49 protein-coding genes and 1 pseudogene (1 of these 50 running past the window's edge) are annotated in these 57,671 nt (G+C 46.3%); 21 read left to right on the top strand and 29 right to left on the bottom strand.

All coding sequences use genetic code 11. The features are described 5' to 3' along the window. The 4 genes from QUB24_RS21510 to QUB24_RS21495 all read right to left on the bottom strand — a co-directional run. Window positions 1–1,598, bottom strand: the 5' portion of a protein-coding gene (locus QUB24_RS21510) for an efflux RND transporter permease subunit (protein ID WP_333155292.1). The gene continues 1,540 nt to the left of window position 1, outside the view; the window shows 1,598 of its 3,138 coding nt (coding positions 1–1,598); its start codon is at window positions 1,596–1,598; the stop codon falls past the left edge of the window. A 106-nt stretch (window positions 1,599–1,704) separates the two neighbouring features. Beyond that, window positions 1,705–2,364: a hypothetical protein gene (locus tag QUB24_RS21505; RefSeq protein ID WP_333155290.1), complete on the bottom strand. Its 660-nt coding sequence runs from the start codon at window positions 2,362–2,364 to the stop codon at window positions 1,705–1,707. Between the two features lie 268 nt (window positions 2,365–2,632). Further along, window positions 2,633–3,601, bottom strand: coding sequence for an arsenosugar biosynthesis arsenite methyltransferase ArsM (gene arsM, locus QUB24_RS21500; protein ID WP_333155289.1), 969 nt, complete (start codon window positions 3,599–3,601; stop codon window positions 2,633–2,635). Between the two features lie 278 nt (window positions 3,602–3,879). Then, window positions 3,880–5,508, bottom strand: a complete 1,629-nt coding sequence (locus QUB24_RS21495) for a hypothetical protein (protein WP_333155288.1) — start codon at window positions 5,506–5,508, stop codon at window positions 3,880–3,882. 645 nt (window positions 5,509–6,153) lie between these two features. Here QUB24_RS21495 and psaA point away from each other — a divergent pair. From psaA to QUB24_RS21475, 4 genes are all read left to right on the top strand, one after another. Beyond that, window positions 6,154–8,448, top strand: a complete 2,295-nt coding sequence (psaA, locus tag QUB24_RS21490; RefSeq protein ID WP_333057330.1) for a photosystem I core protein PsaA — start codon at window positions 6,154–6,156, stop codon at window positions 8,446–8,448. 110 nt (window positions 8,449–8,558) lie between these two features. Further along, a complete protein-coding gene (psaB, locus tag QUB24_RS21485; protein ID WP_333057331.1) occupies window positions 8,559–10,787 on the top strand; it encodes a photosystem I core protein PsaB in 2,229 nt (742 codons plus the stop codon). 165 nt (window positions 10,788–10,952) lie between these two features. Then, window positions 10,953–12,308, top strand: coding sequence for an AAA family ATPase (locus QUB24_RS21480; RefSeq protein ID WP_333155285.1), 1,356 nt, complete (start codon window positions 10,953–10,955; stop codon window positions 12,306–12,308). A 1-nt stretch (window position 12,309) separates the two neighbouring features. Next, window positions 12,310–12,846: a hypothetical protein gene (locus QUB24_RS21475; RefSeq protein ID WP_333155283.1), complete on the top strand. Its 537-nt coding sequence runs from the start codon at window positions 12,310–12,312 to the stop codon at window positions 12,844–12,846. Window positions 12,847–12,925: 79 nt separating this feature from the next. Here QUB24_RS21475 and QUB24_RS21470 read toward each other — a convergent pair whose 3' ends face one another. From QUB24_RS21470 to QUB24_RS21460, 3 genes are all read right to left on the bottom strand, one after another. Continuing rightward, entirely contained in the window at window positions 12,926–13,120 is a 195-nt protein-coding gene (locus tag QUB24_RS21470; RefSeq protein WP_333055355.1) for a hypothetical protein, read from the bottom strand. A 142-nt stretch (window positions 13,121–13,262) separates the two neighbouring features. After that, window positions 13,263–13,475, bottom strand: a complete 213-nt coding sequence (locus tag QUB24_RS21465; protein ID WP_006631308.1) for a helix-turn-helix domain-containing protein — start codon at window positions 13,473–13,475, stop codon at window positions 13,263–13,265. Between the two features lie 87 nt (window positions 13,476–13,562). Further along, a complete protein-coding gene (locus tag QUB24_RS21460) occupies window positions 13,563–13,775 on the bottom strand; it encodes a helix-turn-helix domain-containing protein (RefSeq protein ID WP_242717445.1) in 213 nt (70 codons plus the stop codon). Window positions 13,776–13,953: 178 nt separating this feature from the next. Here QUB24_RS21460 and QUB24_RS21455 point away from each other — a divergent pair, with 178 nt between their 5' ends. Both QUB24_RS21455 and QUB24_RS21450 read left to right on the top strand, forming a co-directional pair. After that, complete coding sequence (locus QUB24_RS21455) at window positions 13,954–14,424, top strand: hypothetical protein (RefSeq protein ID WP_333155280.1); 471 nt, start codon at window positions 13,954–13,956, stop codon at window positions 14,422–14,424. Window positions 14,425–14,741: 317 nt separating this feature from the next. Further along, entirely contained in the window at window positions 14,742–14,960 is a 219-nt protein-coding gene (locus tag QUB24_RS21450) for a type II toxin-antitoxin system HicB family antitoxin (protein ID WP_333155302.1), read from the top strand. On the opposite strand, the gene QUB24_RS21445 is transcribed toward QUB24_RS21450, so the two are convergent. The 8 genes from QUB24_RS21445 to QUB24_RS21410 all read right to left on the bottom strand — a co-directional run bounded on the left by QUB24_RS21445 (window position 14,957) and on the right by QUB24_RS21410 (window position 24,781). Next, entirely contained in the window at window positions 14,957–15,163 is a 207-nt protein-coding gene (locus tag QUB24_RS21445) for a hypothetical protein (RefSeq protein ID WP_333140518.1), read from the bottom strand. The genes QUB24_RS21450 and QUB24_RS21445 overlap by 4 nt on opposite strands. 263 nt (window positions 15,164–15,426) lie before the next feature. Beyond that, entirely contained in the window at window positions 15,427–16,749 is a 1,323-nt protein-coding gene (locus tag QUB24_RS21440; protein WP_333155278.1) for a CO2 hydration protein, read from the bottom strand. A 201-nt stretch (window positions 16,750–16,950) separates the two neighbouring features. Next, on the bottom strand, window positions 16,951–18,501 hold the full coding sequence (locus tag QUB24_RS21435) for an NADH-quinone oxidoreductase subunit M (RefSeq protein WP_333155277.1): 1,551 nt from the start codon (window positions 18,499–18,501) through the stop codon (window positions 16,951–16,953). A gap of 200 nt (window positions 18,502–18,701) precedes the next feature. Next, window positions 18,702–19,421 carry a carbonic anhydrase gene (locus QUB24_RS21430; RefSeq protein ID WP_333155276.1) on the bottom strand — a complete coding sequence of 240 codons (720 nt, stop codon included), beginning with the start codon at window positions 19,419–19,421 and terminating at the stop codon, window positions 18,702–18,704. Window positions 19,422–19,525: 104 nt separating this feature from the next. Continuing rightward, on the bottom strand, window positions 19,526–21,385 hold the full coding sequence (locus QUB24_RS21425; protein ID WP_333155274.1) for an NAD(P)H-quinone oxidoreductase subunit F: 1,860 nt from the start codon (window positions 21,383–21,385) through the stop codon (window positions 19,526–19,528). Window positions 21,386–21,721: 336 nt separating this feature from the next. Next, window positions 21,722–22,882 carry a glycosyltransferase gene (locus tag QUB24_RS21420; protein ID WP_333155272.1) on the bottom strand — a complete coding sequence of 387 codons (1,161 nt, stop codon included), beginning with the start codon at window positions 22,880–22,882 and terminating at the stop codon, window positions 21,722–21,724. Between the two features lie 413 nt (window positions 22,883–23,295). Beyond that, window positions 23,296–24,411, bottom strand: coding sequence for a phospho-N-acetylmuramoyl-pentapeptide-transferase (gene mraY, locus QUB24_RS21415; protein ID WP_333155271.1), 1,116 nt, complete (start codon window positions 24,409–24,411; stop codon window positions 23,296–23,298). A gap of 130 nt (window positions 24,412–24,541) precedes the next feature. Beyond that, window positions 24,542–24,781 (bottom strand): DUF3134 domain-containing protein, encoded by a 240-nt coding sequence (locus QUB24_RS21410; RefSeq protein ID WP_006631296.1) that lies wholly within the window; start codon window positions 24,779–24,781, stop codon window positions 24,542–24,544. A 412-nt stretch (window positions 24,782–25,193) separates the two neighbouring features. Between QUB24_RS21410 and QUB24_RS21405 the strand changes: the two genes are divergently transcribed. From QUB24_RS21405 to QUB24_RS21380, 6 genes are all read left to right on the top strand, one after another. Continuing rightward, window positions 25,194–26,870, top strand: a complete 1,677-nt coding sequence (locus QUB24_RS21405; protein ID WP_333155269.1) for a glycosyltransferase family 4 protein — start codon at window positions 25,194–25,196, stop codon at window positions 26,868–26,870. Between the two features lie 158 nt (window positions 26,871–27,028). Continuing rightward, on the top strand, window positions 27,029–27,613 hold the full coding sequence (locus QUB24_RS21400) for a PAP/fibrillin family protein (protein WP_333155268.1): 585 nt from the start codon (window positions 27,029–27,031) through the stop codon (window positions 27,611–27,613). Window positions 27,614–27,904: 291 nt separating this feature from the next. Continuing rightward, window positions 27,905–28,195 carry a hypothetical protein gene (locus QUB24_RS21395; RefSeq protein ID WP_333155267.1) on the top strand — a complete coding sequence of 97 codons (291 nt, stop codon included), beginning with the start codon at window positions 27,905–27,907 and terminating at the stop codon, window positions 28,193–28,195. 219 nt (window positions 28,196–28,414) lie between these two features. Beyond that, window positions 28,415–29,083 carry a Uma2 family endonuclease gene (locus tag QUB24_RS21390; protein ID WP_333155265.1) on the top strand — a complete coding sequence of 223 codons (669 nt, stop codon included), beginning with the start codon at window positions 28,415–28,417 and terminating at the stop codon, window positions 29,081–29,083. A gap of 185 nt (window positions 29,084–29,268) precedes the next feature. After that, on the top strand, window positions 29,269–29,523 hold the full coding sequence (locus QUB24_RS21385; protein WP_333155264.1) for a type II toxin-antitoxin system ParD family antitoxin: 255 nt from the start codon (window positions 29,269–29,271) through the stop codon (window positions 29,521–29,523). Beyond that, window positions 29,520–29,825: a type II toxin-antitoxin system RelE/ParE family toxin gene (locus tag QUB24_RS21380; RefSeq protein ID WP_172190573.1), complete on the top strand. Its 306-nt coding sequence runs from the start codon at window positions 29,520–29,522 to the stop codon at window positions 29,823–29,825. The genes QUB24_RS21385 and QUB24_RS21380 overlap by 4 nt, the downstream gene beginning before the upstream one ends. Before the next feature lie 139 nt (window positions 29,826–29,964). Here QUB24_RS21380 and QUB24_RS21375 read toward each other — a convergent pair whose 3' ends face one another. Continuing rightward, window positions 29,965–33,051, bottom strand: coding sequence for a type ISP restriction/modification enzyme (locus tag QUB24_RS21375; protein WP_333155262.1), 3,087 nt, complete (start codon window positions 33,049–33,051; stop codon window positions 29,965–29,967). A 186-nt stretch (window positions 33,052–33,237) separates the two neighbouring features. Here QUB24_RS21375 and QUB24_RS21370 point away from each other — a divergent pair, with 186 nt between their 5' ends. The 4 genes from QUB24_RS21370 (at window position 33,238) to QUB24_RS21355 (ending at window position 41,880) form a co-directional block, all read left to right on the top strand. Continuing rightward, the gene (locus tag QUB24_RS21370) at window positions 33,238–34,053 is read left to right on the top strand and encodes a PD-(D/E)XK nuclease family protein (RefSeq protein ID WP_333155261.1); all 816 of its coding nucleotides are present in this window, start codon (window positions 33,238–33,240) and stop codon (window positions 34,051–34,053) included. A 287-nt stretch (window positions 34,054–34,340) separates the two neighbouring features. Continuing rightward, on the top strand, window positions 34,341–36,896 hold the full coding sequence (locus tag QUB24_RS21365; RefSeq protein ID WP_333155260.1) for a DHH family phosphoesterase: 2,556 nt from the start codon (window positions 34,341–34,343) through the stop codon (window positions 36,894–36,896). 482 nt (window positions 36,897–37,378) lie between these two features. Further along, window positions 37,379–39,682: a serine/threonine phosphatase gene (locus QUB24_RS21360; RefSeq protein WP_333155258.1), complete on the top strand. Its 2,304-nt coding sequence runs from the start codon at window positions 37,379–37,381 to the stop codon at window positions 39,680–39,682. Window positions 39,683–40,638: 956 nt separating this feature from the next. Beyond that, entirely contained in the window at window positions 40,639–41,880 is a 1,242-nt protein-coding gene (locus tag QUB24_RS21355; RefSeq protein ID WP_333155257.1) for a protein kinase domain-containing protein, read from the top strand. Between the two features lie 179 nt (window positions 41,881–42,059). Here the strand turns inward: QUB24_RS21355 and QUB24_RS21350 are convergent, their stop codons facing one another. From QUB24_RS21350 to QUB24_RS21340, 3 genes are all read right to left on the bottom strand, one after another. Next, window positions 42,060–42,278, bottom strand: coding sequence for a DUF4327 family protein (locus QUB24_RS21350; protein ID WP_006631282.1), 219 nt, complete (start codon window positions 42,276–42,278; stop codon window positions 42,060–42,062). 472 nt (window positions 42,279–42,750) lie between these two features. Further along, a complete protein-coding gene (locus QUB24_RS21345) occupies window positions 42,751–42,927 on the bottom strand; it encodes a hypothetical protein (protein ID WP_333155256.1) in 177 nt (58 codons plus the stop codon). 5 nt (window positions 42,928–42,932) lie between these two features. After that, window positions 42,933–44,123: a transposase gene (locus tag QUB24_RS21340; protein ID WP_333155255.1), complete on the bottom strand. Its 1,191-nt coding sequence runs from the start codon at window positions 44,121–44,123 to the stop codon at window positions 42,933–42,935. A 154-nt stretch (window positions 44,124–44,277) separates the two neighbouring features. On the opposite strand from QUB24_RS21340, the gene QUB24_RS21335 reads away from it, so the two are divergent. Beyond that, window positions 44,278–45,258 carry an aspartate carbamoyltransferase catalytic subunit gene (locus tag QUB24_RS21335; RefSeq protein WP_333037021.1) on the top strand — a complete coding sequence of 327 codons (981 nt, stop codon included), beginning with the start codon at window positions 44,278–44,280 and terminating at the stop codon, window positions 45,256–45,258. 128 nt (window positions 45,259–45,386) lie between these two features. On the opposite strand, the gene QUB24_RS21330 is transcribed toward QUB24_RS21335, so the two are convergent. Continuing rightward, complete coding sequence (locus QUB24_RS21330) at window positions 45,387–45,788, bottom strand: SH3 domain-containing protein (protein ID WP_333155254.1); 402 nt, start codon at window positions 45,786–45,788, stop codon at window positions 45,387–45,389. A 636-nt stretch (window positions 45,789–46,424) separates the two neighbouring features. Between QUB24_RS21330 and QUB24_RS21325 the strand changes: the two genes are divergently transcribed. The 3 genes from QUB24_RS21325 (at window position 46,425) to QUB24_RS21315 (ending at window position 48,443) form a co-directional block, all read left to right on the top strand. Next, on the top strand, window positions 46,425–46,916 hold the full coding sequence (locus QUB24_RS21325) for a molybdenum cofactor biosynthesis protein MoaE (RefSeq protein ID WP_333155253.1): 492 nt from the start codon (window positions 46,425–46,427) through the stop codon (window positions 46,914–46,916). A 121-nt stretch (window positions 46,917–47,037) separates the two neighbouring features. Then, on the top strand, window positions 47,038–47,697 hold the full coding sequence (locus QUB24_RS21320) for a sigma-70 family RNA polymerase sigma factor (protein WP_041622468.1): 660 nt from the start codon (window positions 47,038–47,040) through the stop codon (window positions 47,695–47,697). A 140-nt stretch (window positions 47,698–47,837) separates the two neighbouring features. Next, entirely contained in the window at window positions 47,838–48,443 is a 606-nt protein-coding gene (locus QUB24_RS21315; RefSeq protein WP_333155252.1) for a zf-HC2 domain-containing protein, read from the top strand. On the opposite strand, the gene QUB24_RS21310 is transcribed toward QUB24_RS21315, so the two are convergent. Continuing rightward, a complete protein-coding gene (locus QUB24_RS21310) occupies window positions 48,416–48,664 on the bottom strand; it encodes a hypothetical protein (RefSeq protein WP_333155251.1) in 249 nt (82 codons plus the stop codon). The two genes, QUB24_RS21315 and QUB24_RS21310, sit on opposite strands and share 28 nt — an antisense overlap. 233 nt (window positions 48,665–48,897) lie before the next feature. After that, on the bottom strand, window positions 48,898–49,302 hold the full coding sequence (locus tag QUB24_RS21305; protein ID WP_333155249.1) for a gamma-glutamylcyclotransferase: 405 nt from the start codon (window positions 49,300–49,302) through the stop codon (window positions 48,898–48,900). Window positions 49,303–49,421: 119 nt separating this feature from the next. Here QUB24_RS21305 and QUB24_RS21300 point away from each other — a divergent pair, with 119 nt between their 5' ends. Beyond that, on the top strand, window positions 49,422–50,021 hold the full coding sequence (locus tag QUB24_RS21300; RefSeq protein WP_333155246.1) for a glyoxalase-like domain protein: 600 nt from the start codon (window positions 49,422–49,424) through the stop codon (window positions 50,019–50,021). Between the two features lie 147 nt (window positions 50,022–50,168). On the opposite strand, the gene QUB24_RS21295 is transcribed toward QUB24_RS21300, so the two are convergent. From QUB24_RS21295 to QUB24_RS21265, 7 genes and pseudogenes are all read right to left on the bottom strand, one after another. After that, window positions 50,169–51,446, bottom strand: a complete 1,278-nt coding sequence (locus tag QUB24_RS21295) for a bifunctional sterol desaturase/short chain dehydrogenase (RefSeq protein ID WP_333155244.1) — start codon at window positions 51,444–51,446, stop codon at window positions 50,169–50,171. Window positions 51,447–51,519: 73 nt separating this feature from the next. Further along, a complete protein-coding gene (locus QUB24_RS21290) occupies window positions 51,520–52,143 on the bottom strand; it encodes a restriction endonuclease subunit R (RefSeq protein ID WP_333155242.1) in 624 nt (207 codons plus the stop codon). Between the two features lie 156 nt (window positions 52,144–52,299). After that, window positions 52,300–53,241 carry a hypothetical protein gene (locus tag QUB24_RS21285; RefSeq protein ID WP_333155240.1) on the bottom strand — a complete coding sequence of 314 codons (942 nt, stop codon included), beginning with the start codon at window positions 53,239–53,241 and terminating at the stop codon, window positions 52,300–52,302. A gap of 3 nt (window positions 53,242–53,244) precedes the next feature. Next, on the bottom strand, window positions 53,245–54,399 hold the full coding sequence (locus QUB24_RS21280) for a DUF3696 domain-containing protein (RefSeq protein WP_333155238.1): 1,155 nt from the start codon (window positions 54,397–54,399) through the stop codon (window positions 53,245–53,247). After that, entirely contained in the window at window positions 54,396–55,556 is a 1,161-nt protein-coding gene (locus QUB24_RS21275) for a DUF262 domain-containing protein (RefSeq protein WP_333155236.1), read from the bottom strand. The genes QUB24_RS21280 and QUB24_RS21275 overlap by 4 nt, the downstream gene beginning before the upstream one ends. A 162-nt stretch (window positions 55,557–55,718) precedes the next feature. After that, window positions 55,719–57,362, bottom strand: coding sequence for a family 10 glycosylhydrolase (locus tag QUB24_RS21270; RefSeq protein ID WP_333155233.1), 1,644 nt, complete (start codon window positions 57,360–57,362; stop codon window positions 55,719–55,721). A 72-nt stretch (window positions 57,363–57,434) separates the two neighbouring features. Beyond that, window positions 57,435–57,671 (bottom strand): annotated as a pseudogene (locus QUB24_RS21265) (RNA-guided endonuclease IscB); the annotation flags it as partial.

Here is a 57,671-nt window from a genome sequence, read left to right as displayed (position 1 = left end):
CCCAAAATTAAGGTAGATCGACGCATCGCCATTTGGAGCAACGGATGGTAAACTCGCTTGGAAAACAGTGCTAGGAAAGGTTCTTTCGTCTGCATCCGGCTGTGGGGCAACAGAATAGCACACAAAGCAGGGGAGATTACCAGGGATTCCAGGCTGGAGATGACTACCACCACCAAGTAGGCGATGCCCATTGGAGTGAAGATGCGTCCTTCCACACCTGAAAGCGTGAAAATCGGTGAAAAGACAATAATTCCAATTAAGGTGGCTCCAATCAGCGACTCGCGCACTTCCTGAGAACCCTCAAAAATCACATCCATTGCTGGCTGGGGATTGGGCGAGAGGCGATTTTCCCGTAAGCGGCGGTAGGTATTTTCGCAGTAGACGATCGCATCATCCACTGCTGTCCCGATCGCCACTACCAATCCGCCGAGGGTCATGGTGTTGAGTTCCAGTCCAATCCAGGAACACACTAACAGCGAGAACAGTAGCGAGAGAAAGAAATCCAGCAAACAGATGGTGAGGGTGCGCCAGTTCATCAGAAACGGAATCAGAATGGCTGCGACAATCAAACTGCCTTCGATCAACGCCGAGCGCACATTACCAACTGAGGCATCAATGTAGGCATCTTGCCGGAAAGTGACATTCGCCTTCACATCTTTGGGTAAGCCCGGTTTAATTTCCTCCATCGCCTCGATGATGGCTTGCGTGACGGTGGGACTATCCACCAAAGGTTGCTTGTTGACCATCACGACCACAGCCCATTTAGTATTCCAACTGGCATCGCCTCGCTGGAGTGCAGCCCCAATCTTCACCTCTGCCACATCCCGCAGTAGAATCGCTTTTCCTTCCTGCACCTTGACGACCGCTTTTTGCAAATCTTCGATGTTCTGGATTTGTCCCTGTCCCCGAATCACTAATTCGCGCTCGGGGTCAATCAACAATCCACCGGCGGTTTTGGCATTTGCCTCGTTTGCCGCCTTGACGACTTCCTGAAGGGAAACCTTCAACGCTTGGAGTTTTTCAGGATTCGCAATCACCTGAAACTGCTGCAAATCTCCGCCGTAAACCAGCACTTGCGATACGCCTGGAACTGCCAACAACCGATTGTTGACTTTGCCATCCACCAAACGTCGCACGTCCATAATCGATGTAGTGTCAGACGTGAACGCATATTGAATCACCGTTCCGATGGGGGGAGCTAGGGGCGATATCTGTGGTGTACCAATTCCTTCGGGTAATCGGTCTTGTGCGTCCTGTAATCGCTCTGCCACCTGTTGACGAGCTTGATAGGGGTCAGTTCCCCACTTAAACACCACCCGCAATACAGAAATTCCTACGGCTGAGGAGGTACGGACGACTTCAACTCCTGGTGTTCCGTTGACCGCACTTTCTAGCGGTAATGTCACCAACGATTCCACCGCTTCTGGCGCAAGACCAGGGGCTTCGGTCTGTACTTCTACTTGAGGGGGCGCAAAATTCGGCAAGACATCGAGGGGCATTCGACTTACAGTATGTGTACTCCAGATGGTTAGGGCGATCGCCCCGAACACCACTAACCATCGTTGAGCAATAGACCATTTGGGGATGACGTTTAACATAAAAATGAAATTTGGATAGCATTAGGCAAGCTTTTAGGAGACGGAGTAAAGAGATTTACTCCGTCGCGATCGACTGTTACCAAAAATCTTGGTTTTTGAATGTCTATTAGTCCTTGCCTTTTAACCCAAAGACGGCGAATCCACCCACCAGTAAAACTCCTGCGCCTGCTACCCACATCAAGGGTGACGATCCTTGAGCAGGCTGCGCTTCTGCTTGCGATGTAGCGGGCGATGCTTGCGTTTCTGCTGGCGATGTAGCGGGTGATGCCTGCGTTTCTACTTGCGATGTAGCGGGTGATGCCTGGGTTTGGGCCTGCGGTTTACCTCGCAATGCCTCCGAGTACAAAAACGTTGCCCCCTGCATCACAATCTGATTTCCCGGAACTAAATTGCCTTCTTTAATTTCCACCACATCTCCAGAGTCGCTACCAATCTGAACTGAGATTGGTTTGTAGGTTGTTCCTTCCTGGATGTAGACGAGCTTTTGCCCATTGGCATCAACTAAGCTGGTGCTGGGAACTTTGACAATACCTCCATCGGTTGTAGGGGCAACTGCCTCTGTCTTAATTCCCAATGCGGTTGCTTTACTGGCATCAACTTCGATCGGCTGCATAATCTTCGCCGCATCGCCACCTGCAAACTCGTTGTCATGCCCAACGTGCGCCAGCACCGGGGCCGAAGCCGTGCACAACACTAATCCCAAAACAAAACTAGATCCGTAACGGACGATCGATAATGAACTTGAATTTAAAGATTTCGATAGCATGGAAATTTCCTCCTCACATTTAGCGAACGGGGGTGATGAAAACAGCCACTCCTCTCAAGAGCAATCTATTCCTTACTTCAGAGTTGTGAACCTTCTCCCGCTAGGATGTCAGGGGGAAATAAAAATTTGATGAAAATTTGAGGCGAAGTCTAAAATTAGAGACTTCTATATAGCCTTTTTCAAAAAAGTGAGGTATGCCCTATGCCCCATGCCCCATGCCCTATGCCCTATTCCCCAAAGATTACAGCCACATTATTCCGAAATAAATCTAACAGCAACCGCCGCCGTTATAATGCCAAGTCGAATCAGTAATTAACACCTTATCCGGCATCAATCCCCCCAACTTCCCAGCAGTTTTATCGCAGACAGCCGCCGGAACTCCCCGCTGCAAAACGTGGCCTGCCCCGTCATCAAACAGCTCTTCAGACCCCGTATAAATCGCCGTCTTGCCAGTGAAAATGCAAGCTCCGTCATCCGGTACATCCACTTTGAAAGACACCGAATCCAGGCTTTCTAACAGCAAATCGGCATCCAATTGATAATTGTGTTTGTCCAGCAATCGGTAAGGACGGCGCGCCCGCACTTCGACTTGCCCAAAACCAACGTCTATAAGGTGTTGAACGTATTCTGCGTATGTCAAAGCACCGGACAAACACAGGGCGCGCAAGCGTTCGTCTTGCTTCAAATGCTGCGGAATTGGCCGAGTTGCGATCGGATCGCTCATCAACAATCTGCCACCGGGTTTTAATACCCGATAAGTCTCTTTTAATGCTTTAGCTAAATCCGCTGGTTCAAAGATATTAAACAAGCAGTTTTGGGCGACAACATCTACAGAAGCATTCGGCACTGGCAACGCAAAAGCATCGCCTTCACGAATTTCCACAAAACTCGGATCGAACCAATCATTTTCGTGGGCGGCTATTTGCAAGTTTCGTGCAGCCGCATCTCGCATTGCTGGAACCGGATCGACGGCAATAACCGCTCCTTTGTGTCTAGAAAAATACGCAAATTGTAGTGCTTCTAAGCCACCGCCGACGCCTACATAAAGCACGAAGGGATTGCCTACAAGTTCGGCGGCGTGAACGGTTGTGCCGCAGCCGTAATTCATTTCTTGCATTTGTTGGGGAATTTTTAATCCTGGCAATTGCAAGGGGCTGCTTTGGACGCAGCAAAGTCCGATTTGGGGTGTTTCGGCAACATCGCTGTAGAATTTGGCGGCTGTTTCGAGGTAGGTCATTTTTTAGTGTCCTAATTTTTGATTTTTGACCGCAGATGGAGCACGGGCGGGACGCCCATGCCACGAAGCCCAGAAAGATTTTGTTAGGTGGCAAATTCTACTGGAGCACGGGCGGGACGCCCATGCCACGAATCCCAGGAAGATTTTGTTAGGTGGCAAATTCTACTGGAACACGGGCGAGACGCCCATGCCACGAAGCCCAGGAAGATTTTGTTAGGTGGCAAATTCTACTGGAACACGGGCGAGACGCCCATGCCACGAAGCCCAGGAAGATTTTGTTAGGTGGCAAATTCGACTTTTTGTTCGGATTTTGGCTGATTTTCTGGTTCGGAAACTGTTGTTTCGGGAGGGGCTAATTCGCTGGTTGGCTGGCTAGGAGTTTCAGCGGCAACTGGTGGCGTTGGCGGTACAAGATTGGGAGACTGTTCTGGTATTGCGGGAGCAACTACTTTTGGTACTGGAGCTTTTTCTGTTATTTCTGGCAGGGTTGGTGGCTCTGAAGGATTAGCAGGTTGGGGTTCTTGACGCAAGAAGTTGCGGAACCGATTGTAGTATCCTTTATATTCCTGTTTTTTTGTTTGGGGAGATGCTGTTGGGGTCGGTTCTATTATTTTAACGGGTGCAACAACTTTCGGGGTTTCTAACTGTGGAGTTGCTGTCGGTGTCGGTTCTATTTCTTGAACGGGTTCTACAATTTTCGGCGCTTCGAGTTGGGGGGTTACTGTCGGTGTCGGTTCTATTTCTTGAATTGGTTCTACAATTTTCGGCGCTTCGAGTTGGGGGGTTGCTGTTGGTTTCGGTTCTATTACTTGAATGGGAGCAATTTCGGGAGCGACTGTTGGCTGTAAGCTTGGTTGGGTAACAGGGGTTTCTGGAACCGCTGGTGAGGGTTGGACAACTGGTGTTTTTTCTAATGCAGGTGTCGGTGTCGGTTCGGGGGTTGGGGTTGGTGTGGGTGCGGGGGCTTGGTAGGTGCGATCGACTATACCGCGACTTTCTGCTGCTGTTAGTTCGCCCCGCACTAATTTTGAAAGAGGCTCTTGACCGAGCGGTTGGAAATTTATCAGTCTGACTGTATTATTAAAGGCGTTTTTGACGATATTTCCCCGCTCGTCAATTAATTCTAGCTGTACCCAGTTTTTGCCTGGTTTGAATCCTTTAAGATATATAGGTTGCCACTGGTCGATCGCAAAGCTTTGGCCGTTGACTGTGGCTCGAATTTTCCAATCGAGTATTTCATCTTGGGAATTTTCTTGCGCCACCTGGTGCGAGGGGGCATTTGTCAAGTAAAAGTCCAGCAGGATGGGTTCTGCCCCGTAGCTGCCTTGGGGGCTGTTGTACGTTAATAGGGGCAATGTTCGATCGGGATTATTATCGTCTGTTTTGGTAAAAACGTGAAAGGTGGTTTGAGCCGCGGCACCTACGTTTTTAAAGCTTTCTTCCCAAGGGCGGGCGGCGAACACCTGCAGGGTATGGGTTCCGGGTTCTAAGTCGGAGAGCGTTAAAGGTTGGTTGATATCGTAAACTGCTGCATAAGGTTGGTTGTCTAATAAAACTTGCAGATGGGGGCCCAAACCCAAGTTTGCATCTTTGAAAATGGGCAAGTCCTTCACTTGGAACTGAACAGACACATTTATATCCTGAAGCACTTCGTCAGGTTTTGGATTCAAAATACTAATTTGAGGCTGGTAGATATCTAGAGCCTGACGCAGTTGTTGAATGGCTTCTGGGGGAGAAACCTCTGAGATTCTGTTTACTGGGGCTGTAGCTGAGCCGCTCTTGTTCCCTGGTTTGGGCAATTCGGGATGGCCCGCGCCACAACTTGCTAAACCCAAAATTAATACTGCTACTGCGAACAATGCCACCAGCCTGCCCGCAACCGTTCTGTGCCAATTGATCCCAATCACGCAACCATACTCCTAGAAGCCTTCTCATAGGGAACTATAGCCCAAAAATGAATTTAGTATTGGGGAATTGCCGGCTTTGGAATTCCAAAGCCGCGTAGGAACCCGGATTGAGGCAGCAGCGGGCAACCCATCGTCTCCTACTCTTAATTGCTGCAGCCTTTTTCCCAAACATATATCTACAAATGAGTATTCCTAAATTACCTTATCTTTGAGTTTTGTAAAGTTAATGGCAGTACCCCTTGACTTTTTAGAGGGACTGTGGGATTTAAAGGCGTTATTACATCAAGAATAGAGGCTTTTTTAAGTATTGTTAACAAGCGATTAATACTCCTCTAGCAAGCTTATAATTCATAAAACTCCCTCAAAAGGAGCAGCCGTATCAAGTCTGAATCAAGGAGGCGATCGGCGGCTCCAGATAGCGAGAAGAGTTGGCAGTACCCAGTCACATTGTTAGCGACACTGGGAAACTGGCTTCTTCACAGAAGCAAAATGCTTGGGGAGACGATGCACCTGCGTCTAGCTCTGCAAAGAGTAAAGTGCAGTGAAGTGTCGGCTTTTTCGAGAATCCCCCGCCTAATCAAGCGTGGGGAGTGTCCGGTACAGTGTTCAGTTCTCGTTCCTTGTCTTACCGAGAGGAGAGTCTTCATGACCATTAGTCCTCCAGAGCGAGAGGTAAAAGCTAGGGTAGTAGTCGATAAAAATCCGGTTCCAACTTCTTTCGAGAAGTGGTCAAAACCCGGTCATTTTGATCGCACTCTAGCTAAGGGGCCAAAAACCACCACTTGGATTTGGAACCTCCACGCTAACGCTCACGACTTTGACAGTCATACAAGTGACTTAGAAGACGTTTCGCGCAAAATCTTTAGCGCTCACTTCGGCCACTTGGCAGTAATCTTCGTATGGTTGAGTGGCGCATATTTCCACGGCGCTAAATTTTCCAATTACGAAGCTTGGCTGACAAATCCTACAGCCATCAAGCCCAGCGCTCAAGTGGTCTGGCCGATTTTTGGTCAAGAAATTTTAAATGCAGATGTAGGCGGTGGCTTTCACGGGATTCAGATCACCTCTGGTCTATTCCAACTGTGGCGCGCCAACGGCATCACTAACTCATACCAGCTATATTGCACTGCGATCGGCGCCCTGGTAATGGCAGCTTTGATGCTGTTTGCCGGTTGGTTCCACTATCACGTCCGCGCTCCGAAACTGGAATGGTTCCAGAACGTGGAATCGATGATGAACCACCACTTGGCAGTTTTGTTAGGCTGCGGGTGCTTGGGCTTCGCAGGACAACAAATTCACGTTGCTCTGCCGATCAATGCTTGCATGGACGCGATCGATGCAGGTGCACCGCTGACAGTCGGCGGTAAGCTGATCAAAACAGTTGCCGACATCCCCCTGCCGCACGAGTGGATTTTGACACCGGGCTTGATGGCTGACATCTACCCGAGTTTCGCTAAAGGTTTAACCCCCTTCTTCACCCTCAACTGGGGCGCATACACAGACTTCCTGACCTTCAAAGGCGGTCTGAACCCCACCACAGGCGGTTTGTGGCTGACTGATACAGCACACCACCACTTAGCTTTGGCAGTGCTATTCATCGTCGCTGGTCATATGTACCGGACGAACTGGGGCATCGGCCACAGCATGAAAGAAATCCTAGAGAACCACAAAGGCCCCTTCACTGGTGAAGGTCACAAAGGTCTCTACGAAATCCTGACTAATTCTTGGCACGCGCAACTGTCGATTAACTTGGCACTGATGGGCTCTTTGAGCATCATCGTCGCCCAACATATGTACGCGATGCCTCCGTATCCGTACATCGCGACCGACTACCCGACTCAGCTATCCCTGTTCACCCACCACATGTGGATTGGCGGATTCCTGATTGTTGGAGCAGCCGCTCACGGAGCAATCTTCATGGTTCGGGATTACGATCCCGCTGGAAATGTCAACAACTTGTTGGATCGCGTGATCCGTCATAGAGATGCGATCATTTCCCACCTGAACTGGGTTTGTATATTCTTGGGCTTCCACAGCTTCGGTTTGTACGTTCACAACGACACAATGCGGGCTTTCGGTCGTCCTCAAGATTTGTTCTCGGATACCGGGATTCAGTTGCGTCCGATATTTGCCCAGTGGGTGCAAAACATCCACGCTTTGGCTCCGGGCACAACAGCGCCTAATGCTACGGAAATCGTTAGCCACGCTTTTGGCGGCGGTGCAGTAGTAGTCGCCGGCAAAGTAGCGATGATGCCGATCGAGTTGGGTACGGCGGATTTCATGATCCACCACATCCACGCTTTCACCATTCACGTTACAGTCCTGATTCTTTTGAAAGGCGTGTTGTTTGCACGCAGTTCTCGCTTGGTTCCTGACAAAGGCAACTTGGGCTTCCGGTTCCCTTGCGACGGCCCCGGCCGTGGCGGCACCTGCCAAGTTTCTGGTTGGGATCACGTTTTCCTAGGCTTGTTCTGGATGTACAACTGCATCTCGATCGTGATTTTCCACTTTAGCTGGAAAATGCAGTCGGACGTGTGGGGAACAGTATCGCCAGACGGCACAATTTCTCACATTACCGGTGGCAACTTCGCACAAAGTGCGATCACGATTAACGGCTGGCTGCGGGACTTCCTTTGGGCGCAAGCTTCTCAGGTGATTCAGTCCTACGGTTCGGCACTGTCGGCCTACGGTCTGATGTTCCTAGCTGGACACTTCGTATTCGCCTTCAGCTTGATGTTCCTGTTCAGCGGCCGCGGCTACTGGCAAGAACTGATTGAGTCGATTGTTTGGGCTCACAACAAGCTCAAGGTAGCTCCGTCGATTCAGCCTCGCGCTCTGAGCATTATTCAGGGTCGGGCTGTGGGTGTAGCTCACTACCTCCTAGGAGGAATTGTCACTACGTGGGCATTTTTCCTAGCGCGAATCATTTCGGTAGGGTAAACTACCCCTAGGTTTTGGATTCTCGATTTGGGAGGAATCTCAAATCGAGAATCCAAACTCCGAACCGAATCCCTTCAATTTTGTTCAGGATTCAGGATTAATCAAGGCTTATGGCAACGAAATTTCCAAAATTTAGCCAAGACCTTGCCCAAGACCCGACCACACGGCGGATCTGGTACGGGATTGCCACAGCACACGACTTTGAAAGCCACGATGGCATGACCGAAGAAAATCTTTACCAAAAGATTTTTGCTTCTCACTTCGGCCACCTAGCAATCATTTTCTTGTGGACATCGGGCAGCCTGTTCCACGTAGCATGGCAAGGTAACTTTGAACAGTGGATTAAAGACCCTCTAAACGTCCGCCCGATCGCTCACGCGATTTGGGACCCGCAATTCGGCGCTCCTGCTGTAGAAGCTTTCACTCAAGGGGGCGCTTCTAACCCGGTGGATATCTCTTACTCCGGTGTCTACCATTGGTGGTTCACCCAAGGGATTCGGACAAACGCCGACCTGTATCAAGGAGCTATCTTCTTGCTACTACTGGCGGCTGTCTTCCTGTTCGCAGGTTGGTTGCACCTCCAGCCCAAGTACCGCCCCAGCTTGTCTTGGTTCAAAAATGCTGAATCTCGCCTCAACCACCACTTGGCTGGTTTGTTCGGTGTCAGCTCTTTGGCTTGGACTGGTCACATGGTTCACGTTGCTATCCCCGAATCTCGCGGACAGCACGTAGGTTGGGACAACTTCCTGTCTACCCCTCCTCACCCGGCCGGTTTGGCTCCGTTCTTCAGTGGTAACTGGGGCGTATACGCCGAGAATCCAGATGCAGCTAACCATGTCTTCGGTACTTCCGAAGGCGCGGGAACCGCAATTCTGACTTTCTTGGGTGGCTTCCACCCTCAAACAGAATCCCTGTGGCTGACAGACATCGCTCACCACCACTTGGCGATCGCAGTTCTGTTTATCGTTGCCGGTCATATGTACCGGACTAACTTCGGTATCGGTCACAGCATCAAAGAGATGTTGGATTCTAAGGCTGGTTTGGTCGGCGGCAAGAGTGAAGGACAGTTCAACTTGCCTCACCAAGGCTTGTATGAAACCTACAACAACTCGCTGCACTTCCAACTGGCATTTCACCTCGCTGCTTTGGGTGTAATTACCTCCTTGGTAGCACAGCATATGTACGCGATGCCTCCCTACGCTTTTATAGGTAAGGACTTCACGACTCAGGCTGCGCTTTACACTCACCACCAGTACATTGCTGGATTTATCATGGTCGGCGCTTTCGCCCACGGAGCTATCTTCTTGGTGCGGGACTACGATCCTGAAGCAAACAAAGGCAACGTGCTCGATCGCGTGTTGCAGCACAAAGAAGCGATTATCTCTCACTTGAGCTGGGTGTCGCTGTTCTTGGGCTTCCACACTCTCGGCTTGTACGTTCACAATGACGTTGTAGTTGCTTTCGGAACTCCTGAAAAGCAAATCTTGATTGAACCAGTGTTCGCACAGTTCATCCAAGCTGCTCACGGCAAAGCTCTCTACGGCATGGACGTGCTGTTGTCTAACCCTGACAGCATTGCTTCTACCGCTTGGCCCAACTACGGCAACGTATGGCTCCCAGGCTGGTTGGATGCGATTAACAGCGGTACTAATTCTCTGTTCTTGGCGATCGGACCTGGCGATTTCTTGGTTCACCACGCGATCGCACTAGGCTTGCACACCACCACCTTGATCTTGGTCAAGGGCGCTCTGGATGCACGCGGTTCTAAGCTGATGCCGGACAAAAAAGACTTCGGTTATGCTTTCCCTTGCGACGGCCCCGGCCGTGGCGGTACTTGCGACATCTCTGCTTGGGACGCGATGTACCTGTCTGTATTCTGGATGTTGAACACCCTAGCTTGGGTAACGTTCTACTGGCACTGGAAGCACCTGGGCATCTGGCAAGGTAACGTGGCTCAGTTCAATGAGTCTTCTACCTACCTGATGGGCTGGTTCCGCGATTACCTCTGGCTGTATTCTTCTCAGTTGATCAACGGTTACAACCCGTATGGTACTAACAACTTGTCAGTCTGGGCTTGGATGTTCTTATTCGGACACCTTGTTTGGGCAACTGGTTTCATGTTCCTGATCTCTTGGAGAGGTTACTGGCAAGAGTTGATCGAGACTTTGGTTTGGGCTCACGAGCGCACTCCTTTGGCTAACTTGGTTCGCTGGAAAGACAAGCCTGTTGCTTTGTCGATCGTCCAAGGTCGTTTGGTTGGCTTAGTTCACTTTACTGTGGGCAACGTCCTCACTTACGCGGCCTTTGTAATTGCCTCGACAGCCGGGAAATTCGGATAATTCCGAAGTCTGGTTTTGTAGGTAATTAAATCAAATCCCCTGCCTTCTGGCGGGGGATTTTTTTGTATATGTTGTTTAACTGAAGCTGTTAATCAGGAATCTGAGGGCGATCGATCCTCTAAACCTCATTGTGGGTAATAATAGAGAAAAGCCTGAGTCTTCAACATGGTTCAACTGTCTTCTGACTGGAATAATGAGGCTTATGTGTCTCTGCATCTAGTTCAGACAATGCTAGAGATGGCGGGTTTGCCTCGCAAGAGTAGTTATTCTCACTGGATTCCAGAGTTTAAGGTTAAAGTACCCAGGCTGATTGCCAATCATCAGATGGATTGGACTCAAAAAGAAGTTGATTTCTTAGTAGAAGACGTGAGCCGGTATATTAACTTTCTGGTTGAAATTAAGACAGCTAAAACTAGACTTGATGAAGCAGCTCGCACTCAGTTAGGAACGTATCTGAAATACTCTCATACAAGATTTGGGATCCTAATTGACCCATTTTCAGTAGAGATTTACGAATATACACAAGGGTCAGCGACTCTAAAGTGCAAGCACAATATAGAAAACCCAGAACAAGTTCAACCAGTAGCAAATTTTGTTAGAAATTTTTTGGATACAGTTAAAATGCGTACAATTGCAATTTACACAGCTAAGGGTGGAGTTGGCAAAACCACGTTAGTCGTTAACATCGCTTATGAATTAGCGAAAATAGGTAATAGAGTTTTAGTTGTTGACTTGGACGATCAAGCTAATGCTAGTTTATCTTTAGGAGTTAATAAAGCTGATGAGTTAGATAATGCTACCAATTTGAAAGAGTTTGTCACAATTTTGGAGTCCTTTAAAGAGCGAAAAGAACTCATTGAATTTTTAGAATACTCCTCAGCCAATTTGAGCTATAAGGAATGTATTCAACCTTCATCTTTAAATAAAGTTATCAGTCTTGCTAAGGGTATAAAGGGAAGAATAGATGTTATCCCAGGTAGTTACAAAACGACAGACAGTAACATTTTAAAATTAGGTGCTTTTTGGAATAAGAAACTTGACAATGCCCTTTGGAAATCAGGTTTGTCACACGATTATGACTATATAATTATTGATACGCCCCCTAGCTTGACTGCTGTTACTCAGAATGGTCTCATTGCTGCTCAGTATGTCATTATACCTTCGCAGATGGAGTATCTCTCAGTATATGCAATTAGGCAACCCATAAAAGATGCAAAAGAGATTCAAGATAATACCAATGGTACGAGAGGAAATATTTTAGGAATAGTGCCTATGATGGTTGAAAATGTCAAACTACACACTAATATGAAAGCTTTAGTTTCTAAGATATTTCGAGATATCCCTCTTCTTCCAGAGATAAAGCGAACTACCGTTGTTGGTCAAGCTTCTCATGCTCGCCAACCTCTTTCTTTATTTGCTGAGCAGAATAAAGCAGCGAGTAGTGTAGCAACACAATTTTCAACTTTGACCAAACAAATCGTCAACCAAATAGATCAGTTAGAAAGGAATAGCAGTAAGTAACATGGTCAACTTTTACAAAAAACTAGAGAGTCAACCTGCTCTTTTATTCTTAAATCAGATAGAAGTTGCTCAAGAAAAGTCAGGCACTTCAACCTCTATCCTCAAAAAAGTTTCCCAATCTCTAACAAATTGGAACTTTAACTTGTCTCTGCCTCTTGTTTGTCTCACCGATCAAGAAGATCAATACCATTTGCTCACAGGTTTACCGATTTATGAAGCAACTAAGGAAGCTAATCTAATCAGGCTGTGGGTGTTTGTGATTGCGGCGAAAAAACCAGAAGCAGAAAAGGCTATTGAACAAGCTGTTTTGCAGTCAAAGCTGAATGAAAGGGTTGTTGAGCCTCAAGATGTTACAGATTTCTTGGATTTCATTAACAATCCCAAATCTGACCTTACCTCAATCCCTGGAGTTAAAGATGGATACGCAAAGCTGATCCGCGATAAGCGTGTTTACAGCTCTCTGGAAGATATCCAGAAAAAACTAGGTGCTAAGCGCGGCTTAAATTGGCTAAGAGCATACAAGCAATCAAAAAGCTAAGCTCGCCAGTTCTTGAAGTTTTGAGAAGCGCGATCGCCCCAAACCTCACTTCACCAAAATGGCGATCGCCCTCATCGCCTCAAATCTCCCCTTTCACCTGCATCTGATGCACCTTGTCAGCCAACTCTTGCAGGCGCTTTTCGTCCAACTCGTCAATCGCCAGCATCCCGACATAGATGATTTCCTTCAGCGTTAGTCGGGTTGCTAGCGCCTTTTTCTGCACAAGTTCCTTAATTATGGGGCTGACTCCAATGGCGGTACTGGCTCTAGTCACAAAACTAACCGGAGATTAACAACTTTGACTAAATCTTAGCACCTTTAAGCTGAGCTTTTAGCTGCGATGCAAAATGCTTAAGCGCGTCTTGACAAGACGAAATACAATGGTTTATCGTCGAAATGTGGAAAGGCCGATCGACCTATTCCTCAATAATCTCCACCAAGTCCTCAATCATCACATCAAATGCCCGCGCTAACTTGTACAGGGCGGTAAAGTCAACCATTGATATTTCTGAACGACGAGCATAGCTGGTTATGGTGCTATAGATCACGCCCGATCGCTCCGCCACCTCCTTGAATGTCCAGCCCCTCTCGGCCGCTAGCTCTCGCACTTTAACTCTGACTAAACCCATGCTTGATAAATAATGCAGTTGCGTTTTAAGATAATTGCATCTGAAAAAGCGATCGCCCTCCGGCGTAGAAAACTAAAGGCCGATCGACTATTCCTCCAAAACCTCAACCAAATCCTCAATCATCACATCAAAAGTCCGAGCTAACTTCCGCAGCAAAGTAAAGTCAACCGTTGTCAGCCCTGGACAACGAGCATAATGCTTGACAGTGTTGTACATTACCCCAGAACGTTCTGAAACTTCCTTGAATGTCCAACCTTTCTCTGCAGCTAGTTCTCTGACTTTAATTCTTACTAAACCCATGCTTGACAATGGGTGCTATAACACCTGAGAATAAATTTATCTAAAAAGCCGATCGCCCCCCGGCATGGAAAACTAAGGGGCGATCGCCTATTAAACCTAATCTCTGGACAGATAATCTCTGTCCTGCACATCTACAACAAAAAGATGTACACACCTACAATCAAGAGATGCGTCTATTATGATATCAGAAACTCCGGCAAAATCGCGGACGATCGCAGAATCGAGAATAATTCACAAATCGCCAATCCTACATCCGCTGGCGAGATTCGTTACCGAAGAAACAGTTGCACTGCTGTTCAATATCGCAGCAGACGAGATTTACCGCATAGAATGCTGTCGCTACATGGTTTACGTTCACGCCAAAGGCATCAGCCGCTTTGTCAGCTACGCCGATTTTCCCCCTATTTTAGAAGTAAAGCCGATCGCACTTCAAGATTTTGGCAGATGGTACAAACGCTGGAAAAGCAAGCAAGCACCAGCATTTTGGACGAAATTCTACACCCACAAGTTCAAAAAAGCTGTTTCAGTCGATAGCTTGCTGGAGTGGGGCCAATTGGTAGCTACTGTTAAATCGGTCATTTCTGGGGCCGCGCTGCAACAGCTACGAGATGTCTATGCCCAAGAAAAAGATTTGATGGAGAAATTTTAAAGTGCGATCGCCCCGACAAGCAATTGCGAGAATGGGCCAAGGAAAAATTAAAATAAATGGCTAAGTGAGAAAATGGAGGTAGAAAATGGACAATCACCAGGCCTAGAAAAATTCGCGAGTTAAAAGCTCAGATTACCCGTGAGGGCTTTATTTATTTGCCAAAATGCGGAAAAGGCAGCCATGAGAGATGGCAGCATCCTTTGATTGGGAAGACATTAACAATTCCAGGCAAAGACGGAGATGATGTGCCACGCTATGAGAGAGAAGCAGTTGGCAATATTGTTAGCCGAACTCGACGAGTTAAAGGAGGAAGATTCATGAATCGATACAGTATGATCGTCCAATGGTCTGACGAGGATCAACTTTTCCTCGTGACGATTCCAGAGTTTGCCGAGCGCGTTGTCATGCCCTGTACCCACGGCAAAACCCGCTCAGAAGCCATCCGACATGGCGAAGAAGTGCTCGAAATGTATCTAGAAGCTTGGCAGGAAGAAGGTGAAGCCATCCCCGCACCTAGCATTCTTCAAATCGCCTAGAACACTTCATCTTCGATTCCCAGCCACCATTCCCCCAGATTCATTAAATCTTTGTGAATGTCGGTAAGTTCTGTCATATACTCTTCAGCAGAAATCTCCGATCGCCTTTCTTGCAATTTTTTCAGCCGCAATTGCACCAACAGCCAAGGTTTGGAAATCCCATCGGTTGCTTCGATATATTTGGCTAGCTCTTTGCTGTCCATAGTTATTGGTTATTTTTTAGATCGGAATGATTAAACCGCAGAGAACGCAGAGAACACAGAGAAATCAGAGGAAAAGAAGAGAGAGAGATGAATAATTACGATGCCAACTGGCTTAATATTATAGGACTTTTGAAACGGCTTAAAAAGCTCTTATTTTTCCCAGTCGGTTTCAACCGACTTGAGCTTTGAGCCAGGGGTTGAAACCCCTGGCGGACTAACGGACTGGCGGACTTTTCAGCTAAGATGTCTCCCGCAAACCTCTTTTACCTGTAATCCGAAGTCTGAATATTCTTGAGCTTCGCCGCATATTTCATGCCGTATTCCGGGCGACAGAAGCGATCAATCTGAGACTCAAAGAAAGCCCGATTTGCCTTCAAATGCTTGGGATTTGGGTCATCTAAAGGATACAAAAGAGCAGTTCGCAAAGCTTGAATCACCGCCGAAGTAACACAGTACATCGATCGCTGAAATGTCACCCCAATTTGATTGAGGATATCATCTTCGCCCCGACAGCGCTGTTTGTAGAAATCCCTCAAATAAGGCGGCAGGAAATGCAGCATATCTTGTGCTAGCAAAGTCGGCGGAATCCCCGCCGTACCTACGGGGAATTTGTCTGCATAAAGCACTCCGAAGTGGAAGTCTTTTTGGTCGTCAGGAACTTCCTTAGCCTGAGCGTTGTAAGATTTGGTGCCTCGGAATGGCGAAGTGCGATAAAATACAGCTTCCACGTAAGGTAACGCTGCTTCATAAAGCCAAGTGAAACCCTTAGATTTGGGGATGATTTCGTAGGTTTCGCCGTCGATTTGAACGTGGTGGTAAATCGGACGACCGGCGATCGCAAATATGCCATTTACTAGGAAATCCATTGCTTGAGGGACTGTGGTAATTTTCCCTTCGTCATAAAGATCCGAAACCTCAAAAAATACTGGTGCCATTACTTCCCAGAATAAACCGAGATTGCTGTAATAAGACATTTGGCGGCACTGTTCTAAAAACATTTCGGGAAATGCTTTGTGAAGTGCCAGCATAAACGGGTCTTTTTTGAAGTAAGCTTTAATTGCGCGATCGGCATTAGCCTTATATTCGTCACTGTCCAAATAAGGATCGAATTGATTGGTGGGCACGTACAAGCCCCGGTGCCAAAGCATTGACCTCATGCACTCTTCGGCAAATTCCATGTTAATGCGATCGTGCCACAAATGGTGAACAAATCGAGGGAGTTTACCAGTTTCTCCCTTCTCCATGAACTCCAAAAGTTCCGGGTGAACACTTCCAGTCCCGCGCCAAATCCGCAAATCTGCACCGTCGCCTGCATAGTGATTTTGCAAGTCTAAATACTCTTGGGGTAAAAAGTATTTAAAGAAAGGAAGCGGGTGTAAAAATACTCGTTCGGCGATGTAAAGCAAATCCCGCCAGTAAAAGTCCATCGGCACCGCGTAAGCTTTCCAGATAGCTATGATTTGCATCAGATTTTCCGGCGTATCTGGAATCATCGCGCCGCCAGCTTCTAGCCTGTGAATTATTTCGGCAAATTCGTGTTTGGAAGGAGGTAGTTTAGTTGCTGGTTTATTAGGGGTTTGTACCATTGTTTCTTCCTTTGTTTGAGTGAAATTGAATATTTATCTACTTCCAGCCTCTGCCTATTGGTGAGAACTTAACGTAAAACCGATAGTCCAGAAGTCCGGCAGGGGTTTCAACCCCTGCCTCAAAGCGAAAGTCCTCGCTATGAGGACTAGAAAACTCATTAGTCCTCATAGCGAGGACTTTCGCTATAAGCCCCGTGGAATTCATTCCCTGGCGGACTTCGTTTGTGTAGATGCGATTTCAATCGCTGACTTTTCCCCAGGATAGCTAATAGCTACTTGGGTATTTCTGTCAGTCGGCAGAGTAGCAACGATCGCATTTGTAGTAGATTCGCTCCACTTGAGCAGCCAAGCAGGTTGAATTCCCAACACAAAAATGATGCCCGCCAAAACCAGCGCCGGCATATTTTCAGCAAACGTAACTGGAGGGTAGTAAGCCGTGGCATTGTCCAACTTCCCAAAACAGGTGCGGTTGAGCAGAATCACAAAGTAAACTGCTGTTAAACCCGAAGCTAAAATGCAGAGTAAAGTGGGAATTGGAAAGATTGAGAAACTGCCTTGAAACACTAAAAATTCGGCAATAAAACCCACCAAACCGGGAATTCCGGCGCTTGCCATACCGCCCAAAACTAACAGGGAACTAGCAGTGGGTAAACCCCGCATCGGGTTCATCAAACCGTTGAGCACGTCCAAATCCCGCGTGCCAACTTTGGTTTCGATGATGCCTACCAAATAAAACAGCAAAGCTAAAATTAAGCCGTGGCTTACCATTTGCCCGACTGCACCGATTAATGCCAGCTTCGTACCCGCAGCGCAGGCAACTAGGATGTAGCCCATATGCCCGATCGAACTATAGGCTACCATGCGCTTGATGTCTTTTTGGGCGATCGCGCTCAAAGCACCGTACATCACGCTCACAGTCCCGATAATCGCTAAACCGGGAGCTATAATCGACCAAGTTTCGGGAAACATCTGCAAGCCAAACCGCACTAAACCGTAAGTTCCCAACTTCGCCAGAATCCCTCCCAGCAAAATTGCTGTTGCTGGCGAAGCTTCCACGTAAGCATCCGGCAGCCAAGTGTGCAGCGGCACCAAGGGAATTTTAATTCCCAACCCAATTAGCAAAATGGTTAGCAGGATTAACTGCACATTTCTCGGCAATTCTTGAGTGGTAATCGCACTGTAATCGAAATTTAAAGAACCGCTCAGCCAAGCCACACCCAAAAATGCTGCTAGCACTAAAAGTCCCGAAACTGCCGTGTAGATCAAAAACTTCATGGCAGCGTATTCCCGCTGCTTTCCGCCCCAAATCGCAATCAACAGGTAAAAAGGAATTAATTCTACTTCGTAAAATAGTACAAACAGCAGCAAATTTTGAGACATCAAAGCTCCGGCAATACCAGCATTGATCAGCAAAATCAAAGCGTAGTAAAGCTGGGGTCGTTCCATCTCTTTGCCAGTGCCGTAAATGACTAATAGCGTCAGCAAAGCACTTAAAACCAGCAGCGGCAACGACAAGCCGTCAATGCCCAAGTTGTAGCTCAAACCTAATTGTGGAATCCAAGGCAAATATTCTTGAAATTGCAGTCCCGAATTGGCTGGATTGAATTGAGTCAGCAGCCAGATATTCAACAGGAAAATAGCTGCCGCAAAAGCCGAGGCTATTGAACGCAGACGCATCCCATTGATATTTCCGGGCAGGAAACCGACTACCGCAGCGCCCAACGCGGGCAACCAGAGCAAGGCACTAAGCATAATGTGTGAAGAGTGAAGATTAATATCAATTCCGGTTGCACCGGAATGAGTGTTGACGGTTGACGGTTGACAGTTAACTCGAATTTACTATTCCGATGCTAACTTATTTGATATTAACTATCAATTTGGCACCCTTTCTGGTTTGATAACTTGAGAATTGAAATCTTACTTTTTTCCCAAATTATCAATTTAAAATAGCATCACGACTCAACCAAAATATTGACTGCACCCGTGTCTAAATCGTAATATCCACCCACAACTTTCAGTTTATTCTCCGCAATTAACTGAGAGATAACTGGAGAGGCTTTCAACTTGTTAGCTTGCAGCACAACATTGGCTTTGCAGGCATTTTCTAGCTTGTCGCCTGCTTGGTTTTTAGAGCTTTCTACAGCAGGCTTAATCGCGTCGAGCAAACTGCCAATCTGACCGGGAACTTGATCTCCTTTAATGGTTGCCTCTACCGCACCGCAACGTTTATGCCCGATTACCACAAGCACTTTTGCTCCCAGTACCAGCGTCCCAAATTCCAGGCTGCCAATTTCTTCTGGGGTAGCAACATTTCCGGCCACACGACAGACAAATAAATCTCCCAATCCTTGATCGAAGATAATTTCCGAAGGAAAGCGGGAATCTGCACAGCCGAGAATAGCAGCAAATGGTTTTTGAGTTTTGGCAACTTCGGTGAGGCGCCCAAAGTCTTGGTGGGGATTTCGGCGTTTGCTATCAACAAACCGTTTGTTTCCGTCGATTAACTCTTTCAGAGCTGCATCGGGAGTTAAGTCAGTTTGAGCAATTGCCGGTTCGGGTGCAGCCAAATCAGCGCCTGCTCCTGCTGCGAGTATCCCTGTACCAATAGCACCTGCGACAAATTTGAGGGAATTGCGTCGGGAAAGATTGAATTGTCTGTTGTTTGAGGTCATTGATGCTGCCTTATTTGAACGAGTTTGAAATCTTTGTTCAAGACTTCATGTTTTTAAGATTTTAGATTAAAACTGTCACCTAAAATCTTAAACTTTAGATATCTTTACCCGCCTACAATCAGCGACAGGCGAGCTAGCAGTGGCCAGCTTATGAGCAGTCCCAAAACTGCTACTCCGAACAGAATTGTCAGGGCGTAAAACTGAGTTTGACCGTTAACGTTGTATTTGAGGCTTTGCCCGCCGAAAACCGTTGCGAAACCGATTAAGTTCGCGAATCCGTCAACAATATTGCGATCGAACCAGGAGATGATTTGAGCAACTAAACCGACTGCAAATATCACTGTCACTCGGTAAAGTTTTGCCGTGTAAAAGTCGTAAGCAAAAAAGTCTTGCAAAGCTTCAGAACCAATTCGTACAGGTTTTTCCCATTTTTCGTTCAGGTAAATAAATGCTCCGGCACCGATGCCGATCGCGGTTGACAAAACTAGCAGTCCACTTGCGGTATAATTCAAACTTGCCCCCGGCAATAAATGCCACGCCGCCAGCAAGTGCGGAACGTGCAAAGTAAAGCCCATTAAAACAGTCATCGGCAAGATAAAAGGCCAGTGAACTTCCGGCGAACGTTCGGTCATTTGCTTTGGTTTGCCACCGAAAACTAAACCGAAGACGCGCACCAAGCCAAAAGCAGTGACGCCGTTTACAAACAGCACTATTCCTAACAGCAAAGGATGAGTTTGCGAAAGCCCGGATGTGAAGTCTTCTAAAGCCCAGAAGCAGCCGAAGGGCGGTAGTCCCACCAATCCAGCGCTACCGACAATAAACGATATTGCCGATATTGGCCGCTTTCCCCACAAACCGCCGAGAGCTCGGACATCCTGAGTGATGCTGTTCCAAACTACCGAACCGATGCTCATCACCAGCAAACCCATTGCCAAGGTGTAGGCAAATATCAATGTCAGGGCTGTCTGGGCTTGCCCGGTGCCGACGGCGATAAATACTAAGCCCATGTAAGAGCTGACAATATAGGAAAGCGTGCGCTTGATGTCAATTTGGGCGATCGCAATTAATGAAGCACCAACCGCCGTCGCAGCGCCTACAATAATAGTTGTCTTCAGTCCGATCGGCGACAAAGCAATCACCGGCTGCAACTTAATCAATATCCAAGCACCAGTTTCCACAACTACGGTGTTCCGCAAAATCGTCGCCGGCAGCGGGCCTTCCATCGCCTCATCCAGCCACAGGTGCAAGGGAAACTGAGCGCACTTACCCATCGGCCCGGCAATCAAAGCCAAGCTCAACAGCGTCGCTACAGTAGGGTCAAGCTTTGCAGTCTGAGCCCAAACAGCCAACTCGTCAAAATTCCAAGTTCCAGCCAGCGGCAGAATTGCGACTACTCCCATCAGCAGGAATAAATCTCCCACCCGCTTTGTTAAGAAAGCGTCGCGGGCTCCTGTCACCACCAAAGACTGATTGAACCACAGCCCGACTAGCAGGTAGGTGCCCAAAGTCAGAACTTCTAAAATCATGTAGCTGAAGAACAGGGAATTGCACAGTACCAAGCCACACATCCCCGCTTCAAACAGCCCCATCAGAGAAAAGAACCTCGCCCAGCCCCAGTCCATTTCCATGTAACCGAAAGCATAAATCTGGGCCAGCAAGTTCAGTCCGGTAATCAAAACTGTCGCGCCGACGGTGACAGCAGAGATTTCTACGGGAATGGTTAAGTCTAAACCTGCTACCTTCAGCCAGGGAATCAACTGGTGCTGTGCCGGTTGGTTCCAGATAGCTGTCAGGGCGATGACGCCGTGTAAGAAAGCGAACAAGGTTAATATGGCGTTCACGTAACCGGATGGTCTTGGCCCCGTGCGGCGGGTAACTGCGGGAAACCACAGCATCGACAGAACTCCGCCGATAAGTGGATAGCAAGGTATAAACCAAACGGTCTGGAGTAAGATTTGAGCCATTGGCATTACTTGTAAAGGTTACAAAAATTTAAAATTCTGAGAATAATTTCGATCGGGCAAACAACAGCACTGAAAAGCCAGAAGGCAAAATTAGAGGCTATTTTGCCGTCAGTATTCGAGTTACTCGTTGTTTTGAGACTAGGGGGGAAGAATAGACTTATTAATTTTATATTAAGTATTGCGTTAAATTTTCATATTTCTGATTCAGCATATCTATATGAACCAATAAACTTCACTTATAGGTATATATATAGGGGCGGATTGTGTACAAACGAATATTTGTCGATCGCAAGTGCGATCAAACAATAATTTATTGCTCTAAAATATTAAAACCGATTAAAACCGCTCAATCTGCCAAGCTGATTCGGGAAGTTTGGCTTGGCGCTGTCCGATCGCCCTTGCCCTAACATTCAAAAGACCGATCGGCGTATTAAACAAATCTACCATATCGGATCGGCTGCTCGCACTTTTGGCCGCTGCCACCGGAAATTCCTTTAACAGCCACCTAGCCAGCCGGTAAAAATATTCCCCTGTTGTGAATTCTCGCATCAAATCGACACCGTAGAGTTCGTGCAAATATTTATTAGATTCGCCGTACCGATACCATTGACTTTGCAACTGTTTTATTGTATAACGGTGGCGGTGTCGGACGATCGCATTTTCGGCAAAATACATTTTATAGGATGTTTCCCGCAAAATCCGCCAGCATAAGTCCGCATCGCCGCCGCTGGTGAGATGCGGGCGAAACAAACCTATTTGTTGTAAAACTAGCCTCCGTACAGCTAAATTGGCGGTTTGGCCGTAAGCACAAAAAGGGTGAGCGAGAGTATGTTTTTGAGATAAAGTATTTTGGCGATCGGCGTGTTGTTCTAAAATAGTTTTACCGGGCAATGCGAGTATTTCCCCAGCGCTAATTCCTACTTCTAAGTCAACAAATGGCTTAACTAAATTTTCCAGCCAGTCAGATTCCGGGCGACAGTCTGCATCGGTAAATGCAATGATTTCGCCTGTTGATGCGCGAATTCCTTTATTGCGGGCGGCGTAGGAACTTTGAATCTGGTTTTCGGTGAGGTGGCGAATGGTTATTTGATGGAAATTGCTTCCCCCCCTTACCAAGGGAGGGAGTGAGGGCAGGGCGGTTTCATTTTCTTCTAGGGGCAAACCCTCGTGAAGAGCCCCGATGCCTGAAATGCCCATGAAATCATCTGTGGGTGGGGGCGGGCACGGGGACACCGCCCCTACAAAAGCCTGGTTTTCCGTAGGGGCAATCCCCCCGTGGTTGTCCCGAAACAGCCCTGGGAGTGAGGGGGGGTTAGAGGCTGCTGTTTGGAGGATGGTTGAAGTGCGATCGCGACTGTTGTTGTCTACTAAGAGATATTCTACACTGTGTGGCGGATAAGTTTGCGATCGCAGGCACTCGATCAACTCCGGCAAATCCATCTCGCCGTTGTAAACAGGCACAACCACCGAAACTTGCGGTAAAAACGTTTTAGTCATTCACAAACAACCGTAAACGATAGCATAACTAATATTGAGTAAGATTAAACGAACCGCGCAGGCGCTAAGGACGCTAAGGAAGATAAATAAGCAAATGTAGTTCTTACTTTGTCCTATAAGCGTCTTCGCGGTTCTTCAAATAATTAAAAAGTGTTACTAAGTTCCATGGCATTAACGGGGATATAACTTGTCAAAATTATAACTTCGGACTCTTAAACAGGCAAGATGCCTGTTCCACAACTGCATTCAGTTATTGTGGAACAGGCATCTTGCCTGTTTCTTTCCCTTAAACAGGCAAGATGCCTGTTCCACAACTGCATTCAGTTATTGTGGAACAGGCATCTTGCCTGTTTCTTTGAAATAGTAGAAAATATCTCTTACATCCCCTGTACAATCCGTCACCCCATCCGTTCTCAACTGTTCCCCGTCAACATCAGAACCATTAACACTAACGCCACGTTAGTTATATAAAAAATGCCAACAACCTGAGTTTCTAACCAGCCGCACAACTCTAAATGATGGTGCAGTGGAGCCATTCTTAACAGACGCTTGCCGATGCCATCCGGCCCTTTTGTAGCTTTGTAATAACCTACTTGAGCAATTACTGACAGCGTTTCAATAAAGAAAATCCCGCTGATAATTAATAATATCCAAAGGCTATTTGTTAATAAAGCTACCGCACCCAACGCACCGCCCAAAGCTAAAGCACCTGTATCGCCCATAAACACCTTGGCTGGATTGCGGTTGTGTGCTAAGAAACCGAAACAACTGCCGCTGATGCAAGCGCAAAATATCATTAATTCTGGCGAAGTTGAGGCTACAGATGCGCCCAATCCCAAAAGTGCGATCGCCCCCAAACCTCCCATCAACCCGTCAACACCATCGGTAAGATTAGTAGCATTGCTTTCGGCAACTAGCACAAAACCAGCCAGCGGCCAGAACAGCAAACCTAATGGCAATACCCAACCGAAAGGCAAAGCAACATTCGTAGAAATTGCTGGTTGATGAAACATCAGCCACAGACAAAATAGAGCAGCAAAACTTATTTGCAAAGCCAATTTCATCCGAGGTGAAATACCTTTGTTAGACTTACGTCGCAGAATTTGCCAGTCATCGAGCCAGCCAATGAAACCGTAAGCTAAAGTTAAAGCCGATACGGCAACAACATCTGAGTTAAACTTAGACCAAAGTAAAGCGACTGCTACCCCAGCAGGTATAAAAAAGATGCCTCCCATTGTCGGCGTTCCCGCTTTTTTCAAATGGGCTTGGGGGCCGTCTTCGCGAATTATTTGTCCTGCTTTTAGTTGCTGGAGTAGGGGTACAACTGCATAGCCCAACCCCGACGCAACTACAGCACAAACAACTAGCGGCATAAATAGCGATGCAGGTAAATTCAAAAATCTACCCGCTGCTACATCTAAACCGATCGCTACAGTGCCGAGCCCCAAACCCAGCAGCAGGAATAAATTCTTGCCTGTAAGTTTGAAAGGCAGACTAAAAGGGATTTTCTCATCCAAAAAGTTATCCATAACACTCCTCACCACACACTATTTGAGAATAAGCAATTGACAATGGGGGAATAGGGTGCGATACAGGAGATTGAGAAATCTCTGAGTTTTTCTTCCCTGTTTCCGGTTGATTTCTTCACCCTTCTACCCGTTATTCTTCGCCTACACTCACATCCTCTTCTACTTCCTCTTCTAAATCATCGTAAGGACTGTCGTCAACTGCCATCAGTTCAGAAATTTCTTCTTCGTGCAGATAGTCGGGTTCTTGGACATCCCTTGCTAACAGGCGATTGTTAGATTCCAACCAGTCTAAAAGAGAAGATTGCTGTTTTAATGGAATTACATCCGCAGGTAAATGGCGAGGAATTTGACGCAGAGATGGGTTGTACATGATTATCGGTTTTTAAAGACAAAGACGCGATCGAGTAGAGGTAACGTTTTGCCGACGAACTGCTGCTTTGATCAAGCACTTGCAAATCGGGCATTTAGCAAGGCTAAAGCATTATACCACAGGCACTGTTTGGTTCCGGATCGGATAAGATGGGAGACCCAAAAGGCGATCGCCCCCAAGCATGGGCATGAGGATAGCACTAAAATCCGCTCTTGCCAATCCTTCTTTAGCCGTAAGCATTGTACTCTAAGACGATCGTCTTTAAGATATCGCGGGACACGGGGCGATCCTGTTCTGCAAGCCTCCCTAACAGCAAGGGTTTGATTCACAACAGTCTCCTGGTTTTTCATCAAAGCCTGAGCCCGAATGCCCTCTGGCTTCTTCAGTCAACTCTCAAGCAATAAATCTCAGAATGGATATAACGGCAGCGGTTTTATACAACAAAGAGGGCTACCACACCGGAGGCAAAAAACTTCTGGGGCGTCATTCAGCCGGAGAAGGGTTTCTCAAAAGCTTAGTCCAACACGGAACCGCCGACTCTCTCTACTGTTGCGCCGATAGCGAAACAACCTTTAAAGAGTTTTGTTCGCACATCCAACCTTGGCTGCAAACACCTCGGAAAGTCCGCTGGATTCCGATGGAACGACCGGATTTGCTATCTCAACCGGGCACAATTTACCGACCCGATCCGCTTCTGTCGCAGATGGTTTGGGCGCGCAGATTTGTAGATCAGCGGGCCTACAGCGTTTGCGGCGTTACTCACACGATCGGTACAAAATACATCATGGGGGCGATCGGCGATTTGATCACCGCACCCATGCAGCCTTGGGACGCCCTGATCTGCACCTCTGCAGCCGTGAAAACAGCAGTAGAAGGAGTTATGACGGAGTGGTCTGAATATTTAGCCCAGCGCAACGGCGGTAAACCGGAAATTTTGGTCAAATTCCCCGTTATTCCCCTCGGAGTCGATTGCAGCGCGTTTCCGCAGGGTGTGGAAGCAGTTAATAGTCGCCGCCAACTGCGACAAGAACTCGGCATTTCTCCCGAAGATATTGTTGTGTTATTTGTCGGTAGATTGACTTTTTCTGCAAAAGCTCATCCGGTACCCATGTACATCGCCCTAGAACGGGCATCACAACAGACAAAAGCCAAAATCCACTTAATTCAAGCCGGTTGGATCGAAGATCCGAGAGAAGAACCCGACTTTAAAAATAGCGCGCAAATATTTTGTCCCTCCGTGAATGCTATTTTTTTAGATGGGAGAAAGCCGGAAGTTAGAATAAATATTTGGTCGGCCGCCGACATTTTCATTTCGCTTTCCGACAACATTCAAGAATCCTTCGGACTGACACCAATAGAAGCTATGGCGAACGGACTGCCGGCCATAGTCTCCGATTGGAACGGATACAAAGAATCTGTACGCCACGAAATAGACGGCTTCCGCATTCCCACACTCATCCCGCCCCCCGAATCTTGTTTAGATTTAGCCCTAAATTATCTTGACGACAGCTTAAATTGGCCGACTTACATGGGTCACACTTCCCTCGCGACAGCAGTAGACATTGATGCTTGCACCCTGGCGTTGTGTGAATTAATTGAAAACCCCGAATTGAGAAAGCGGATGGGGGAAAATGCCAGACAAAGGGCGAGGGAAATTTATGATTGGAAAGTAGTAATTGCTGCTTACGAACAATTGTGGCGGGAATTAGCAGAAATTCGCCAGGGGGCACCGGAGTCAGCACCTTTAAAACCTGGGAAGCCGCCTTATCCCCTAGGCGACGATCCGTTTCGGGTATTGGCTAATTATGCGACTAGAAGTTTAAGCAATGAGATGATGCTGAGTCTGGGTGCGATCGCCACACCAGAACTTTTAAAGCAGGTACAGACAATTAGGTTTACCAGTTTTGGTGAGGATAGGAGAAGATCTGTTAACATTCAGATGGAGATATTGAATACAATTAAGCAGGAAGGTGCGATCGGCGTGGGGGAACTTATCCGACGCTACGTTAAAAACGAGCAAGAATTAGCCGACCTGTATCGGACTCTGCTCTATCTGGTGAAATTTGGTATCTTAGTTATTAGTTGTTAATACTCTGCGGACTCGGCGATTAATATCGCTACTACACAAAATTTCCTCCCTCTCGCTTGAGACAGAAGAAAAGAGCGGTCTGACTTTTGCCTCACCTTCGATAATTAATCCGTGTATTCGTGTCAAAATCCGTGTCGTGCCTTCCTTCTTAAAAAATCATGCTGAGAAAATCTGCACTCTTAGAGATAATTGCTGGTAAGAATCGAGGTTTGCTGGCTACGGCTAGCGACAAACAAGCGATTTTAAGTGCGATCGCCCAATTGGAAGATTACAACCCCACATCACGCCCTGTCGAAGCCGGAGAGCTTTTAAATGGTGATTGGCGGTTATTGTATACCACCAGCCGCGAACTGCTGAATCTCGACAGTTTTCCCTTGGTAAAATTGGGTCAAATTTATCAATCTATCCGCGTCAAAGAATCTAAAATTTACAACATTGGCGAACTTTACGGCTTGCCTTATTTGGAAGGAATTGTCAGTGTGGCGGCGAGATTTGAGCCAACTTCCGAACGGCGAGTGCAGGTGAAGTTTGAGCGGTCTATAGTAGGTTTAAGCAGGTTGATTGGCTATGAATCTCCTGTCAAGTTTATCGATGAGATTGAGTCGGGGAAAAAGTTCGCTGCTGTAGATTTCGGGCTGGATACTCGCGAACAGCAGGGATGGCTTGATATCACTTATTTGGATAAAGATTTGCGGATTGGACGGGGGAATAAAGACAGTGTTTTTGTATTGACAAAAGAGTGATTTTGTGATGTGTGATTAAGTGCGATCGCCCCTTAACTCATTCTCAATTTATCTTTCTTTCATCCGCGTTTATCCGCGTTCATCTGCGGTTAAAAATCAAAAATATATCACTTCTGCAAACAATTCAACACTTACTAAAACCCTCAAATCCATAGCCGATACAAGCTTCAGATAGGATAACCGTTAAAACTTAGCGTTAAGAATTGACAATTGACAATTCTTGTGATATGTGCTTGAATTTTAGTGGAAAAGGCGTTAGTACATTCCCGCCAAGAAACTTACTAACGCCTTTTGTGTACTCCTTACGAATACAACACGATTATGCCACAAAACGGTTATCAACAGGGATTCGCAGCGAATCCTAGTGCGATCGCGTACCAAAAACGCCTTTACCCTTGGGCGATCGCCAAACTCATGCCCAGTATGCAGCGGGCGATTGTGGGGCGATTTCGCAGTCGATCGGATGCTGACGGGCACTTGCTGTGTCTGCGTCAACTGATGCCTCAAGCAACGCTTGTCGTAGTCTTTGACTTCCAACCAGACTTAGAAGTACCAATGGTGGCGCCCACAGCAATTCGATAAGCACAAGGATTGCGATCGCCATTTGTAGGGGCGGTGCCAAGAGTGCGCGCCCCTTCGTCTGACTGCAAGTCGATCTTTCTTGTATTTTCCTTCTTCCTTTTTAAGAATGACTCAGACTCGATAATTCATCCGTGTATCCGTGTAGTGCCTTCCTTCTTCCTTCGGCTATAAATAGCGACTTAAGTTAGGATAAAAATATCCTCAATTTGCTTTTAAATCATGACTTCTACAACTGCAAAATTCATCGTGTCTCAAGTGGGTGAAATTCCTCAATGGCAAGTCGCGACATGGGAAGATTATGTAGCAGCCTGCGAAGATCCATCTTTGGAGGAAGCCAGAATATTTTTTTATGAAGGATATCTTTGGATAGACATGGGTAATGAAGGGCCTCAGCACGCCAGATTTAACAACCTCTTGACTCTGGTATTTTACGCCTGGTTTGTCAGCAAAGGAGGACAAGCTTTCGATGATTTGGGTGGATGTGTAATTGAGAAGCCAAAGGTAGGAGGAGGTGCGCCCGATCGCATTTTATATGTTGGCGGAGAATTCATCCAGTGGCAAAAAGGGGAACCGCGCCGACTTAATCTAAATAAATCGCGAATTCCCGATTTAGTCATAGAAACTTCCGATACTACTTTGGCCAGCGATTTAGATGAAAAGAAGCGGCTTTATGCTGCTTTGGGAATTCCTGAGTATTGGGTAGTAGATATTAAGGGCGAGAGAGTTTTGGCATTTCGCTTGCAGGAAAACGGGAAATATCAGGAATGCGAAATTTCCGGTGCGCTTGAGGGATTGCCAATTGCTTTGCTGTCGGATACTTTGAAACTTTTGGGTGAGGGAAATGGGACGGCGGCGATGTGGTTTGCTCAACAAATTGGGAATTTGTAGAGAGGTTGGGGAAAAGTGCGTTAGCGAAGCCCTCGAAGAGGATCGCACGCGATTCACAATATTTTTTTCAAGCTCGACTCTAGGGCTGCAACAATCTCTGAGAGTGTTGATATTTGTGCTAAGCTAATCTACAAAAGATGTCACGATCGTGCAGTAACCTTTCTGTGATTTAAAGGAGCAAGTCAATGAATATTGTCTTAAAGCCGGAATACGAAGAGTTTATTCAAGCGGAAATTCAAAGCGGAAAATATGGCAGCGCTGAAGAACTAATTGGAGAAGCGATCGCACTTTTAAGAGAACGAAAACAACGCATCGAAGAACTTCGCCAGAAAATAGCAGTGGGAACTGCACAAATTGCTAAGGGACAAGTGACAGATGGAGAACTTGTGTTTGCCAAAATTCAAGAAAAGATCGATCGAAGAGAACAGTCAGGGGCATGAACAGTTATACATTTTCAGATGAAGCCGTCCGAGACTTGAATGAGATTTGTGAGTACATTGCTGGCAATAGTTCCAGGGCAGCCAGCGAGCTTTTTGATGCAATTCGTCAAAAATGTAAACTTGTCGCCGAATTTCCCAATATGGGCAAACGCTATGAGAGGTTATCCCCCAACTTGCGCGGATTTATTGTTAGAGATTATTTAATTTTTTATTACCCGAGATCGGACGGGATTGATATTGCTCGCGTGCTGCGGGGCGATCGAGACTTGGAATTATTGTTTTCAGAGTTAGGGGAAGATTAATTAGCGTTGGATCGATCTGAACGGGCGATCGCACTTGGAAAAAAGGGCGATTCCCTACGGGATAGCTACCCTTCACGCACTTTTGGATTTGGGATGGGAGATGTGAGAGATTAAGGGCATTCCAGCCACAACTCAACATCTATTCCCAAGGGAAATCCGGTATCACATCATCAATTTCAGCCATAATTTGCATTGTCTCTTTCAAAGCAACTACGACGCGCTGATAGTGCAACACATCATCAAAAGATAAACTTCGCTTGGCTTTTTTGCGGTCTTTTAGCCATTTATCTAACACTTGATATCCGCCCACTTTAAACCCCCACACTTCAGGGAGAATACCTTCAAAGTATTGTTGTTTGTTAATATAAACCTGCTGTTCAGATTTATTGTAAGTAACTTCATTAACAGCATTATCGCCGCTGACAGGATATTTAGTAATGACTTTATTTAATTTTTTCGATTTCATCAAGTGCAGTGCTACCAATTCCTCACCTTTTTTAGCTAATGCTGTGAAAAGTTCATTGTCGGAAGTTAAGGGTAAGCGGGGAAAGTCTATTTTCAGGAATTCTGCATAACGCTGGCGGTAGGTAGGAGTGTGAAAGACAGCATAGGCGTAATAAAAAATTGCTTCGGGAGTTGGTATATAGCCTAGTTTTTGACGAATGGCACTGAGAAAGTTTTGGGAGAAGTTGGGAGTGCGATCGGTGAATAAATTACCTTGTTCGTTTTCGGTGTCGGGGTAAAGGTAAAGAGGAAATAAATAGTTAACTTCTTTGAGAGATACTGTATGATGTTGCAGCAACTGTACAGTACAAAATAAATGCTCCCATTCTCCTATTTCAATGGAACGTGCAGTAGCCAGAGCCAAGTTTTCTCCTTGGAGAATGTGACGCATTACTTCAAAACGCGGCATACACAGAAATCCTTTTGTTTTTCCCGTATAGTAGGTGTAGCGTTTGTCAAAAGGACGGTATAAGATAGGGACAATCTTAGAATCGTCAAGGTTATTCCTGCGTAAATCATCTTGAGCAAGTGACACTTGCCAATCTCGCGAATCTTTCCCCAGTTCATACTTTTTCCTAGCTTCCTCAACAGGAAGTGACACAAAATCTTTAACTGTTTCTTTTACTTCTTGAACTGACCATTTGATTGTCAGATCATCCCTAGCAGTTACAATACCAACTGAGTTTACAGGCATGATATCTGTGATTTTCCAGCCCTCGTTATACTCAGCAAATAAATCTCGATTTTGCGGAACCAATAAATAAAAAGGTGATTGAGGATAAATTATTTTCCATTCAGTTGAGTCAACATCTAGGAAATTTAAAGCTTCATATTTAGAAGTTCGACTTCCCCATAATTCCGCATGATGAACTTTTGCCGGAGTAGACTTACCAGGTTCTTTGATAAAAATACCAATACTGACTCCCTGCTGAATATCAAACACATTTTGGTCTGGCGAACCATCTGGAGAAACTTCTTTCTTTTTAGAATTACCGTGCAAATCTAAAACATAAATATCAGTAAAAGTTTGCATCAAGTTTTGACGCATTCCCCGAAAAGTCGGGTTATCGAGATAACCGTGATTAGTCACAAAAGCCAAAACACCAAACCCCGTTTGACTAACTCGCCACTGTCCGAAACGAATAAATTTTACATAATCATCTTGCAGCCATTTAGAATTGCGTTCTTTCAGCGCTACACCGTCCACATAATAGTAATCTTTTACCAATCCTGCTATCCATTCACTTTTATTAGCAGAATGACCGGAATAAGGCGGATTTCCCAACACTACCATGACCGGCACATCCCGCTTAATTGCTGAAGCTTCATTAGCTTCTTGGGCGACAAATTGAGCAAAGAGAACCTCTGATTTTTTTAAAGCTTCATCTAATGTATTCGTGAGATAAACTCCTAAACGCTGTTTGCTGCTAAACTCATAGCCAAGATTTTGCAGTTGCAAACCGAGTTTAAGGTGTGCTATGGCATAGGGAGCCATTAACAACTCAAAACCAAATAATCGGTTTAATAAATTCTCCTGTACATACTGATTCCAACTCCCAGATATTCCCATATCTGCCAAATTTTGATAAATGCGATCGACAACTCCGTAAAGGAAAGTACCCGTACCCGTTGCCGGATCTAGAATTTGCACTCGTGGCTGTTGCGTATCTGGATTTTTGCTATTATCTGCCAATCCTAAAGGTAGATTAAAACGGTTTTTCAGGATAGCATCGACAGAGCGAACAATATAGGAAACAACGGGTTCAGGAGTATAGTAAACGCCGCGACTTTTCCGCAAAGCAGAATTATAAGCTGCCAGAAAGGTTTCGTAAAAATGAACAACTGGATCGGATTGGCGAGTGCGGCTACCAAAGTTTTCCAGAATAGCACTCATGTCAACTCGCCCTAGTAGCTCGACTAAATCATCTATTGCCCAATTAATTTTTCCGAGTAAATCCGTCTCGATAATACTGTTAAATAATCGGCGCAAAAACGGATTAGTGGCTGGGATGTACGTGCCCGCTGTCCGGCGGTCAAAAACTTGATTTCCGGGATTCTGAGCGTGACCAACTCGCGCCGCAAATAAACCATAGGAAATAGTTTGAGCGTACATATCTGCAAAAGCTGCATCATTGAGATCCGGCAGCAATATCTCATTAAATCCACGCTTGAGTTGATGTAACTCTCCGGTTTCAGTTTCGATTTGCAAAGCTGATTCTGTCGCGAGTAAAATTGATTTGGTTAATCGCGCCATCTGTTTTGCCAAATCTTCAGGACTGTTAATGGCTGCACCGGCGTAATTAAGAAATCCCTCGATTAATTCAAGAGTTTTCTCAGAATTGCAGAGAGTAATTTCGTTGCCTGTTCTTTCGGCTAAAACTGCGGTCAATCTGACTTTTCCTTCAACATACCAGCGAAACTCTAGATAATTCGTGAGAATTAAATTACCGTTTAACGATTCTCGATATCGCTGCAACTGTTCGGTTTTTTCAACAGGATTCAAATCTAACCCGACATCCTTAGCTTCCACATAACCGACGAGTAAATCCCTGCGCCTGACAGTAAAATCGGGAACACCAGCTTTATTACCTTTTTCTTCTATGATTGCTACCAAACTAGCTACCGGATTATCGAGTAAATTCTTGATACTTGGGTAATGGGTGCGCTCGCTTCCCCGCTGGAGATTGCTCTGAAGTGACTGGATGTAGGTATCAAAACGCATTAGCTTCGCCGTTAACGGTATGAATCATTATATAATAGTAAGTGTAGGGCGATCGCACTCTCCTCCAAAAATGCGATCAAAATTATCGGCGTCCATCTGCGTCATCAGCCTCAATCTGCGGTCAAAAAAAAGATTAATCGCCTCGCTTACCAGCCTAAAAAATATAAAATCTAAAATCCTAAAAAAATGCTCCGACTCTCCCAAACCCAACTCAAAATCCTCGAAGAGTGTCCCCGCAAATTTCAACACAGCTACCTCGAACTACTCGCCACCACCGCCTCCCCAGAACACAAAGAAAAACTAACATGGGGAAGCCACTTTCACCTATTAATGCAGCAGCGAGAACTCGGACTTCCCATTGAATTCATCATCCAACAAGACCCCGAACTGGGACGCTGCGTGGCAGCATTTATCAACACCGCACCCGAACTTTTCGCTAATTCAGAAAATAGCGACAAAATTTTCCGCCAAGCCGAACACCCCCGCACCCTAATTTTCCAAGACTACCTATTCACCGTTATCTATGACTTGCTAATAGCAGAACCAAACGCCGCGCAAATTCTCGACTGGAAAACCTATCCCCGCCCTCAAAAATCAAAATGGATAGCCGAAAGTTGGCAAACTCGCCTCTATTTATACGTCTTAGTAGAAACCAGCGACTATTCCCCCGAACAAGTTTCCATGACATACTGGTTCGTACAATTGCAAGGAGAAGAACCGCCGCAAAAACTCACATTTTATTACAACCAAACAGAACACGATCGCACAAAACAAGATTTAACCCACCTATTGCTGCAGCTAACCGACTGGCGACAGCGCTATACCGAAGCCGGCGAATTCTTACCTCAAGTAGAAATTAGTTCCAATCTTTGCGATTCCTGTCAATTTGCCACTCGCTGCAACCGCACACAAGACACAAAAATTCCCTCAGCAGATATTCTCGCAGAAACTCCCACAGATTGGCTGCCAAATCTTGCTATAATCGATGAAATATTTATTTAATATATAAACAAACCCCCCAAATTTTACTCGTTACTAGGCTCTGCCTGGTAACGCAGATACGGAGGCTCTGCCTCCAATTTTCCGGCTCGTAAGCGAGGCAGAGCCTCTGGAAATGGGTTCCCAGGCAGAGCCGGGGAACCAGTGACTCGCTTAAGTTTTATTCCGGCTCGTAAGCGAGGCAGAGCCTCTGGAAATGGGTTCCCAGGCAGAGCCGGGGAACCAGTTACTCGCTTCATCTGTGGTCACAATCTAAAATCTAAAATCTAAAATCTAAAATCTAAAATCGAATGACAGAACTACTTCAAAATTTGCCAACTCAACCCCTATCCCAACCCCCAGATTGGCTGATCCAAGCTGTCAGAAACCATGCACCAGAACTCCCCGGAAACTATGCCGCCGCACTTCTGTGGTATAGAGGAATTCACAACCCCGAACAAATACCCGGTTTCTTAAATCCCCAACTTTATCAACCCGCAAGTCCCTTTGAGTTCGGACTAGAAATGAACTGGGCGATAGAAAGAATCCAGCAAGCAAGAAATAGCGGAGAAAAAGTCGCAATTTGGGGAGATTTTGACGCCGACGGCATTACCTCAACCTCCGTACTTTGGGACGGACTGGGAGAATTTTTTGCTCAAAATGACCAACTAACTTATTACATTCCTAACCGCTTAACCGAATCTCACGGACTCAATATCACAGGAATAGACGCTTTAGCAAAAGCGGGAATCAGTTTAATTATTACCTGCGATACAGGCAGTACAAACATCGCCGAAATCGAATACGCCACCAGCTTAAACATCGATACAATTGTCACCGACCATCATACATTACCAGACGATCGCCCGCCAGCTACAGCCATTATCAATCCCCGCTACTTTCCCCCAAACCACCAACTATTTAACCTTTCAGGAGTTGGAGTAGCTTACAAATTAGTTGAAGCCTTGTATCACACATTACCGGATATTCCGCAGCGCCCGATCGCAGATTTATTAGAATTAGTAGCGATCGGCTTAATTGCCGATTTAGTCCAACTAACAGGAGACTGCCGCTACCTAGCACAACTCGGAATCGAACAACTGCAAAAGCAACTCACAAATCCCACCCGCCCAGGAGTTGCAAAATTGCTCGAACTGTGCAAAAGATCGGGCGATCGCCCAACCGATATTTCCTTCGGACTCGGCCCCCGAATCAACGCCGTCAGCCGCATTCAAGGTGACGCCAGCTTCTGCGTAGAACTCCTCACCAGCCGCGACAAAAAACGCTGCGAAGAATTAGCAAATTTAACCGAAATTGCCAACTCCCGGCGCAAATCTTTACAAAAAGATGTTGCCAAAGATGCCGCCAACAAACTAGCCAAACTCGACCTTTCAACTACTAGCGTCATCGTCCTCAGTGACCCCCAATGGCCCGTAGGTGTATTAGGATTAGTAGCGGGACAAATCGCCCAAGAATACGGCCGCCCCGTGATTTTATTCAGCACAGAAGGAAGCGAAGAAATTAACGAAAATTCCCAGGAAACCCAATTTACCTCCTTCTTAGATTCAGAATCACCAACACTTTCCCCCTCCAAAATTGCCAGGGGTTCCGCCCGTTCCGCCAATCAAATTGACCTTTACCAATTAGTCAAAGACCAAGCGCATTTATTGGACAGATTTGGTGGTCATCCCTTCGCCGCCGGATTGAGTCTCCCTGTTGAAAATATCCCCCTATTTACCGATGCGGTAAATCAGCAACTGCGACAACAATACAGCACAGATAGTTTAACAGCCGCCCCCGTTCAAGCCGACCTAAAAATTACTGTCTCCGAATTAGGCAAAGACTTATTTCAAGAACTAAAATTGCTCGAACCGTGCGGTATGGGCAACCCCACACCAAAATTGCTGATTGAAAACTGCTGGTTTGACAATCTCTGGAATCAAAAAATCAAAGACTTGAAAGGGCAAAAAGTAGAATATCTTAAAACAGAATTTACAATTAGGGATGAATCTAGCGATACTGGATTTCCCGGTATTTGGTGGGGACACAACCAAAACGAAGTTCCCCAAGCCCGCTGCGATGTCACCGTTGAACTCGATTTTAATACTTACAAATCGCGGTATGAAGTGCGCCTCGTAGCAGTGCGGGAACGCACGGCAGACAACCAAATCAATTCGCCGACTAAAATAGATTGGATTGTAGACTGGCGCAATAGAAATAATGATGAAGAGTTGTTAGCAGCCAGCACAAACTTAGAATCTCCAATGCCGATCGACAATCTAGTTTACAATTACGAAATGGTCGATCGCGAAAACTCGATCGTCCTCAAAGAATGCCCCGCAAGCTGGGACGAACTGCGGATCTGGTTTCGGCAAGCACAGCACACTCAGAAAAAACTCGCGATCGCCTATACTTTACCCCCACTCGTACCCCCACAGCAAATCTGCCAACAGCTAATCGGCATCGCCAAATACCTCAGCCGCACCAAAAAACCCGTCACCAGACAGCAACTGCGCCAGAAACTCGGTATCAGCGACACATCCCTGCAACTAGGGTTCAAAACCCTAACATATCTCGGTTTTAAAATCAATTATCGCGATCGAGCTTTCCACATCACCAGACAACCCGAAACCGCACAGCAGCAAGACGCGCCCGATCAAATCCCGCAACGGTTATTAGATAGTCAATCCATCCAATCCTCCGTGCCAAATTCCCCTATCGCCGCCCGTTTTGCAGCGCAATTCCTAGCAGCACTCTCCGAAGAACAATTCCGGCGGAAATATTTCTGTGAAGTACCCCTTTCCACCATTGTGTCGATCGCCAGAGAAACCGTTTTCCAAGAAGATTCTACAGCAATTCCCTTCTAACTGAGATATTGCACCATTCTCAATTAGCCTTTTAGGAACAGGCTTTCCGGCCTGTTCCACAAGAAAATTTATATTTTGTGGAACAGGCCGGAAAGCCTGTTGCTGACAATGGTGCAACATATCAGTTCTAACTGAAATATTGCACCATTATCAAGAACGGGCTCTCCGGCCCGTTCCACTCATGAGATAACTTTTCTTGTGGGGCCCGCACGCTGTTACCACCGGTAGGGCTGGCTTTTGGGCCCCTAAAGCGAGAGAAATTTTTATGGATAGGGCTGAAGAGGCCTATTCCTGACACAGATGCAACATCTCAGTTCTAAGAAATATCTTACTTCTGAATTCATCCCGATAAAATAAGGCATAGGGCAATGGGAGTTATCCGTTGCGAGTCAGGCCCAAAACTCATAACTCCTAACTCACAAGCCAAAACCCAAAACTCCCCACCGCCAAACTCGATCGCCCATCTCCAATTTTAAACCCCTATGCTTCTCTGTCCCCGCTGCCAATTTGAAAATCCCAATCCAAACAAGTTTTGTCAACAATGCGGAAATTCCCTAATTTACAAACCTTGCCACGAATGCGGTGCCCAAGTCGCTTTTAGCGCCGCATTATGTCAGAATTGCGGCGTCGCAACAGGTCAAGTGTGGCGGGCCATTATCTGCGGTCGATCGAATTTTCCAGCAGTCGAGGCAGACGAGTCAACCATACCCCCAGCCGAATTTCCCCAAAAATCAGACATCGTTCCACAAACTACATCGCCCCAAAACTCTTCTGAACCAATCACAGACGCCATTAAAACAAAAATCACCACGCCAGCCGAATCCCCAACAGCAGTCGAACCAACTTCTCCACAGCCAAGCGACGGCGAATTCAGCAGCAAAGAAATTGACCCTGTGGTAGCCGTGGGGGCGATCGCACCAACATCCTTTCAAACAACAGAAAAAAGCTCTACTACAGCACCAGAGCGCGAAATAACCCTATCTGAGCAGCATTTTACAACCGCACCACAGCCTAAACAAATCCAGGAAGCAATCGAAAACCCCGACAGCCCAAACATAGCTGACATCTCCCCCCAATCTCCACAATTCCCCGTCCCCAATTCAGAATATTTAATCCCTTCCCAGCCAGCGGGAGCTTATTTAGACACTCAGCAGCGCTACCAACTCCTAGAAACCGTGCCACCGAGAAAACGCTCAGACACAGTAGCAGTCACAGTATTGGACTGTCAGCCACTGGAAATGTCACCCCTCAAAGCAATGCTAGCAGCCAACTCTGCCAGCGTCGCCAAACGAACCTCCCCCTACACCGCAGCAATCAAACCCGGAGAAAATTCAACCAATTCCGCCTTAGCAGAGCTTTGCCAAGGTATAGCTGAACCTTATCTGGCACTCCGGTGGCAATTCTCTCAAAACCTGCCAGTCATTCACGATAGCTGGTCAGACAACGAACAGGCAGTGCTGCTGCTAGAAGACTGCTCCCAATGGCCGCTGCTGGTAGAACGCTGGAGTCAACCCGAAACTTCCACCCAGCAAATTTTATACTGGCTACACGAAATGACAGAACTGTGGGCTGCCCTAGAACCCTGGCGCTGTCGGCAAAGCTTGTTGGAACTGACAAATTTACGAGTCAACCCCGACTCTTCCTTCTCTTTGGCTTCTTTGCGACTGCAATACCTCTATCCCGAACCGGCCGGCTCCAACCTGCAACTGGTAGATTTGGGGCAATTGTGGCAGGTGATATTTAGCCAGTCCGATCATCGCACTCAGTTTGGCGCCTTGCTCGACCTGCTGCAACAAATGTACAAAGGCGAGATTAACACAATCGAAGAATTGCGATCGCGCCTAGAAACAGTTCCCCTCGAACTCCAACCCGCACCTTCACCAAGCTCAACCCCGACACGCAGGAATTACCGCAGCACCGACGAGTCGCCCCCCGACGTTGGCGAGGTCTTAACCCAGCCCATGCCACTCCAGATTTACAGCTTAGAAGACGCAGGCCTCACCGATGTTGGCCGCACGCGCGACCACAACGAAGACTTCTTCAGCATCTGGACTCAGCTAAACAAACTCGAAAGTTCCTTCGGTCGCATCTTTCAAACCAAAGGGCTTTACATTCTCTGCGACGGCATGGGCGGACACGACAGCGGAGAAGTAGCCAGCCAACTAGCGGCTGAAACCCTCAGAGAATTCTTTCAAACCCGTTGGGAAAATCAACTACCTCCGGCAGACACCATTCGCGAGGGAGTGCTGCTAGCCAACAAAGCCATCTTTGAAATCAATCAAAAGGACGGACGCTCCGGCAGCGCCCGCATGGGTACAACTCTAGTCGCAGTCTTAGTTCAAGACACCCAATTCGCCGTTGCCCACGTCGGCGACAGCCGCCTCTACCGACTGAGAAAGGGACAAACCCTAGAAAAAATCACCTCAGACCACGAAGTAGGTCAGCGCGAAATTAAGCGCGGGGTTGACCCGGAAACTGCTTATGCCCGTCCCGACGCCTATCAACTAACTCAAGCCATCGGCCCGCGAGACAGTAATTTTCTCAAGCCAGAGGTGCAGTTTTTAGACTTGTGCGAAGATACCTTATTAATTTTGGCTTCGGACGGCCTGACAGATAATGATTTGTTGGAAACTCACTGGCAGAACACTCTCGAACCCCTTTTCAATCCCCAAGCCAATCTCGACCAGGGAGTTGCCCAATTGATTGAACTGGGCAACAAACGCAACGGTCACGACAATATCACGGCAATTATCATTCGGGCGCAGGTAGGCGCATTTCGATTTTAGAATTTGGATGCTGCCAACTTTTTCAAAGGTGGTGCTTTCCCCCGTGACCGCTTGGGTTAAACCGGCAATTGTTGCATAGAAAGGAAACAGCTTCTGTCGTTTCCGGGCAAGGCTTTACTGCTCGCTCTGTTATTAGGTATCCGGTGTTAAAACAGGTTCGGTTTGAGTGATCAAAAACTGATTACAGACCCATAAGATTGCAGAAAAGCTGTGGAGTACAACCATTTATCCGTAGCTTTAATTTTAAGATTCGGTTCAGGGAATCTACCGGAAAAACAGGCTTGATAGTAAGTGGATTCATCATAGTTGAAAGAGCTTTCACTTACAAAAATAGTTAGTCTAATGAAAAAAAAATTAACTAAAATGAAGTGAGTCAATCGATTTTAGATTTTAGATTTTAGATTAAAGAATTGAAGCATTGACCCCACGCATAAATACGTTCGGCAAGTTTCATCTGATACAGGTTTTTTATTTCTGGACGGATGAATCACGTGGCGGGTATCCTGGATTCTTTCTGTCGGCAGGCGGGCTGATGCGAAATCTGCTTTATACTCGATCGCTCTTGGGGCAATTTGGGTCTAGGCCGGAACTGCCGGCCCTACCTATAGATGTGGGGGGTAAATCACAACCTGCTGCTCCAGCAAATTTACGTAAAAGTTTAGCGATTGTTTACCTACTTTTTATAGTTTCAAGTGTTAAATCGATCGACTGTGTTTTAAGGAGCGATCGACCCCTCAGAAATTTTACGGATAATTGTTCCCAAAAAACTATTTATAAATTCATGGTTTATGGAATCTTTAATCACAATCAGGATATTATAAAGTTTTAGTGAAACTCACCTGTGAAGCTCATAAGTAATTTTTAATTGGTAATTTTTCAAAGCCCTACGCCCCTAATCTGTAAATTCCCGCCAACTCTCACTGCCACATTAGGGAGTTCAACCACATCAAGCGAAAATGCTGCTGACTCTTTTAGATCCAGAAAAACAGACCCCCCTGCAACAGTGGAGTTTCGAGAGCGAATCCATTATTCGCATCGGCCGCTCTCCCGAAAATCACGTTGTGATCCCCAATGCTCTAGTGTCGCGGCAGCATCTGGAACTGCAAAGAGTTAATAGCGGGAAGTCCAGCCAATGGTACTTAGTCAATTCCGGGACAAATGGCACTTTGGTTAACGGTATTCTCATGTCTCAGGGTTGGATATCCGACGGTGCCCTGATCCAGTTGGCGCGGGGCGGGCCAATTCTGCATTTCCAAGTGATTACTATTGAAGTCGGCGGCAAAATTAAGGCGAACCCCAACGTCAATCTCGTGGCACCGAGGTGTACCCACGCGGGAAACCCGCCGGGGAATTTATTCTGCATCCACTGCGGCGAACCGATTAAAGTCGATCGCACGGTGCGCCACTACCAAGTGCTGCGAACTTTGGGCCAAGGCGGTATGGGAACAACGACTTTAGCCTGGGATCGAGAGAAAGCGAAAGCTCAACAACCCGGAAGTTCGCCCGCCGCTTCTCTGGTAGTCCTCAAGGAAATGAATGCTGATATGGCTCAAATCGCCAAAGCTCAAGAACTGTTTGAACGTGAAGCTAAAACTCTCAAGGCCCTCCACCATCGGGGAATTCCTCAGTTTTTTGACTTTTTTGTGGAAGGGGGTAAAAAATACTTGGTGATGGAAATGCTCCACGGCGAGGATTTAGAAAAACGCATCTACAACCGCGGCCCTGTTGCTCCCCAACAAGCAATAGAGTGGATGATCCAAACCTGTGAGGTTTTGGACTACATTCACTCTCAAAAACCCCCGATCGTCCACCGGGATATTAAACCTGCTAATTTGCTGGTGCGCCACCGCGACAATCGCATTACAGTGCTGGATTTTGGCGCCGTTAAAGAAATCGGCACTCCTCCTGGGACTCGCATCGGCGTTGAAGGCTACACCGCACCAGAACAAGACCGGGGACAGCCTCTCCCTCAGTCAGATTTATATGCTATTGGGCCTACTTTAATTTTTTTGCTGACGGCCCAAAGCCCTCAAAACTTTTACGGGAAAATAGCTGGAGGTTACGGGTTTAAGCTCGAAAATATTCCGACGATCGCCCCGAAGCTGCGGGACACCATTTTGCGAACCACGGCAGCTAAGCCTGGGGATCGCTTTCAAACTGCTCAACAATTAGCTCGAGCTTTAGGCGGTTCGCTGTAACAAAAGTCAGAAGTCATTAGTCATTGGTCATTAGTCATTAGTCAGAAGGAAAAAGTCATTAGTCAGAAGGCAAAGGGAAGAGGGAAGAGGGAAGAATTTAGCAACGGAAATTTATGAAAGAAAATTTACCTGATCGCCTCGAAATTTCTCTCCGACACCCCAGTCCTCTGTCTCCTCTGTTATTCCTCGTCCCAAGCTTCTACAGCTATCAACTCGCTCACGGGGTCTTGCATAGAAAAATCAAACTCTAGCAATTGCTGTTTCCAGTACGGCCATTCGTCGCCGTAAAGCAGAGCAATTTTCCAAATACTGTCTGTGGGCTTGATAATGTCAGACGTGACGAGAGAATGCACCTGACGCTGGAACTTAACCATCGGCTGTATAACCTGCTGGCTCATAATACCTCTTGAATTGTTTAAATCTTGTGTAATTACCACTTCCCAGCTCTCACTTTTTACCGCAGTTTCGCCAAGAACAGTCTCGCCAAGATACGTGTAGATTTTTGTCGGGAAGCTACATATTCAACTTGTATCTTAACAGAGTTCGTTTTGACAAGGCCCTATAAGCAGGACTGAAGAGTCAAGACCGACTTCAAAGAATTAATCATCTTTGAAATGTCCCGCTATATGCTGTCGATCGACAGTGGAAGATTTGCCCCCTTGATTTTTTCCACCACATAGTGGTAGATGCAAGGGCTGCGTTCGGCTTGTTCTTGACAAGGCTGAGTTTGGGTAAGAGAAACTGCAACTACTGCGCTTTGGCTGGTACAGCGTAATTTCCGCTTTCCTGCGGGTAAACCACACCTGTTTCACCTTCGACGCTGGGTTCGCTGTGAGAGTGGGGTCGGAGCTATATAAACAGATTATAACTCTACTCGCCGCAAAAGCGATCAAAAATTGTTGGATACTGTTGATCGCCTCCCCTAAATGTCGATCGAACATTCAAAGGCGACAGCAGACCGGGCGTACAAGCAAGTTCCAAACCCATCGTCCGTCCTGATTGATTGACAACTCCCTGTCCTCTTATGAGCAGGGATTCTTGGTTCATTGGGACTACTCATGTAGCTTGCCCTCCCCAAAATTCACTGCGATTTGCCCAACCGCTGTATATCCACGCTGCAATACTACTTGCGCTGCTGCAACATCTCGATTTGTTTCATAGCCACAGGTTTGACATTTATGCACCCGTTGAGATAACTCTTTTTTACCTGTATGCGTTTGACATAAGGGGCAGGTTTGACTTGTTCGGTTCGGGTCTACTTTTGCAAAGTATGCACCTCGCTTAAAGCAAACATGGCTCAAGATATTCAAGAACTGACCAAACCCTGCATCAAGCGTGTGTTTGCCAACCATTCCGGCTGACATTGCTTTGAGGTTCAAATCCTCAGCAAATACTGTTTGAGCTGCGTCGCATAAATGATGTGCGGTCTTAAAATGAAAATCTTTGCGACTGTTCGAGATGTATTCGTAGTGCTTCGCTATTTGCTGATGAATTTGACGGGACTTCCTAGAGCCTTTTTTCTTGTGCTTCAGTTGACGTTGCAGCGATTTCAGCTTGCGTTGTCCATCCACAAAGAATCGAGGTCTATCAATCAATTCACCATCAGAAGTTACCAAAAAATGTTCTAACCCTAAATCAATCCCTAATCCATGTCCTGAAGGTGAGGTTTGAGGTACTTCGACATCACATTGCAAAGTGAGCATGGCATAGTAACCAGATGCCTTTTTGACAACGCGAATTTGTTTAACCTCAAACCCTTCAGGAATTGGACGCGACAGGTGCATTTTAACTAAACCAATCTTGGGCAGGTTAACCCAATCAGCGCCATTAAAGTGTTTAACAGACTCTAGATTCAATTGAGGGAACACAAATGAGCGCATCCGCTTTTTGAATCTAGGGAAACCGTGTCCTCGCTCCCACATTGCCACAAACGCTGCTTCTAGTTGGCGCAACGCCTGCTGCAAGACATGGGTGTGAGGCAATTTCAACTCAGGAATTAACTTCTTTGCTTGGGCTAATGATTTGCATTGGCGCGCAAAGGTTGGACGCGGTGCCTCAGCAGGGATAATGTATTCCTGCTTAATGCTGCACGAGTTGATATCACACTTACGAGAATTAACCCAATCTTTTCGTTCTCGCAATGCAAAGTTATAGACCTTGCGGCAAATATTGAGCCACTGGTCGAAAGTTTGGCGTTGCGTATCGGTAGGAATGAGCTTGTACTCGTAGGTGAGATTTAACATACAATCATTGTAGAGCAAGTCTGAACAAACAGCACTGCATTTATTCAAAATCCTCTCGGAGAAATTCAGAACCGAAAGTCCCCCTAAAAGGGGGAGGCTTGTATCCCATTGTTTTCGGTCAATCTAAAATCTAAAATCTAAAATCTAAAATTGTATGACTTGGACAAGGCGACACATTCTCACTCTGGCTGATTTTACCTCGGACGAATACGATACGGTGCTGCAAACAGCAGCCAGTTTTCGGGAGGTGCTCGGCCGCCGCACGAAGAAAGTGCCGGCCCTGCAGGGTCAAGTGGTCGCGAATTTGTTTTTTGAACCTTCTACCCGGACTCGCAATAGTTTTGAGTTGGCGGCGAAGCGGCTGTCAGCGGATACGCTAAATTTTACGCCGGGAAGTTCTTCTCTGACGAAGGGGGAGACTATTCTGGATACGGCTAAGACTTATCTGGCGATGGGAACGGATTTGATGGTGATCCGGCACGAACAAGCTGGAGTTCCCAGCACGATTGCTTCGGAAATGGATCGCTTGGGTTCGAGAGTCAGCGTTCTCAATGCTGGAGACGGCCAGCACGAACACCCATCGCAAGGTTTGCTAGACTTATTTACTATTTGTGCTCTGTTAGATACCGAACGTCCGCGGCTGGAACTTTTAGCGGGCAAAAAAATTGCTGTGGTGGGGGATATTTTGCATTCGCGGGTGGCTAGGTCTAATATTTGGAGTCTAACGGCTTCTGGGGCCGAGGTTCATTTGGCAGGGCCGCCAACTTTGCTACCGCTGTTGTTTGCTGAGTGTGGCGATGGTAGGGAAGGCAAATTATTTTTGCATTGGCAGCTTGAACCTGCTTTGGCCGATGCTGATTTTGTGATGACTTTGCGGCTGCAAAAGGAACGGATGAGCGACCATTTGCTGCCGAGCTTACGAGAGTATCATTCTTTGTACGGGATTACGCGCGATCGGCTCAAACTCTGCAAGCCGGATGTGAAGGTGTTGCACCCTGGCCCGGTCAACCGCGGCGTGGAAATTAGTTCGGATTTGATGGACGATGCCCAGTTTAGCCTGATTTCTCAGCAAGTTACCAGCGGCGTGGCGGTGCGGATGGCATTACTTTATCTAATCGGCGGCGGTAAAGTTTAGGCTGTTAGTTGTTAGCCATGAATTTCGGATATTCCATGATTTTCAGGCTCTTTAAAATAATCGTTACCCAGTAGAGCCGGGTAACGATTAAAACTCTTTCTAGAAATGTAAAGTGTTCTAGTTAAGAGTTAGGAAAGCCAGGACGCAGACACCCAGCCACCACCTTTGAGTTGGGCCCAGCCGTTTTTGTAACGACCGGTCAATTTTACGTGGTCTCCATAATATAACTTGCCGATTACACCAGAACAGCTACTGGGGCGGTGGCGGATATTCAGTCGGCCGCCATTCGTGACAACTTTGGCGTAGCTGTGATGGCCGTGATGGCTTTTCTTGCCGCAGCGGGAGTAGTGGCAACTTGCTTGCGCTTCGCCACCGACAGTCAGAATAGATAGGGCTACTGCCATACCTGCAACGCCTATCCATGCAGAATTAGGAATTTTCAAGCCCAGTTGGTCTAACGACTTGACTTGGAGTTCGGACTCTGGAGATTCATAAGCAACAAAAGAGTGGCTCAATGCTAGTGCTTCCATAGTTTCCTCGTGATTGTTGTTAACATTTGTTGGTGCAGACTCAGGTCGAAACCTCAATTAACAGCCCAAACCATTAACTTATGTTTCAGAAAAGGCACAAGAGGGCGTTATGGTCTTGCTGTTGCCAAGTATCCGCCAATTTGCCTGAACCATGCACAGGTATATCATGTCATTGATGTAGCTTTCCGGAACAAAAAAATAAATAAAGTTTACATCGACTGCTAACAATTTTGCCGACGCGGATCAGAACTCCGGGCAGAATTAAACTTAACTGTGTCCTTACAAAGGGAACGAAGTTATCGATTGGGGTGGGGAATGGCTTGTACTGAGTTGCGAATGACACTACTTATTTTGGTGCTTATTTATTGAATTGCTACAGCAATATCGGCAGTTAATTCTATCGAACAAGCATCCGGCTTGTCTTCAAGCACGATCTTAATTTGCTTCGGGCCAGTCATAGTGTAGCCGATCGCACTGGTGCAGAAGTTCGGGGCGATGGCGTCACGCTCTTACGCGTGCTACGAGATGGGTCTCAAGATTAGTCTCCCTGTGTCCCCGACAAGAATGCAAGACAAATCCATCGCGACTTGATTTGTGTCAAGATCAATTAACTTATCCAGCACCTCTTCTTTGGCAATGAACTCCTTCGCTGCACTTTCTCTCGGCACAATTCCTCAACGCCATGAATCCGACAGCTTCGCCATTACCTTAGCGCCGTTGTCTGTAAAGGAAATATACGCTTTGGCAGATGACCCCGCGAACGGAGCCGTGGTAATGATGAGCGGTACAGTCCGCAACCAAACCGACGGTCAAGCTGTAGTTTCCCTAGAATATCAAGCCTACGAACCGATGGCCGTGCGAGTATTCCAGCAAATTGCTACTGAAATCCGCCGCCAGTGGGCCGATGTCAATCGGGTCGCCATTCACCACCGCGTCGGACACTTGCAGGTGGGCGAAATCAGCGTACTGGTGGCTGTTGGCTGTCCCCACCGGGACTCAGCCTTTGCAGCTTGCCAGTACGCCATAGATACGCTCAAACACAATGTACCGATTTGGAAAAAAGAACATTGGGCCGACGGTTCTAGCAGTTGGGTTAGTATTGGAGCGTGCGAGGTGGTCGGGCATTAGTCAATCGATGGGAGATTTGAGATTTGAGATTTGAGATTTGAGATTTGAGATTGAAGAGGGGAACTTGTTACGATCTCCTAACGTCAAAAAGTGTGGAATGTTCGATGAGCCAATTCCACCGATGAGCGACTTTATTTCCGTGTCCTGGTCTGCGGTTGTGGCGACCGTTCAAAGAGTGCAATTGCCAGCCGAAAAACTCTCTAATTATGACTTGGTGTTGCGGTGTCAGGAAGGAAATCGACCTGAGACCACGGCCTTTTCAGAACTGTTGAAGCGGTATCAGTCCCACGTAGACAGGGTTCTCTATCACTTGGCCCCTGACTGGCAAGACCGAGCAGACTTGGCTCAGGAAGTGTGGATTCGGGTCTACCGCAATATTAACCGTTTGCAAGAGCCTGTTAAATTTCGGGGCTGGCTGAGCCGCATCGCCACTAATTTGTTTTACGATGAGTTGCGGAAGCGCAAGCGGGTGCGAACTCCGCTGTCGCTCGACGTACCTCGTACTCTGGAAGATGGCGAGGTTGATTGGGAAATTCCGGCTGACAGTCCGGGGCCTGATGAAGATTTGACGACTAGAGAATTTTACGACCAGTTGCGGGTGGCGATCGCAGATTTGCCGGAAGTATTCCGCACGACCATTGTTTTGAGAGAAATAGAAGGTTTAGCCTATGAGGAAATAGCCGAAATGACCGGAGTTTCTTTGGGAACTGTCAAGTCGAGAATTGCTAGAGCTCGCCAAAGATTGCAGTTGGAATTGCAAAAATATCTCGATGGTAATTAGCAAGAGTAATTTCAGAGGCGGGTTAAGAAGATTTGGTGAAGTTTGCTGTGACATCAAAACTTCTCTTTTAAAATATAAATAAGCAGTAAATCATTCTAATACCGAGTGCGTGATTCCCCAATTAGAGCAAGTCTGAAATTATGAGTGGTAACTTTGAATCCGATAAAAATCAGAATCAGCAAGGCGTGGGGGATTCACTCGCTGAAACTCAAGTTAACAACAATTATGCCCAGGGCAATGTAACTACTATGATGCGCGATCGCTTTGAATTGCTAAGTGCCTACCTCGACGGTGAAGTGACGGCGACAGAACGCCGGCAAGTTGAGGAGTGGCTGACAAATGACCCCACTACGAAGCGTTTGTACTCGCGACTGCTGATGATGCAGCAGAGTTTTCAGGCAATGCCGGTGCCTGCTGCAGAACAATCGGCCGAGGAGTTGGCGACGAAGGTTTTGCAGCGGGTGGAACGCAAGCCGAAACAAACTTGGATTTTGGGTGGAGGTGCGATCGCAGCTTTGTTGGTTGCGGTGGTGTCTGGTGTCGGTGGCGGCCGCCAATTGTTTGCTCCTCAGTTTGCTCGATCGCCCGTTCCTGCTGAATCTGACGGTTTGATGATGGCTTTAAACGAGCCTCTGGTGGAGATGGTTAATCCCAACGATTTGATGCTTGGGGTGAATGCACCGATCGTGGATATTCCCAAAGTTGGTGTAGCAACCCCTCAAAAGTCATTGCCAAAGGCGCAGTAAGGTTTCTGTTTTGAACAATAACGAAAGTCGCTAAGCTCCCGAAAAAAGGGGGCTTTTTGCTGTTTTTCCCAGTTTTTCAAGGTGGAAGATCCTTTGACGCTTTCCCGGCTTTGAATGACGAATTGTGAGGCGATCGCATCTTGATATCGGAGTAGGTAGCGAGTGGAATTAGAGCGGGCGATCGCACTTGTCACGTGTTTTTTGGATATTTGCGATGGCAACAGCAATAGACCTCTTGCAAAAATAGCTGGGATGGGCCGGAGAGCCCGTCCCACAAAAAGTTTTTTCTCTTGTGGGATGGGCCGGAGAGCCCGTCCGAAAATTTGATCGAAAGGACTTTTGCAAGAAGTCTAATGTCTCCTCAATTTCCTGCCGCACAGTAGTAGGCTTACAGGTTCGCTCCGCCCGATCGCACGGCAATGGCAATTTACTAAGCTCATCGGCATTAACCACCTTATGTGGTGAAAAACCTATTTTCCCACGTGCCGTGGGGCAGCCAGATGCCTCCTAGAGAACGAATGCGATCGGGTAACATGAAGTAAGCCCAAGCCGTGCCTAAAGGTTTGAGGTGTCGATCGAAGATTTCGATGGACTGTCGCTGATATTCGTTTTGTGTCGGTTCCCGCAGCGGATGATAGTCTTCAAGTCGGTCTAAATCGTCCAAAATAGCCGAGTTTGCGAAACAGAGGAGAAAACCGCAGACTGTGCCATCTCCGGCCATCATCGCAGGATAGCCGATCGGCAGCGCAAAAAGTTGACCGCGGGCGATCGCGGGGTAAGCATTCACAACTTTTCCTTCGCAGTAGCGGAGGTAGTTGCACTCCCCCGGTTTGAGAGTGCCGTAGACAAAGACTTTCATCGGGTAGGGCCTAACCGCTAGTTTTTGCTAACATAGATGGCTAAGCTAATAGTTTAAGTCTCGCGGGCGATCGCGACTGCAATCTTGATAAATTTCGTTGTTTACCTTTCTTATAATTCATGACTCTAGCAGTTAGTTTTATTGCTTTTGGACTTCGGCCTTTGTACTTGAGCTCTTTTTTGCCGTCCCTGCCCCTGGACAGCTTGTTTTCGACTCAAGGGATTATGGTGATGCTGCTGGCCGCCTATGCGGGGGCGATGTGGATGTTTCTCACCAGTGCTCCGAAGGTACACACGGTGATGGTATCGGATCTCGGGCAAGCGAGGGAGTTCTATGAAGGTATGCTAAACCTGCCAGTAGCAGAAGTGCCGCTGCACTACTACTACAATTACGAGCAAACTTTGGGCACAACAGGTATCGATCCGCTGTATTTGTCGCCGAATGTCGGGAGGGCAACGACATCTCAAACAATGGGGAGTCCCGAGGGTTTGTGGTATCAGTTGATGAAAAATACCCAACTGCACATTATTAGCGGGGCCGGTGTAGGGGAAAAAAATCGCCCGCGTCACGTTTGTTTCGATCGCGATTGTTTGGATCAGCTATTGATGAGGGTACAAACTCGCGGCATTAGTTATAAAATTCGCCGGGAAAAACCGCTGAACTTTTTGGTCAAGGATTACGATGGTCGCGTCATTGAAATGGCTGAGGTTAGTAATTAGATAAGACTCAACGGTTAAAACCGATCCTACACAAACTTTGGTCAATGCAGAGAGCGACTAAAGAATACAATGGGTATTAAAGCCGAATTTGGTATTACATCCCCACTTAGAAACCCGGTTTATCTAAAAAACCGGGTTTCTTGTTTTTCAATTAATCTTTGCTTCCGCGCTAGATTTTTCAGATACCGCAGCTTGCTTTATCTCTGAAATCGCTTTCCGGCTGAACATTTGGAAGTAGAGGGAAACAAAAAACTCTTTGACTGGAAAAATGATAAAAGTCAAAGGATTAATTGTCACGATGATATTGCGGGCATCGGCTTTAGCTTGTTTGACAACTTGCTGCGCTACCCAGTCGGGAGACATGATGCCGATCGGGTTTAAGTTGCTTTTAAACGGCCCTAAAATCAGTTTGCGAACGATGCAGGGTGCGTCCAGCCGACGGAGGGTGACTAAATCTCCCAGGGCGCGCTTGCTGAGTTCGTACAGGGGACTGACAGCGGGAATTACTTCTGCTTCGGAAGTGTTGATCCAGACTTCTTTGCAAGCGATGTTTTCGTTAGTGCGGACTGTTAAGAAAAAGAGTTCCATCAGCCGCCACGCGGAAAAAGTGTTAATTTCGTATGAGTTGGCGATCGCCTCTCCTGTTCTTTCTCGCTGTACGTTAATCCCGTGATTGATGACGAGAATATCGATTTTTTCTAACAAGAGGGCTAAGTCTGCCTCTTGGCCAGCTTGCCAAGTTACGGTTTTTACAGGTAAACTTTCGCCGTCTAAATTCAAAGTAATTTCCTCATTTCCCGATGAGAGGGCGATCACTTTTGCACCAGCTTGGTGCAGGTGTTTGAGAAGCAAACGCCCTAAAGTTCCCGATGCACCGGTGACGGCTACAGTTTTGCCTTTGAGAGAAAGTGCTGTACCCATAAGTTTATCTATTAAGGTGAAAGTACCGCAATAGTAAGCATTTTGATTGTCGAAGTGATGCCGCCAGTGATAAGGTTTATTAACTAACCACTTGCCAGGGGGAGTCAGAAAGTCTCCCGGTTGGTGGGTGATGTCGGTTAATTCATCTGCACCCTTGATGCCACACCCGCGGGCGATCGCGCTCAACAAAAAGCCTAAAGTATAAATACAACCGGCTGCTGCACCCCAGTGATATTCCGGCAGCCCAAAATAAGCTACAACCCACAGCAACAAGCCCAAAATCATCATCGCCGCAGCTTCGGGCACGTCGTGACGCCAGTGTGCTTGCTTGTAAATTGTCTCGCTGACGGGGGTCAAATTCGGGCGGAAAACGCGGTGATGCCAAGTGTGCAGCTTTTGCAGGGGTGCCCAATAATGCGACACGACGTGATAAAAGTCTCGTATTATTTCTGCCCAGCAGACAGAAGCTATTGCCACAGCGCCGACTATCCAGTAATTTACCATGCTCGCACCAGTTTGAAATTTGAGATATTAGATATTGTCTGCTTTGAAAGATAACTCAAAATGGCTTTTATTGCTAGTCTGGCAGTTGACTCAGGCGTTTTAAAATCTGCAAAACCCGGTACAATTCATTGCCGGGATTGCGGATTACAAATTCTGGAGATAAGCCATACTGCGCTATTTCGCCTCTGACTAACTTCACAAAAGAGAAGTTAGCACCTGTAGAAATCATCCCAAAAGTAGGAGTTTTTGGATCGGGATCGGCGAGCATATATGTCAGGAGTTGGGCAAGTGCTTCGTCAGTTGAAAACGAAAGTTGTTTGGATTCAATTACTGTCACCCATAAGTTTGCTTTCATAATTAGGATATCTATTCTGCCTTCGATGATTCTGCCTTCGTCTTCCTCTTGAATGGCGATGGACTTTTCGGCTTTCACTTGAAAAGGAGACTCATACAGACCGGCAATAAATAAAATGGGGCTGATGATTGTTAGCTTGACTGCATTTTCCAATACAGGCGGGTTATCTACCAAGTTGAAGTATATGTCTTGGACGCGATCGAGTAATTGTTTTTCTGAGTCGGTTACTTCGGGTAAGTTTTCTTGCCATTCTCGGAAAAATTCGCTGTTGCGAACTCGGTGCAAGCCGAAGTTATCGATTAAATAGCGGAGGTTTATATCTCTTATTTGTAGTTTTTGCATGATGATTAATAAAGGGTTTTATGGTTGTTAATAAATTTAGCATAATTGGGATTTTCAACCGCAGATGAACGCTTCGGAACGCAGATGAAATTCCGAGGAAGTTAATTTGGCTGAGATGTCTGTTTATGGGGATTTGCGAACAAAATTCGCTGTAAATTATTCTATTTTGGGGCCAATATACCCAATGATTATCTTTCCGGGGCCTAATTCTGTGCAGAAATGGAGTCGCCAAGCTCCAGGTGTCATGCGGATGTGCAAACTGAAAATACGCTTTTTCCCGTCAAGACACTGAATATTTAGTTGCTCTCTAAGCTGCTTAAGTCTTGACTCACTCTCTGGAGATGCCTTACTAGGAAGATTATCCAAATTTAGCGCTCCGTCTGTCCAGCTTTTAGATAATTCATCAAGCTCAAATAACTTTCTGACAACTTGTCGTAACATTTTCGGATCGACAAGGCTTTCTATCTGTTGGCTGACGCGATCGCAAAATTCCAGGCTGGAGAATAACTCAGCTCGACGTTTCCAAAGCTCCAAACCATCAACCACCGCTGTTTGCTGACGTTTCTTAATCCAATCAGCGTGTTCGAGAACGTGGTTTTTCTGACTAGCATGAAGAACCTCTACGCTTTCTTCTATCAGTTCCCCATTCTCGTCAATTTGTATTAGTTCTAACTTGATACAACTGCTATTCCACAATGACTCTGAATTCAGACTAATTGCCAATGTTTCAAGGTAATAAGAAACTTTAAATCCTTCGGCTTGAATACCCTGTAAACTCAACTCACAATCTAGAGCTTCTACTTTTATTTTAATACTTACATCAGAAATATCAACAGATAAAGGAGTTTTAGTTGCCAGCGTTTTTAGAAAAGTCCGCTCGTCTTTATTAACTTCAGGATCGTTACGCCAACGAGAAAGAGGATAGCTTTCAGCAAGAATCATAGCATGAAAATCTGCTTGAATGCGAATTCCCTTCAGCCCACAGCGTTGAGCTGCAACCATCGTCCTAATCAATTCTGACATCCATTGTCGTGCTGTAGAAATATCAGGAGCAAGAGTTCGGGCAGACAGTTCATTAAACACCATCTCCAAATCCATCGCTTATTCTCCTTCCACCGCAGGTTCCAACAAAATCTCCAAGCTGTTGTCCCACTCATCAAAAAAACCCTTCGGCCATTGATCAATTCGTCCGTTGCGATCGATTTTTGGCGATATTACCTCAGTCACAGCTTGTCTTTTTTTTTCTTTATTGTCACGGTGGAAGTAGTGCAACTGAACATCTTTCGGGTCAATTTTACCCCCGTGAACCGCAAGGCGAATCCCATTTAAAACATGATCGCTGTGAGTTTCTATCACAACTTGAACCCCACCGCTAGCTGCCAAAGCTAACAATTCACCCATTTTAACTTGTCCTTTCGGATGGAGATGCGCTTCAGGATTTTCAATTAAAATGATTGTATCAGGTGTTGATGCAAGTGCCGCTACAATAATCGGTAAAGTGTAGCTAATTCCAAATCCCACATTAGTTGGACGGTAAGGATTGCTATCTCCATAGGAATATTGAAAACTCATCAGATCGACATCTGATTTGGCATCAATTTTGAGGCGCGTACCCGGACTAATTTCTCCCATCCACGCCTCCACTTGGTCTATCAACTCCATTGATTTTACTTGAACATCACCTGGTTCAATCTTTGATTTTACATCAGGATGGCTGAGACTACTATTAGGAATAACTTGACCCCCTTTCACAGAAAGAAAATGTGCAGTATATTCACCTTTAATACCGAGTTGGTCGAGCTGTCGTACTTGGTAGTCTGACATTTCATTGAATGGACGCGGCCCGATACGTTCTGCCTGAAGGTAGTGAAAGTTATTACCAAAAAGATTCGATTGATACACTTCTGAACTAACTTGTTCCGACTCAATGTTCAACACATCTACCTCTTTGTCATATTTGAAACGCCATAGCCCCTTGCGGTTGTTTCCCCAAACAATGTCAAAACCAATTAATTCCTCTTTTGCTCCCTCAAAAAGTGCGTCTTGAGCAGTACCAATCTTCACTAAATCCCCATTAAGCGCCAACCCTTTTTCTGGTAATAAACCCTGTTGATAAGATTGTCGCAGTAGCAGGAGCGATTGCAATACCGAAGATTTACCGCTGCTATTTAGACCAGAAAATAAAGTCAATTTCCTGAAGTTTAATAATTGATTTGCAAAAGGTTTGAAGTTAAGCAAATTTAGTGAAGTAATCATGCCAGCACCTCGTTAATTATTTGTTCAATTCTTCTAAATCTGTACTCTATTTTGTCAGCAGCCTGAGATATAGATGCCATAAAATCTGGATCGTTATCTACATAATAGATGAATTTTTCAATTAAACTTTGCTTTTGCTTTTTCAATACAGTAATTTGTTCTTCCTTAAGTTGACTGAGAGTAACTGACCAACATTCAAACAATGCTTTGTTAATTGGATACAGCCTATTTTGATTTTGAGACATTTTACGAAAAGCACTTTTACCGAAAATTTCAAACGCTGCAATCATAGATTTTTTGAATTGTCTTTCAATCATATTTAATTGTTCTTCATGCAAATTATTTACTTTAAATAAAGCGCGACTTAAAAACACACTTCTGTTGTCATTTGTGTCATTTTTGTAATCTTGATAAGATGTAAGTGTAAAAGCTAGAAACCCCAGTATAAACTCTCTGTCATCCATCCGCATTTTACGCAATTTGCTAATATTAGTAACTTGCTGAAATTCTGGTAAAAGAGCCAACTTAGCTAAAAACTTTGTTGCCTTACCGGGGTTGAGAGCATGGCGGAGTTCTTGAGGAGACATCGGCAACCCACCTGTATTAATCCGTTTAAAAATATTATATTTAACTTCAGGAGGGGTACCTTTTCCAATCAAATAAACTGTCACCTGAGTCTCCTCTATTCGACGCTGGTATCTGCGCCCGATTTCATCATAATTTTTGCCTTCTAAATTGATCAAGTATTCTAGTCCGCGTAACCTAAGTGTTTTATCGCTCATAAATTGCTTGAAAGCAGATAGCCGCTGCAATCCATCCACGACTAACCATTTATTTTCATTAGTTGCATCTATATAAAAAGCGGGTAATGGAATCCGAATCAGGATCGACTCAATTAGTCTGCTTTTCGCGTCATCTTTCCAGATGTTTGCATGGCGCTGAAAGTCCGGTGCTAAATCGAGAGCGTCCTCATTGATTCTTCTTAGGAGTACCTCGATCGTTGGTTCTTTGGTGAAAATATTAATTTCATCAGGATCGTATATCAATTTGTCTTTTTCATATGGTTCATCACCGTTATCTTCTTCTTGACTCAAATTTAAGTCATCAATTGAATCTTGGTTGGATACTTGCTGATCTGGTTTGGGCTGACTTACCATAGGGAATACTCCTTTGTGTTAACTTTTATTACAATCCGTATTGTCCTAATAAAACTTGAATGACTATCCGCTCCTAACAGAAAGGCACTTTTGAAAATATTATCGCACAAATCTCATCTTGTAGAGACGCTACAAATCGCATCTCTACAACCTACAGCTTATCTACAATCGGCAAGTTTGCCGTGCCCTTTCATCCTCCGGTTCTTGCCACCCAAAAGCAAAATGACTCACCGCATTAATTTGTGGCGTCGCCGATCGAATTGCCCGCATTTGGATCTCCAATGACGGCCGATTTTTCAGAGGTTTTCCCCAATCTCCAGCAATGGCAGGAATGATTTTTGCTCCCGCAGGCGCTAAACTTACTGTCCGCTGCACCTGTGGCACAATGCAGCTTACATCCCCGCAATTTCCGTAAGACATGGCGTGGAATTCTATAGCAGCCGGAAATGTGTCCCAAGGCTGCAATCTCGAATCATATCCTCCTTGATTTACTGCTTGATTTGCAGTAGGAAAAAACACTGCTCCTACAGGAATTCCCATCCTTTGAGCGGGTTGAATTGCTATCCCCAAAAAATCTAAAATCCCTTGGACTGCGTGAGCAACACTCAGTTTCCACAGGTCTTTTTGCAGGGTGCCGGTATCGGGAAGCGGCGGTGTCGGTTTTGGTGTGGGAGTTGCAGGGTTTGGCTTGTTAGCGGCTGGAGTTGTTGAGGCCGATCTTGATGCGGCATTCTGGCTTCTAGAAGCTGTAGTTGGCACTGACATCGCCTGCGGAATTCGCCCCTGCCAAAGAGGTTCTCGCTCAGTTGGATACTGTTTGACTACTGCTTGAACGTCATTAGGATTGATAAATCCCCTAGTCAAATACCGCTGAATTAAATCTCGGCCTTGCTGATTGCTAGCCCGCTGTAAAAGAACTTGCTGCGATGCTGGGCCGTAAATCCACAAGTCTTGAACTTTGGTAGCAACTGAAGCGGGCCCGATGCCCCGTAGATAGCGAATGTAGTCGAATAACATTCCTTGTGGCTTGCGCTTGACTATTTGATTTACTAACAAAGTATAGTCTTGCCGTGCTTGTGGGTTGTACGGATCGATAAAGGCTTGATTGCCCGGAACTTCTCCGAAGTCCTCGTTAATTGCTGCGTATTCGCTTACTGTTAAACTTGTCTGATTTTTACCGTTGATAGCGAGGGTTTGCTGTCTGTCGGGACGCTGAGCATAGCTATAGCCAAAGTTCATGGTAAACAACCAGGCGTATACTTTTAAACCTCGCTGTTTACCTTTGGCGATCGCCTTTTCTAACAAGTCGTATTTCTCGTAACCGCGATTTCTCACAACTGAAGGCCAAGCCGTAGGATTGTCGGCTGCTGGGAGAAGCACTTGACCATCGTAAAACACTTCGACATAGACTTGGTTGTAGCCTTTATTCACAACTTTGTCTAATACTCGATCGAGTTCTCCGGGTCTGACATCGCAGGGATACAAACGCAGCCAAACTGCTTGGGTTTCGGGCCAAGTTTTTTTGCGGCATTCTGCTATTTCCCGCGCGTGTTTGTTCAAAACAGCAAAATATGCTTGCTGAGATTCCCGTTTTCCCGACAGCGCGGCGCGGCGCAAGTCTTCTTTTTGATTGACTTGTTCTTGGGATAATTGGCAGTAGGCTGATGTTTGGGCAAAAGCTGGTTGATTTCCGATAAACGGCCAAACAAGCTGGCTGATGAAGCTACTGGTTAAAACAGCAGTTACCGCACTTAAAAAGCGTCGCTGGTGTTGAAAATTCGCGATGCGAGTTGGTGCAATTTTCATCTTTCTTCCCCCTTGGAGACTCCCGCTGTACCTGTACCCAGGTCAGCGGCGAGAGGAAAAGGGGGGCAAGGTTTATGCTGCATACGAGTAACCATCTTTTCTGTGAATAACTGAACAATATTTGTAGCTAATTCCCGACACCAATTCGGATGCGGAAATATTGAATGAGCCACTCGTTCTTACGGCAACACGTCCAACGTATGTACCAATTTTTTTGCCAGAGGTAACGACTGCTTTGACAATATCTCCCGTTTGAAACCCTTTAACAAACTTAAACCGGGGAACATAGCGAGATGTCAAGCCAAATTT

Source organism: Microcoleus sp. B9-D4 (genome assembly GCF_036705105.1).
GTDB lineage: Bacteria > Cyanobacteriota > Cyanobacteriia > Cyanobacteriales > Microcoleaceae > Microcoleus.
This window is presented reverse-complemented; position numbering and strand designations above follow the sequence as displayed.

Excerpts from the sequence above, each read along its gene's own strand:
- QUB24_RS21505 (WP_333155290.1), bottom strand. The coding sequence starts at position 2,364 with ATGCTATCGAAATCTTTAAATTCAAGTTCATTATCGATCGTCCGTTAC.
- arsM (WP_333155289.1), bottom strand. The coding sequence starts at position 3,601 with ATGACCTACCTCGAAACAGCCGCCAAATTCTACAGCGATGTTGCCGAA.
- psaA (WP_333057330.1), top strand. The coding sequence starts at position 6,154 with ATGACCATTAGTCCTCCAGAGCGAGAGGTAAAAGCTAGGGTAGTAGTC.
- psaB (WP_333057331.1), top strand. The coding sequence starts at position 8,559 with ATGGCAACGAAATTTCCAAAATTTAGCCAAGACCTTGCCCAAGACCCG.
- QUB24_RS21480 (WP_333155285.1), top strand. The coding sequence starts at position 10,953 with ATGGTTCAACTGTCTTCTGACTGGAATAATGAGGCTTATGTGTCTCTG.
- QUB24_RS21475 (WP_333155283.1), top strand. The coding sequence starts at position 12,310 with ATGGTCAACTTTTACAAAAAACTAGAGAGTCAACCTGCTCTTTTATTC.
- QUB24_RS21465 (WP_006631308.1), bottom strand. The coding sequence starts at position 13,475 with ATGGGTTTAGTCAGAGTTAAAGTGCGAGAGCTAGCGGCCGAGAGGGGC.
- QUB24_RS21460 (WP_242717445.1), bottom strand. The coding sequence starts at position 13,775 with ATGGGTTTAGTAAGAATTAAAGTCAGAGAACTAGCTGCAGAGAAAGGT.
- QUB24_RS21455 (WP_333155280.1), top strand. The coding sequence starts at position 13,954 with ATGATATCAGAAACTCCGGCAAAATCGCGGACGATCGCAGAATCGAGA.
- QUB24_RS21450 (WP_333155302.1), top strand. The coding sequence starts at position 14,742 with ATGAATCGATACAGTATGATCGTCCAATGGTCTGACGAGGATCAACTT.
- QUB24_RS21445 (WP_333140518.1), bottom strand. The coding sequence starts at position 15,163 with ATGGACAGCAAAGAGCTAGCCAAATATATCGAAGCAACCGATGGGATT.
- QUB24_RS21440 (WP_333155278.1), bottom strand. The coding sequence starts at position 16,749 with ATGGTACAAACCCCTAATAAACCAGCAACTAAACTACCTCCTTCCAAA.
- QUB24_RS21435 (WP_333155277.1), bottom strand. The coding sequence starts at position 18,501 with ATGCTTAGTGCCTTGCTCTGGTTGCCCGCGTTGGGCGCTGCGGTAGTC.
- QUB24_RS21430 (WP_333155276.1), bottom strand. The coding sequence starts at position 19,421 with ATGACCTCAAACAACAGACAATTCAATCTTTCCCGACGCAATTCCCTC.
- QUB24_RS21425 (WP_333155274.1), bottom strand. The coding sequence starts at position 21,385 with ATGGCTCAAATCTTACTCCAGACCGTTTGGTTTATACCTTGCTATCCA.
- QUB24_RS21420 (WP_333155272.1), bottom strand. The coding sequence starts at position 22,882 with ATGACTAAAACGTTTTTACCGCAAGTTTCGGTGGTTGTGCCTGTTTAC.
- mraY (WP_333155271.1), bottom strand. The coding sequence starts at position 24,411 with ATGGATAACTTTTTGGATGAGAAAATCCCTTTTAGTCTGCCTTTCAAA.
- QUB24_RS21410 (WP_006631296.1), bottom strand. The coding sequence starts at position 24,781 with ATGTACAACCCATCTCTGCGTCAAATTCCTCGCCATTTACCTGCGGAT.
- QUB24_RS21405 (WP_333155269.1), top strand. The coding sequence starts at position 25,194 with ATGGATATAACGGCAGCGGTTTTATACAACAAAGAGGGCTACCACACC.
- QUB24_RS21400 (WP_333155268.1), top strand. The coding sequence starts at position 27,029 with ATGCTGAGAAAATCTGCACTCTTAGAGATAATTGCTGGTAAGAATCGA.
- QUB24_RS21390 (WP_333155265.1), top strand. The coding sequence starts at position 28,415 with ATGACTTCTACAACTGCAAAATTCATCGTGTCTCAAGTGGGTGAAATT.
- QUB24_RS21385 (WP_333155264.1), top strand. The coding sequence starts at position 29,269 with ATGAATATTGTCTTAAAGCCGGAATACGAAGAGTTTATTCAAGCGGAA.
- QUB24_RS21380 (WP_172190573.1), top strand. The coding sequence starts at position 29,520 with ATGAACAGTTATACATTTTCAGATGAAGCCGTCCGAGACTTGAATGAG.
- QUB24_RS21375 (WP_333155262.1), bottom strand. The coding sequence starts at position 33,051 with ATGCGTTTTGATACCTACATCCAGTCACTTCAGAGCAATCTCCAGCGG.
- QUB24_RS21370 (WP_333155261.1), top strand. The coding sequence starts at position 33,238 with ATGCTCCGACTCTCCCAAACCCAACTCAAAATCCTCGAAGAGTGTCCC.
- QUB24_RS21365 (WP_333155260.1), top strand. The coding sequence starts at position 34,341 with ATGACAGAACTACTTCAAAATTTGCCAACTCAACCCCTATCCCAACCC.
- QUB24_RS21360 (WP_333155258.1), top strand. The coding sequence starts at position 37,379 with ATGCTTCTCTGTCCCCGCTGCCAATTTGAAAATCCCAATCCAAACAAG.
- QUB24_RS21355 (WP_333155257.1), top strand. The coding sequence starts at position 40,639 with ATGCTGCTGACTCTTTTAGATCCAGAAAAACAGACCCCCCTGCAACAG.
- QUB24_RS21350 (WP_006631282.1), bottom strand. The coding sequence starts at position 42,278 with ATGAGCCAGCAGGTTATACAGCCGATGGTTAAGTTCCAGCGTCAGGTG.
- QUB24_RS21345 (WP_333155256.1), bottom strand. The coding sequence starts at position 42,927 with ATGAACCAAGAATCCCTGCTCATAAGAGGACAGGGAGTTGTCAATCAA.
- QUB24_RS21340 (WP_333155255.1), bottom strand. The coding sequence starts at position 44,123 with ATGTTAAATCTCACCTACGAGTACAAGCTCATTCCTACCGATACGCAA.
- QUB24_RS21335 (WP_333037021.1), top strand. The coding sequence starts at position 44,278 with ATGACTTGGACAAGGCGACACATTCTCACTCTGGCTGATTTTACCTCG.
- QUB24_RS21330 (WP_333155254.1), bottom strand. The coding sequence starts at position 45,788 with ATGGAAGCACTAGCATTGAGCCACTCTTTTGTTGCTTATGAATCTCCA.
- QUB24_RS21325 (WP_333155253.1), top strand. The coding sequence starts at position 46,425 with ATGAACTCCTTCGCTGCACTTTCTCTCGGCACAATTCCTCAACGCCAT.
- QUB24_RS21320 (WP_041622468.1), top strand. The coding sequence starts at position 47,038 with ATGAGCGACTTTATTTCCGTGTCCTGGTCTGCGGTTGTGGCGACCGTT.
- QUB24_RS21315 (WP_333155252.1), top strand. The coding sequence starts at position 47,838 with ATGAGTGGTAACTTTGAATCCGATAAAAATCAGAATCAGCAAGGCGTG.
- QUB24_RS21305 (WP_333155249.1), bottom strand. The coding sequence starts at position 49,302 with ATGAAAGTCTTTGTCTACGGCACTCTCAAACCGGGGGAGTGCAACTAC.
- QUB24_RS21300 (WP_333155246.1), top strand. The coding sequence starts at position 49,422 with ATGACTCTAGCAGTTAGTTTTATTGCTTTTGGACTTCGGCCTTTGTAC.
- QUB24_RS21295 (WP_333155244.1), bottom strand. The coding sequence starts at position 51,446 with ATGGTAAATTACTGGATAGTCGGCGCTGTGGCAATAGCTTCTGTCTGC.
- QUB24_RS21290 (WP_333155242.1), bottom strand. The coding sequence starts at position 52,143 with ATGCAAAAACTACAAATAAGAGATATAAACCTCCGCTATTTAATCGAT.
- QUB24_RS21285 (WP_333155240.1), bottom strand. The coding sequence starts at position 53,241 with ATGGATTTGGAGATGGTGTTTAATGAACTGTCTGCCCGAACTCTTGCT.
- QUB24_RS21280 (WP_333155238.1), bottom strand. The coding sequence starts at position 54,399 with ATGATTACTTCACTAAATTTGCTTAACTTCAAACCTTTTGCAAATCAA.
- QUB24_RS21275 (WP_333155236.1), bottom strand. The coding sequence starts at position 55,556 with ATGGTAAGTCAGCCCAAACCAGATCAGCAAGTATCCAACCAAGATTCA.
- QUB24_RS21270 (WP_333155233.1), bottom strand. The coding sequence starts at position 57,362 with ATGAAAATTGCACCAACTCGCATCGCGAATTTTCAACACCAGCGACGC.